This is a genomic window from Sphingobacterium psychroaquaticum (genome assembly GCF_004421025.1).
In the GTDB taxonomy this organism is placed as follows: Bacteria; Bacteroidota; Bacteroidia; order Sphingobacteriales; family Sphingobacteriaceae; genus Sphingobacterium; species Sphingobacterium psychroaquaticum.
Genome location: NZ_CP038029.1, coordinates 865072 through 922742 on the forward strand (window position 1 = coordinate 865072; position 57671 = coordinate 922742).

Below are 57671 nucleotides of genomic sequence, written 5' to 3' on the forward strand. Positions count from 1 at the left end.
CGAATAATAACCTGAGTTAAGAATGTTAATACCGCTGCCAAGAAGTAGTAGTAGTTCAGACCAGCAGGGAAGCTGTTCAACACGAAGAAGAATACAAGCGGCATGATGTAACCGATATATTTCATCTGGTTGTTGGCAGCGCCTGAAGTAGCGTTATTGTACCAGGTCGTAAGCAACGTTGTTAGGGTCATCAGCACGCACATCAATGAGATATGGCTGATACCGAAAATAGGAGCGAAGGTAATCGGCGTATCGTAGGTCGATAGATCTTTTACCCATAGGAAGCTTTCTCCGCGCAACTCGAATAAATTCGGGAAGAAGAAGAAGAAGGCTAATGTGAATGGCATTTGCAATAACAATGGTAAACATCCACCGAGTGGGTTTACACCCGCTTGTTTGTAGAGTTTCATTGTTTCTTGTTGCAATAGCATCGGGTTATCTTCACCTACCTTTTCCTTGATTTCATCAATTTGCGGCTTTAAAACACGCATTTTTGCCATCGACTGGTACGATTTGAACGTAAGTGGGAACAAAATACCTTTCAGGAAGATGGTTAAAATCAAGATAATGATACCATAGCTTAAGCTAAAGCCATCTAAGAAGTCGAAGATAGGTACCGTAATAAATTTGTTGATCCATCCCATTGGTCCCCAACCCATATTAATGATTTTTTGGAAATCATCGCCTTGCGCTTTTAAGACCTTGTATTTGTTTGGACCGAAGAAAAAGCTAAAGTTATAGTTATTGTCCTTTTGAGAAGAGAACTCTACATCTGCGGTAGCTGTATAGTGTTTTACTACATGATCCTGTGTGCCAAAGTTAACCGCTAGTTTTGCATTACTTAATGGCTGCTTGCTGGAGAGTACTGTAGAGAAGAAATGTTGCTTAAAGGCTACCCAATTAAGTTTTTCGTCCAGTTCTTCTTTGTCGTCTCCTGTTTCAGAAAGGTGATCGACACTACCTGCTGCATTTTTGAAAAAGATAGTAGATTTCTCACGCTCTGATTTCGCATTGAATTCTTTTTGTAGCAACGTCGTTTCCCAGTTTAATACGAGGGAACTTGTCTTTACGTCCATTAGGTTTTGGATACCGACAGTCTTTACGTCAAGACCGAGGTTGTAATCTTTACCTTTAATGGAGTAGGTATATTCGATGTACTGATTTTCGCTATAGCTCAGACGGAACCCCACGGCTTTTGTATCTTCGTCTTGTACCGATACATTGCCCGAAAGTGGTGTGAAGTTTAGGTCATTTGTGTTTACGTTTTCACCATTTGCTTTGAATGCAAAACCAAATTTATTGTTTTCACCTTCAAAAATCATTAATGGCGTACCATCGTAATTTGTTTCGTTTTTCAGTTCGACCGACTTTACACGTCCACCTTTAGAACTGATCTTTGCAATGATAAACTCGTTTTCTAAGGTTACAATTTGCTCTTGTCCTAAACGTGCATTGCCGAATGGTTTACTTAACAAAGCTGCTGAATCGATTACGGCAGTTGTGTTTGATTTTAGTGAGTCCGACAATGGTTCTACGCCAGTGCGAACATTTTTTAATGAATCTTGTAACTTCTGTTCTTGTTTTAACTCTTGCTCCGAAGGTTTCATTAGATAAAATGAACCGGCAAGAATCCCGAAGATCAGCACTAATCCAATAAGGGTATTTCTATCCATTTTTTATTTTTTAGTTTTCTTGTACTCCACTTTTTACTACTTATGTTTTTTGTTTGCCAAAGAAGCGGCTACAAAGCTAACAAAAAGTGGGTGAGGATTTGCAACGGTTGACTTTAATTCTGGGTGAAATTGACCCGCAACAAAGAAAGGGTGGTTTTTTAGTTCTACAATTTCCACCAATCCTGTTTTTGGATTAATTCCAGAGGCAATCATACCTGCTTCTTCGTATTGTTTTAAGTAGGCATTATTAAATTCGTAGCGGTGTCTGTGTCTTTCCGATATTTTTGATTTACCGTAGATACCGAACGCTTTGCTTCCTTTTTTAATATCACAGTCATAAGCTCCTAGACGCATTGTTCCACCCATATTGGTGATATTCTTTTGTTCCTCCATCAAGTTAATGACTGGATGTGGTGTGTTTTCGTCCATCTCAAAGCTGTTTGCTCCTTGTAGTCCTAAGACATTGCGGCCAAACTCAATAACAGCACATTGCATACCCAAACAGATACCGAAGAAAGGAATTTGATTTTCACGTACAAATTTAATGGCAGCCAATTTTCCTTCTAATCCGCGTTCGCCAAAACCAGGAGCTACCAACACCCCATCGAGATCTTTTAATTTTTCAGTGACATTTTCTGCTGTTACGCTTTCTGCTGCGATATATTTTACTTTAACACGCGTCTCATTTACTGATCCCGCGTGAATAAATGCTTCTACGATAGATTTATAGGCATCCGGAAGCTCCACATATTTACCCACTAGACCAATATTAACTTCACCGGTTGGGTTTTTAAGTTTACCAAGGAAAACTTTCCAGCTTTCTAGATCGGGCTCTTGTTTAGTAGAGAGTTTTAGTTTCGCCAATGCTGTTTTATCCAACTGCTCTTTCAGCATATTCAATGGCACATCGTAAATGGTTGGCGCATCAATAGATTCTACAACCGCATTGATATTTACATTACAGAACTGCGCAAGTTTCTTGCGAATCTCTTGCGTTAACTTATGTTCGGTACGACAAACCAAAATATCCGGTTGAATACCATATTCCAATAATGTTTTTACGGAGTGTTGTGTCGGTTTGGTTTTAAGCTCACCTGCAGCAGCTAGGTAAGGCACCAATGTTAAGTGGATAACCAAGGAATCACTGTTTCCTAGTTCCCAACGAAGCTGACGTACCGCCTCTATAAAAGGAAGTGATTCAATATCGCCCACTGTACCACCTAGTTCGGTAATAACAATATCGTACTCGCCCGTTTGTCCGAGCAATTGCATGCGACGTTTAATTTCGTCTGTGATATGTGGAACGACTTGAACGGTCTTACCTAAATAAGCCCCTGCACGTTCTTGTTGGATAACATGTTGATAGATTCTACCTGTTGTTACGTTGTTGGCTTGCGAAGTAGGAACATTTAAGAAACGCTCATAGTGACCTAGATCCAAATCTGTTTCTGCACCGTCTTCTGTAACATAGCATTCCCCATGTTCATACGGGTTCAGTGTCCCTGGATCGATATTGATGTAAGGGTCAAATTTTTGGATGGTAACTTTAAAACCGCGAGCTTGTAGGAGTTTGGCAAGAGATGCTGCAATAATGCCCTTTCCTAACGACGAGGTTACGCCGCCCGTAACAAAGATATATTTACTCATAGCAATAATGGGATTTCAGTAATAAATGCACCTAAAAGAAGGCCGTTTATCTACTTCATGTACGGGATACAAAGGTAATGTTTTTTCGGGATTAATCGAAATTAAAACGAAATGTTGCACTACTATGAAACGTCGAGGTGGACAAGGGGGATTTTAGTAGGATAAGTAGGGCGGCCGGGCTTTTTTTTGTCGACCGCCTTCATGTTTTTTATGTCGAATATGTTTAGCGTATCGAGCGTAACAGCTCGATGGTCGGTTGATCGAAATCGCTTTCGCCGAAAAGGGAGATCCCTGCTGCTCCATTATCTTTTGCGAGCACGATACCCTGTTTTAGCTCGGCTAGGTTTTTGAAGTCTGGTAAGTACAAGCCGGCATATAGCGGGAACTTACCGTGTAGCGCTTGTACACCTTCGGATACAGCTGTTCCGATCCATTGTACCGGTTCTTTATAGAAGCCATGGTATATCATCGGGAACACACCCGATAGGTTCCAGTTGGCCCAATCTTGGCGCACAATACGGCGAGCCAAATCTGGCGTTGGAAAGACGGCGGCAGTAACGGGTTTTTTATAATCTTTGGCGGCCTCACAAATTCTGTTGACCACTTTTGTAATCTGGCGGTATCGGAAAGAACGCCAAGAGAGACTTTGTTCAGGACGTTCAACGGTGTCTATATCGATGCCGGTTTCTTTTAAAAAGGCAGCTTTGCTGAATGGACTGTAACAAAAGTCGTAATCGGCGAGTTCGGTGGATTGATCTAAGTTGTAGTTTTGCCATAGGTTGATAGGAAGTACGACGTCCGGATAGCGGATATAATCGAGATGTAGACCGTCTACATCCTCCTTTTGCAGTTGTTCTCGCGCTTTGTCTTCCAAATATTTTGGCACATCGGGGTGCGATGGACAAAGGAATCGGTAGTATCCTACATAAGGGGGATTGGTGGCACATGATTTTCCTGAGCGGCTGACAGCATAATATTCGGGGTGTTTTTCCAATAGTTCTTTTTCACCTCGGTTCATAGTCCACATCCATCGGTGGGTTTCTAAACCGTACTCCTTCGCCAGTTGAAAATGACGTTTCTGGTAATCTTCAAAAAAGATTCCACGAACACCTGCGTCACGGTAACTCTTGTATCTGTTTTTTAAGACTGCATCGGTCTCATTTTCTTTGGGTCTGGCCCATAACCAAAAATCAAAAAGTAACGGTGCTTCAGCATTCGACGGAAGCGCGGTGGCTACACGCGGGGATAGCTGCATGGCTGCTAGTCCCATCCCGGCAGCCTTGATAAAGTTTCTTCTACTGTTCATAATGTATTGTATAATTACCATTACTATCTATAGTAGCAGTGATATGGTGGTTTGTGTCCTTGATTTGCACTCTATAAAAGGATTTAGCATCGTCTACAAAAAAAAGGTCCTGTAAGCTGTCGTTCCTCAACGAAGCTTTGGGGAAGTTCTTTTGCAATGTTTCTAGGTTGTGCGCAAATGCCTTTTTTTCTTTTTTGAATAACTGTTGTAAATAAAAAATGTTCCAAGCCTCCTGTTCCACGTGGTAAGAGCGTGGGTACGATACTTCGGTTGTCTGTTTATCGACAAAGTGGAGGTAGCCCCAGCGTTCCGGATAGTGCATATTTACAATACCAATAGGTGACCATACCCAATTGTCTTCGGGTATTGTTTTACCGTCTTTCTTTTTGCGTGTGTAGGTGCCGTTTTTTATCTCATGCTGCCACTGTACACGTGAGAAATTGATGCGCCAGAAGTCGTTAATGGCAGGTGTGGATCGTTTACCATATGTCTGTAATGCTCGAAAAGGGATAGCCATTTCTACAGCCCAGTATTTATCTTGATCTTGTGGTTTGTTCAAGCTCCCTTCTACATGGACGGCACTTTGCAGTTGATTGACATTCCAGTGCATAATTGCTTCGCCGCCCAATCGATATGGCTTTGGCATCATCAAATCCATAATGGTATTGAGCGCATTTACTTCGATCTCGTAATAAAAGGGATGTCTTTCGTAGGGCTTAAGAAAAATCTCAAAATCGTTGTTGTGATAGATGATGTCATCCTGTTTGGTGAGATCGCCCCACACGTGAGGTTCTTCGAGGAGCGCGTATACATATAGGTTGTCCTCGTCCCAGAGCATCTTGACTTTTGTTTGATAAGCAGGGCGTTGTTTGCTGTGCCCTTCGATGTCTATAAATTCATCACTCCAGGCAGCATGTTCCCAAGCGTCTTCCGTTGCTTTTCCATCAATGTGTATGGGGGCTGTGGTTTTCGGGACAGCGTAATTTTTTATCGGACTCTGCATGCGCTGATATTCCTGTAGATTGGATTGCGCTGCAACAGGTGTGGCTATAGTAAAAAGGCTGAGTAGTAGTGTTGTTCTTTTCATTGTTACAGCTTGAAAATAAGGATTAATGCCGGATAAATCCTATTGTAACATAAATGTTGTGAACAAGTTGGGGCGGGCGGAAATAAAAAAAAGACCTCGAAGGTCTTTTTTTTATTTTTTTGAAGTAATCTAAGGTAATTAGATGCGTTTCGATTTGATACGAGCTGCTTTACCAGTAAGACCGCGCAAGTAGAATAACTTCGCACGACGTACTTTACCTACGCTGTTAACCTCGATTTTGTCAATGTTAGGTGAATTTACAGGGAAAATACGTTCAACACCGATACCGTTAGAAATTTTACGAACGGTAAAAGTAGCGTTAACACCTTCGCTGTTTAATTGAATAACAACACCTTGGTACACCTGAACACGCTCTTTATTTCCTTCGCGAATTTTATAATGAACGCTGATGGTATCTCCAGCTTTGAAAGCGGGAACTTCATTTTTTACTACCGCTTGTTCTTCTACAAATTTTACTAAATCCATGATTTTGAGTAATTATTAAACGATTTATATCCTGTAAAAATCGGATTGCAATATTACGTTTTTTTTCTTTAAAATACAAAACTACTATTGAAAAAAAGTGAACTAGTTTTCTATAGTGCGTGCAAAGGTAGTAAAAATAATCGATGGTTCATTTAATTTTTTTACTTGTTTTCATTTTCTCTATTTTTGATGTGTTGATTAAACATTAAAGCTATGCGGTCTGTTTATTTTTATATGTTGACTTTATTACTTACTTCGCTAGGAATCAGTGGGGCAAGCGTTTTCGGTCAAACGGTAATTCCATTTACGCTGTCGGATCATAATAATATGCTAGTCAAAGCTGTTGTAAATGATACAGACAGTTTGCATTTGATGTTTCAGGTGGCGATGAAGGATGCCTCTCTCTCGCCACAACGCACCCGTCCGGCTAAAACCTTGTCTTTTGATCAGGGAGTAAGTACGGGGAATACCGTGCAAATAGCGGGATTGAAAAAGAACGATATTACCTTTTTTGATAACGAGCTCTCCGGGCCGGGGTCGGATGGTAAAATCGGTACCGGGCTATTTGCTGGAAAGGTTTTTATGATCGATTATGACAACAGTCAATTTTTGGTGTACGATCAGTTGCCCGTATTGGAAGGCTATCAATCAATTCCTGTACATATTCGGGGAGAAGCGTTGTTTGTTGATGTGACCAGTTTTATTGGAGATTCTTCGTTGCAGCATTCTTTTTTCCTTCAGTCGGGTTATTCGGGTGGATTGCTCTACGATGATACTTTTTCGGCGGAGCAGCACCTTGACGATAAATTATTGGTGAAGTCAGAGAAAACATTGAAAAACTCAGCCGGCGCGAGTGTTACCACGAAGCAAGCATCTTTGGGGCAGATGAAAATAGGAGAGACGTCGCTCCAGAATATGTCCGTTGGTTTTTTTGTTGGAAATCTTAAAACGCAGCCTTTTAGTTTTTTTGGGGCTGACTTGTTGAAGCGCTTTAACTGGATTTTCGATGCGGATCGGAAAACAGCCTATATCCGTCCCAGCAAATATATCGATGCTCCGCCATTTGAGCTGAAGTAGTAGCTGTACAGGTCATATTTATTACGAATTAATAGGGAGTAATCATATTGGAAAATAGCATCAATGAGTGGACGGTTTGTCCGGCCTGTAAGGGCGAGGGGAAAAGAAGGCGGAGGCTCCCCAATAAAGTACGCCTCCAGTATCAGGCGACATTAGATGCGTTTGAAAAAAAGGGGGCTTTGGGAAATCCTCCGGTGCGCCCGAAAGGGCATCTTTTTGTATGCCCAAGCTGTGATGGCTCGGGCTTGGCTTTGGTTTCTGCTGTGGATGATCCTTTGTTAGGCAATGAAAACTATCCGCATGTTGCTATTATTGGTGGAGGCATCGGAGGGATGGCTTTGGCTGTCGCATGTTTACACCGGGGCATTCCTTTTACTCTGTATGAGCGCGATGCGGATTTTAATATGCGATCGCAAGGTTATGGATTGACGTTACAACAGGCTAGCAAAGCCATAAAAGGCTTGGGAATTTTTGATTTGGAAGATGGCGTAAATTCTACACGCCATCTGGTGCATACCGTAGAAGGAGAAGTATTGGGAGAGTGGGGGATGCGGAAATGGGTGCCGTTAAAAGATAATGATTACACTAAACGTTCTAATATACATATTGCACGCCAGTCTTTACGTCAGGCTATAATGGACCAGCTTGAGGGCGATGATCGGGTGCAGTGGGGCCATCAGTTATTGGATTTTGAGGAGAGGCAAGGCGGCGGTGTTTTGTTGACTTTTAACGTTTCTGGAGAAATAAAACAGACGAAAGCAGACCTCGTGGTGGGAGCTGATGGGATCCGAAGTGTGGTGCGCAAGAAGCTGATCGGGGATGCGGTGACTCCTTTGCGTTACCTGGATTGTATGGTGATATTGGGAATTTGTCCGTTGCAAGAGCTTACAGATCTAGGGAGTCCATTGCTGGATTCAGCAACTGTATTTCAGACGGCGAATGGTAAGGAGCGTATTTATGTTATGCCGTATACGCACGATTCGGTGATGTGGCAACTGAGTTTTCCCATAACCGAGGAAGCAGCTTTGGCATTAAGTGCGCAAGGGCCAAGGGCTTTGAAGGAGGAAGCGTGTCGTATAACACAGTGGCATGATCCTATTCCACAGATCGTGGGAAGAACTGCAGAAACATTGATTTCGGGTTACCCTGTTTATGATCGTGCGTTGCTGGGTGCGGAATTATTAAAGGATGCGGGGAATGTAACATTGATTGGAGATGCGGCACATCCGATGAGCCCTTTCAAAGGGCAGGGGGCAAATCAAGCGTTGCTGGATGCGTTGGCACTGGCGCGGGGGATTGCGCGTGGATGTCGCTCTCCGCATTGGCGAGAGCAGGGGGTGCGGGATGCGGTGTTGACAGAGTTTGAGTCGGAGATGTTGGAACGTAGTTCGGTGAAGGTGAAAGACTCGGCTGCTGCTGCGCAGTTTCTCCATTCGGAGACGGTATTGCATGTGGGGGATGAGCCTCGAGGACGGTGTTTGAAGAAAAAGTAATCTCTTGAACTGACTTTGGAATTTATAATTTACAAATATTAGGCTGATGATAAGCAAAGATGAGATAGGGAGGGATGCGATACAGGAATTCTGTCGTTTGGTTCTGAATCCGCGCTATTTGGCTTGGTTAGAAACGACTTTAGCTGGGTTTCCTCCGTCATCTAAGCCGTTCGATATCCTTGAAGAGTTAATTTATCGTAGTGACGATGCTGATATACCATTTGTTGCTGTACTTGACTGGAAGGCGGATATTGCTGATTTAGAAGGTAGTATACGATATTTGGTGAAACGGAATTTCGATATGGAGGTGATTATTCCTCAAAGCCAACAATTTCCAATCAGTTACCATATTTCTTATGACAATGTGCTGAAGAAATATGATGAAGCTTTAAGCAAGCAAGGCTTTCGTTTAGGTATGATCCGTAATGAAATCGATCAGTGTTGGTTTTTTGTTTGTAAGGCCGATATGTATGTGGTTTGTGTATCCCATTTGGAAAAGATCGGAGATGGGGTAGAGAAGATCGTCTTTACACAGGATTGGGAGAAGTATGAGCCTGTAGTAGGGATCGACGAAATGGAGGAGGGTATTAAAGAGCTATTGATCGGTATGGTGCGGGTCTTGTCGCGCAAAGAGGATTATACTATTATTGAATCCCTGGTGGAGCGTACGTCGTATAGGGATCTTATTTCGGGTATCGATGGTCTTTCTTACGAATTAGAGAAAAGGGAGATTCCGTTTATACTCCGCTTGGAACGTCGAACTTTAGTCGATATGTTTCGGACACGGATGGAGGGTTATATAGAAAAAAGATTTAATATTTGCTTAACCCCTCCGAATTCTGGGTTATTTAAGAACAGGAAATTTATTACACATGAAGGGGTTCTTATGGGATTTGAGGAGGCTTTCAATCAATCTGGCTTGACAGCACGATTGCTGGATTTTGGTATTGACTATTCTTTGTTTATGATTCTTCATCCTGAAGAGGATATAACGAGAATCATTGCTTTTTTGGAAAATTGTACGCCTGTAAAGGTGATTCCTATTCCGAAAGATTTTAGAGATTTTAATATGTTTCGATAGTGCCACGGTAGTCTTACCGGTGTGCTGACAGGTATAAAATGGCGCTATCTGAAAAGACAGCGCCACGTCACTGCAAGAAGTGTAGCGATGTGGCAGTCTGAACCAATTTATCTAAAGAAGATTATTACAGCTTTATTCTCGTTTGTGTAAACCGTTGTGATTTTTTAAATATATGAGCCAATATTATTGTTCTTTTCCTTTCTTTATACTTGAAAAAAATGATAATAAACTTAATATGGATCGAATTGTGTCTATGGAACATTTACAGTAGTTGAGCCAGTACTGTAAATGTTCCCTTTGTTTTGTCACCTAACTTAACATGGACATCAGAGTTTAAAGGTAAAAAAACATCCATTCGAGAGCCAAACTTTATGAACCCCATCTCAGCACCTTGCGAGACCTTTTGACCGGGAGTAATATACCAGCATACCCTTCGGGCGAGCGCTCCAGCAACTTGACGGAAGAGAACATCCATTCCTGTGTTCATACGTATCACGGTGGTTGTGCGTTCATTTTTTTCACTAGATTTTGGATGCCAGGCCACTAGGTGTGTGCCAGGGTGATATTGAAAGTACTGTACGACGCCAGCTACGGGAGTCCAATTAACGTGAACATTAAAGGGGGACATAAAAATACTGATCTGCAAGCGAGGCTCATTAAAATATTCGCTCTCGTGGACTTCTTCAATAACCACGACAGTACCGTCGCATGGAGCAATTATAGATTTTTCCAATGTAACTGGGATGCGGTTAGGCTTTCGGAAAAACTGGAGAATTATCAGGAATATCGTTAAACTTAGAGTAGCCAATATTAGCTTTAATACCCATAGGTCTGATGTGAATAAGTATAGAAGGAGGTTCAGTAGACTCAGGATTACGATAGATGTAACAATGATTGGCGTGCCTTCTTTGTGTATGGTCATGTTGTAGTGGTTAAAGATATTCCTTCTATAAAATCACGCTACTCGAAGCCTAACGTGATTTCTCTTTTTGCTTGAAATACGTGAGGTCGGAAATGGATTTGAACCACTGTAAAGAGCATTGCGTACTCTCGCCTAACCACTCAGCCATCCGACCTTTTTATGTTGTTATGCTATCAAGATGTTTGCAATACCTTTTTCTTGATAACACAACAAAGATACATAGAGGGTGGTTTGTTTTAGTGGTTCAGTTTATAGAATACAGGTGGGCCAGGTAGGGAAGAGGAACTTCGAGCTTAATAATTTATACTAAAGGGTAACCTGTTGATAATCGGAGCAATCTATTTTTAGATCCCCTACATGAAGTGGTTTGTTTAATAATTTACAAAAGTGCTGGATTTGGTCTTCCGTTGTGCTGTAGTATGAGCAGGTTGAACACATGCGTTGTATGGAAATAATTCCAGCTTGATTCAGATGTGCGATAATATCAAGTAAATTTAATAATAGTTGTTCTTTATCGTGAGCGCCCAACTTATCTATAGGCTTTCTTATCTCCCGAGTAAAGGAAGATGTTTGGAGCGCGATATCACGTCCTTTTTTAGATAAATCGATAGTGTAACTTCGGGTGTCGCTACCACCGTATTCTTTCGTGATTAATTCCTTTTGCGCCAGTATTTTGATGGTGTCGCTAATCGTTGCCTTACTCAGGTCGAATTCTTGGGCTAGTAGACTTACCTTTCTTCGTTCTTCACTGTGGTTCAGCAGGAAAATCAGCACCTGTATTTGGATTGGGCTTAAGCCAAATTCTACACTTTCTTTCCATAACAAGACACGAAAAGATTGGGATATCCGCTCGAGAGATGCTATAATTTTGGCCTCTATTTCATGCCCGTCGTTCTCCTCTAGAAAATCGGATTTATCTATCATAGATATTATAGTTTGGTGCCGCTTTCCGTACATTAACGCGGAAAGTGCGAAAATACTCCACAAAGATAGTTAACCTAACTTTGTGGAGCAATTCTTAGCCCTTTACATCCGCAAGGGAGGCCCCAAAATTAATGTGCAAGACATTACCAGTGGTGGTGACTAAAGCCGGAACCGAATTTACTCCTGCTCTCTCTGCCTCCTCGATTCGATTACGCACCTCGCCAAGATGTACGACTTCTACATTGTCTGCTCCGATTAAGTTAATAATCTCATGCTCCGCACTAACGCATACGGGGCAACCTGCGTGATAAAAAATTGATTTTGACATTTCTTAAAAGTTTTTGTTTGACTTCTATTTATTTAACCTACTTCAAATATAGTTAGGATAGCTAACTAAAAAAACTTTCCAACTGAAAGTTTTACTGGTTTCCCTGTCATTTTAAAAACTGGACTAGCATGCTCTGCCTTTGTACAAGGTTTTTCCGCGATTGCTTTCAGGCTTGAGATAGACGTGTATGCAAGGTTTCTAGAAAGAAGGTGGCATCGTTAAAGGAAAGGTTTAGTGCGGGGAGTACCCGTATAATCTGCGGACCAGCTTCCCCGGTCAAGATCCGGTCGATCTCCATAAGCTGTGTACGGATATAAGACAATTCTTTTGGTAATTCAATACCAATCATTAAACCCCGCCCTCTAACGGCAACGACTTTATCCATTTTTGAGAGCTCACCAATTAAATATTCACCTGTTTGTTTTGCTCTAAAGACTAAACTTTCTTGTTCAAAAATTTGAAGTACGGCGAATGTGGCTGCACAGGCCAGGTAGCTTCCGCCAAAAGTGGTGCCCAGTAGTCCCTTGCTCGGTTTTATGAAGTCGGTTATAGCCAAAGCCCCAACGGGGAAGCCATTGGCAATTCCTTTCGCCATAGTATATATGTCGGCCTTCACTCCAGCAATATCATGCGAAAAAAATTGACCTGTTCGACCATAGCCACACTGGATGGCATCTGCAATATAAATAGCGCCGTATTGAGTACAGCAGTTTCGAATCGTGCTTAAAAATTCGGGCGTAGCGGGAATTATTCCACCTACACCTTGTATTCCCTCCACGATAACTGAAGATATCTGTTCTCCCATTTCCGAGAAAAGATTCTGTAACGCAACACAATCGTTAAATGGTAGTTGGATCACATTGGCAGTCTCATTAATCGGTGCCTTAATATAGGCATTGTCGGTCGTAGCGACCGAAAGGGATGTACGACCATGAAATCCACCCGTAAAGCAAATTGTCTTTTTACGGCCATTGTGAAATGAAGCGAGTTTTAAGGCATTTTCATTGGCTTCGGCACCCGAATTACATAAAAAAAACTGATAATTTTCTAGTCCTGACAAGATACCCAGCTTCTGAGCAATTGTATCTTGCAACGGCATCTCGATGCTATTGGAATAAAAAGCAACCTGTTCCAGTTGTTTTTTTATTGTCGCTATATAGTGTGGATGGCTGTGTCCTACAGAAATAACGGCATGACCACCATAGAGATCGAGATATTTATGATTATGTAGATCCCATACATGTGAACCTTTTCCCTTTACGATTTGCAGCGGTAGTTTATTAAATACGTCGAAAGTATTCATGTTTTTTTCTTTAAGACAGTTGTACTTGCTTGTTCTTTGATTTCTTTTTTTCGGCTTGGAGCCACCTGTCCAATATTACACTTAGAATAGTATGGCAATTTCCAATATTAACTCTACCTCGTCTTACTTCTTCGGCTGTTTGTACGTAATATCTAGTGTCTAGGTCACTGGCTCCGTGGATCAAAAATTGTTCTAGGCAATCGTTGGTTATTTCCAGATGGAATTGGATTGCCATGACGTTTTCGTTAAGATAGAAAGCTTGGTTTAAGTTTGCTGGAGAATAAAGCATGTCTACCGCATTTTCTGGCGTATCAAAACGATCGTAGTGCCAATGGAATACAACGGGTTTTTTCTTGAATAATTCGTAAAACCAGATTAGTTGTTGACTTTCTTTGGTTGGAACGACCCTAAACCATCCAATCTCTTTACTAGTGGCTCGGCTGACCGAAGCTCCTAATGCTGTAGCAATCAGTTGCGCACCGAGGCAAATACCGAATACCTTTTTTCCGGATTTGATGCATTCTTGGATAAATTGTTTCTCCACCTGTAACCAAGGGTATGCTTCTTCCTCATTTACGTTCATCGGTCCACCTAAAATTATTAAGGCATCCAGTTCGGCTACCTCGGGTAATTGATGGTCGGGATCAAAAAAATGAGTGCCAGATACGTCGTGTTTATTGATATGGAGCCAGGTTTCGATAAAACCTAAACCTTCATAAGGCACATGTTGTAAGTAATGTATTTTCATCTTTTTCTTTGTTTATATATGATTGAGCGTATGTTGTGCTTAAATAGAGTGATGTATCGTGCGTTGTGAAAAAATCAAGGATGCGGAAGATATCGGAGGAGATAGTACATAGCCCAGCCGATAAAGCAGATAATAATAACCCAAACCCACGATGGGATGCTCTGCGGTGTTTCGCTCCCCGATATGAGGAATGATCGCTGGTCTCCCTTACCATAGGCATTGACCATAATGGGTAATATGCCGTCAACCATATCGTTCTCCTTAATCCCCTCCACCACGATAGCGGGACCGTTACGTACCGTAAAAGGGATCTTCCGGATGCCTTCTTTGCCACTTGGATCTTTGCTCACGATTTTGAGAACATGCGGACCGTCGGTAAGCTTATGCGTATCTAGATCGAAGACCGTAGGTGTGTGAATATGTGCTATTGGTTCTAATTGATCATCAATGAAAATGATGACTTTACTTTGATTATTCATCTTGAAAATTTTTGAATATCCGTCTTTTGATATGCCCGTTAGCGCCTTCTCCTGGCTGAATCAACCATTTGACTGAAAAATAAAGGGTGACCAACACGATGATTGTCGTTACCACTATAATGATGTAGTCCCATTGACTATCCGGACCAGCTCCATGAACCAAGCCTCGGAATAGTTTCGGTTGATTGCGTTCACAGACGGGGCATGAAAGTGTGGTGAATGCATAACACATTGCGACCAGTAAGACTAAGGTGTGTTTCATTGTTGTTTCGTTTTATCCTTTAAAAAATCCAGTATCTTTTTTATTTCCGTCGTTGTTACTTCTGGTGCAGCATTGCCCCAGCTCGTACGCTCATAGTTTATAATGGCTGCAACCTCTTTTTCAGTCCATCCCAGATTGGCTCCAATGGCAGACATTGCTCCATATTCTGGACGAGCATCGTATCCGTTCATGATAATATCCACATACAGGGTTAGATTTTGACCGGTCACGACACCACTACCTTTCAAAGGCGGAAAGGCACCCGGTAATCCTTTTCCATTGGCCTGATGACAGGCTTGGCAGTGAGCTACATATAACGCCTTCCCTTCGGCAGTGGATGTTTTGACTGCGGCATCATTGGTCTCGGTCTTTTCAAGTAAGAATTTGGGCAATGCCGTTCCATCAGGAAGGGGCGTTTGTTTTAGCGATTGTAAATAGGCCACTAGATCTAAGGCGTCTTGTGTTGCTACGACTTTTTGTGTGTTACTGATAAGGCCTTCATCTGGTATGTTTACGACAAAATCGGTTTCGGTTACCTCCTTGGTTATTTTAAATAACCAAGGGTACGCGGGCATAATGGATTCAGGCACAACGATTCTCGGGTTGAATAAATGAACCAGATTCCATTCGAGGCTAGGTTGTCTATTTCCGATATCCGTTAAATCGGGTCCAATCCGTGCTGTACCCATCAAGGTGGCTGTATTACGCCAAAAATCGGTACGGGTATTTCCTGCGTAATCTGCCGCTAATGAAGCCCTAGTACCCCAAGATTTATCCATCTCAATATTTCGTACCTGTTGACTATGGCAAGCAACACATCCATTTGAAATATATAGTGCTTTTCCACGTGCAGCGGCCTCCGTTAAAGTGGGAGCATCTGGAAGTGGTTTGATGTAGCGCTGATTGCTGATAGCAGGAAAAATGGCAACAAACAAGGTTAAGACCGAGAAGAGTAATGTAGCTACACCAAATAGTTTCTTATGATTGTCAAAGAATTCCATATTGTTGAAGTATTAGTTATCGTGCATTTTGTTATCTGTTTTCATGAGTAAATCAATAGCCGTCTGTTCGATCGCAAGAGAAGGCAGGGGGCGAGCTATCATTTTGTACATATTAAAGGCAAAGACGAGGTGTGAGAGCCACATCAGTGTGCCACCGATAGCCCGCCAGAGCCAGTAGGGAAGCATCAGACTCACGCTATCTACAAAAGGCTCGCCTGCGATCCAAGATAATCCACGTAGACTTCCGCCATACATCAAGGGTATAGAATATAGAAGTAATCCAATCAAAGCCAACCAAAAGTGGATTCCAATAGTTAGTTGCGGTGCTTCGCGTCCCGTGAGTTGTGGAATCAGAGAGTAGATACCTGCCCATAATAAAAAAGTGATGATTCCATACATCGTCATGTGCGAATGTGCCACAGTAAAGTCGGTGAAATGCCAAATCAGGTTGGCATAACGGAAGGCTTCAGCCGTACCTTGCATAGAGCCGGTGAAGTAAAAAATGATACCTACTAGGAAGAACGGGAGGGTATAGCTATCGCGTAGTTTATACCACGCCCCTTTGAAGGTCATTAAAAAATTGGTGGTTCCCGCGATAACGGGAATTACCATACCTACACTCGCTACAATAGCGACGGTCTGTAGCCACCAGGGAATAGCGCTGAACACGAAGTGGTGCGTACCGATCAAGGTATAAAAGACTATTTGCGCCCAAAAGGCAAGAATCCCTAGGCTGTAAGAATATATCGGTTTATTTAGTTGCTGAGGCAAAAAGTAATAAACAATACCAAGTGTAAATAACATAAACCACATACCCACCGCTTGATGCATATAGTAACCTTGAACAATGGTTTCGCCTAGTCCATTCTGCCACTGTGGCAAGTAACCAACTAGTCCAACTATCGTAAAAAAAGATAAAGCAGATACGATATACCAATTGGAAATGTATATTTCTGTTGTTTTGCGGCGAGCTACCGTGATGAAATAATTGGATAGTGTCAGCGCAAGGCCAATTCCGAAGATTAACATAATAGGCCAAATATATTCCCGGTATTCGCCACCACCGTTGTTGATTCCCATCATCAGAGTGATAGAACCTAGCGTAATGGAGAGATTAATACAATGTAGAGCGTACCAAGCCCATTTTATATTTGCGAGAGGGCCGTTACTGACGCGAGGAACAATATAGTATCCAAGCCCAAGCATCCCAAGCGAGGACCACCCCCAAAAAACTGCATTGGTATGTACCGGCCGAAGTCTTCCAAAGTTTAGCCAACTGAGGCTATCTACGTCCGGAGCTACGAATTTTATACCCAAATATTCACCGACGGTGGTGCCAAATAGTAACCAAAAGGTTGCACTTATGAAGTACCATTGTATGACTTTAGAGAGGGCAGGATCGATCGTATGATCCGAACACATTTTCTTCTTTGCGGACACTATGGGTAATCCCGCCTCTGGACGAATATGAAGTAAGCCGCGTTTATCCGCCGTAGGTAAGGTTCCGCTTAATTCATGGTGCGTCAAGGAATAGTCTAGAGATTCCTTTTGATTTTTAATCGTGCGGAGCGAACGATCGGGCACACTTTTTAAGTAGTCGGCTAGATCGATTGCTTCTTTTTGCTTGAGTTTGTTTTTTTTACTATTTATACTCCACTTGACTTTAATAATTAACACGATAGCGGTCGTCAAAAGGACTAATAGCAGGAGGATAATGGTGATAATTACAGGCCCCTGTTCCCATATAGAATTGCTGGTTGCATTCTGCGAAGCAACTGGTGCTTTTTGCGCTGCAACAATGTTGGGTAGGCTGATCGGTATCGGAATAAAGCAAAGTAGAAGTAACTTTTTGTTTTTCTTAACTTCATTTTTAAACTTTATTAGTTCAGTAATTTGTTTACTTGTCAGGTTCTTGACATTCGTTTTGAACCGTTCGGTATTTGGAGTAGATCCATGCTGTTTTTTATAGAAAGAGATAAAACTATCTACCTGTTTCTTGAAGGTCATAGTCATCATTAACAAGAGTAAAATGATAACCAAAATAAAACCTATAATTAAAGATGTTAAGTCTAAACGTGTCGTATAAGGAAGCATATCTTGCGCGTTTACCAATACAGCAGGTCCAGAAAGAAGTAAGAGTAATATTAATCTGATGTGTTTCATATGGGTAGACTTTAAAATATATTATTGTTGTAAAACCCAGGCAAATACGAGTGGTGCGACAATAGTTGCGTCGGATTCGATGGTATATTTATGGGTGTTCAGGTCGAGTTTCCCCCAGGTTATTTTTTCATTGGGGCTAGCGCCGGAGTATGAGCCATAAGAGGTGATGGCATCTGATATTTGACAAAAGTAACTCCAGCAATGGATATATTCCATCTTCATATCCTGATACAGCATAGGTACCACACAAATAGGAAAATCTCCCGCGATACCTCCGCCAATTTGGAAAAAGCCCATTTCAGCTTCGGCACTATTTTCTCTAAACCAATCCGCGAGATAAATCATGTATTCGATTCCATTTTTTACAATCTGTACATCCAGTTCAGCCTTCATGACATAAGAAGCGAATATGTTTCCCATTGTGCTATCCTCCCAACCAGGGACGACAATGGGTAAGTTTTTTTCTGCGGCTGCGACCACCCAGGAATGGTCGGGATTTATCTCATAATAAGGTAATAGTACGCCATTGTTTATGAGGGCATACATGTATTCATGGGGAAAGTACCGCTCGCCGGATTGGTCTGCCTTTCTCCATATTTCGAATAAATGTTTTTGGATACGTCTAAACGCCTCCTCTTCTGGTATGCAGGTATCGGTTACCCTATTGTAGTGCTGTTGTAATAGCTGTCCTTCGTCCCGCGGACTGAGGTCGCGGTAGTGAGGTATACGCTTGTAATGGCTATGTGCAACCAGGTTCATAATGTCTTCTTCGATGTTTGCACCGGTACAACTGATAATAGCTACTTTGTCCTTACGAATCATTTCTGCCAAGGATATGCCAAGCTCTGCTGTACTCATAGCTCCTGCCAGCGTAATCATCATCTTTCCACCATTGGCTAAATGTGCCTCATAGCCTTTGGCTGCATCCATAAGTGAAGCCGCATTGAAGTGTAAAAAATGGCGTTCCATGAACTGCCCGATAGGTCCTTTTGTATTATTCATTTCTTTTAGCACTCAGTCATCCAACTATTATTAATGTTAAGGTATAATCGTTTTTCTCTTGAACATTTATACCTGATCTCGGGACAAAGCTAGGTAATGACTGGATGGGTGTAGTGGTTCAGTTGTGGTAAATGATACTGGTCCAAATAGAAGGTTTACCAATTTTAGCTGGACTATCTAGAATAAACAAACTGAACCAGTTAAATGATACAGCTTCCCTATAGTTTTGTGGTGTAAATAAAATAAACCAGTTCAGATATGACGAGAAATAACAATAATATCCTATTTGAAATAATAAATCGAGAGTCAAAGAGACAACGTGAATGTCTGGAGCTCATCGCTTCTGAAAATTTTGTGAGTGAAGATGTCTTGGCTGCGGCGGGATCTATCTTAACCAACAAGTATGCGGAAGGGTATCCAGGCCGGCGTTACTACGGAGGGTGTGAGTTTGTTGACTTGGTGGAAAACATTGCACAGTCTAGAGCCAAGGAAATTTTTGGAGCTGAGTATGCCAATGTTCAACCGCACTCTGGCTCGCAGGCGAATACAGCGGTGTTCTCGGCTTGTTTACAACCGGGGGATAAAATATTAGGCTTTGATCTGACGCATGGTGGACACCTTACCCATGGATCTTCGGTTAATTTTTCGGGCAAGCTATATACTCCTTCATTTTACGGCGTTAATCGTGATTCGGGACTGTTGGATTATGATGCTATTGAGCTCAAGGCTTTTCAAGAAAAACCCCGTCTGATCATTGCTGGTGCAAGTGCTTATTCCAGAGATATCGACTATAAACGATTTAGGGAGATTGCCGATAAAGTGAACGCAATATTGTTGGCCGATATAGCGCATCCCGCGGGATTGATTGCAAAGGGGCTGTTGAGTGATCCAATTCCGTATTGTCATATCGTTACGACCACTACGCATAAAACGTTGCGCGGACCGCGAGGAGGTGTGATTTTGATGGGTAAGGATTTTGAAAATCCGCTAGGGTATAAGAGTGCGAATGGATCTCTAAGAATGATGTCAAGTGTGCTCGATAGTGTTGTTTTCCCAGGGATCCAAGGTGGTCCACTGATGCATATCATTGCGGCCAAGGCGGTAGCATTTGGTGAAATTTTGACAGACGAATACACCAGTTACGTCAAGCAGATACAGCGTAACAGCCGAAAGATGGCTGCGGCCTTCAATTCGCGTGGCTATAAGGTTGTTTCTGGTGGTACGGATAATCATTTATCGTTAATCGATATTCGTGATAAAAATCTTTCCGGTAAGGAGGCGCAGGATCTTTTGGAACAAGCCGGGATTACGGTTAATAAAAATATGGTCCCGTTTGATACACTTCCGTCAGCACTCACCTCTGGCATTCGTGTTGGAACAGCAGCCGTGACGACCCGAGGATTGGTGGAGTCGGATATGGAAACAATAGTGGACTTTGTCGATACCGTATTGCGTGATAAGGGGAATACGATATTGCACGCAAAGGTGAAAAAGGAAGTCGCTGAAATGATGATGGATCGTCCGTTGTTTGTGCTTTAATAACCGTTATCTATTGAGAAAATCTAATCTATTGCCTAATGAATCAAGATAATAAACTTAAAAGTAGTGACTTTCCCAGTCTGTTGATTGCAGGCTTTGTATCCGTTATTGTTAATTATGGGGGGACTTTTATCTTAGTCTTTCAAGCAGCAAAAGTAGCGGGACTTAGTCCGGAGCTAACGACCTCATGGGTATGGGCTGTTTCTGTCGGTACGGGACTAAGTGGACTATGGTTGAGTATAAAATATAAGATGCCCATTATTACCGCTTGGTCGACTCCCGGTGCGGCTTTTCTGATTACGGCGCTGGATGGTATACCCTATAGCGATGCGATTGGTGCTTATCTGATTTCGGGAGCTGCATTTCTGTTGCTTGGTTTATCAGGTATGTTTAATCGCTTGATTAAACTTATTCCCAAAGGCGTTGCTGCCGGTCTGTTGGCAGGGATACTTTTCCCATTTGGTATCAATGCTTTTAAGGAGATACAAGTGGATCCCGTGTTGGTCTGTTTGCTATTTGGCTCCTTCATTTTCCTAAAAAGGTTTACTTCCCGATATGCGATATTAGGGGTGTTGGTTATTGGTCTCGGTTTTTTGATTGTGAGTGATAAGATCTCTTTTAGCGCAATTGAATGGAGCTTGGCAGTTCCTGTCTATACGAGTCCTTCTTTCTCACTAAACTCTTTGTTAAGCGTTGCACTACCTTTGTTTATCGTTACCCTAACGGGTCAATATATGCCAGGCATGCTGGTTTTGCGAAATGACGGATATAATATCAGTGCAAATCCGATTCTTACAGCCACCGGTTTGGGGTCTTTGATTTTCGGTTTTTTTGGATCTTCACCCTTTAATGTCGCAGCGATAACAGCGGCAATAGCGACGGGTAAGGATACGCATGAAAACCCAAAAAAAAGATTTGTAGCCGGAATTACATGTGGCGTTCTTTATACCTTGGTGGGCATTTTCGGTGTAACTTTTGTTGCGCTCTTTATGGCATTTCCTTCCTCATTTATTGCCCTTTTGGCGGGTTTAGCTCTATTAGGAACTATTGCGGGCAGTATTTCTAATGCGATGGAGGATGCATCTACTCGGGAGGCGGCATTGATAACGTTTCTCGTATCTGCTGCAAATGTCAGTTTGTTCGGGATTGGAGGTGCTTTCTGGGGCTTGGTGGCTGGTTTATTGACCTACACCATTATCCATGTGAAATTTCGGATTAAAACGGTCCATCAGGAACAACCTCTAGTTGCTACAAAGTCGATTTCCCTAAAAAATAATGTTAAATATTTAAGAAAAAAAGATGAAGTATAACTTTGGTGCTGGACCAGGCAAACTTGCAAAAGAGGTTCTTGAAGAGGCCTCTAAAGCGATTACGAATTTTAATAATACAGGACTTTCTATTCTGGAAATATCACATAGAAGTCAGTACTTTATGGATGTAGTCGACGAAGCGGAATCATTGGTGAGAGACCTTTTGGAGGTACCTGAAACACATGATATAATTTTTCTACAAGGAGGAGCTAGCACGCAATTTGCGATGGTGCCTATGAACTTGCTTCCGCCGGATGGTTTTGCGGCTTATTTAGATACAGGCGTGTGGGCCAACAAGGCAATCCAAGAAGCAAAGAGGTTTGGGGAGGTGGTCGTGGTCGGAAGCTCGATCAATGCCAACTATAATTTTCTTCCTCGGGATTTTAAGGTGTCTTCGAATGTTGCCTATTTCCACTATACCTCGAACAACACAATTTACGGAACCGCTTTTTCTTTTACCCCTGAGGTTACCGTTCCATTGGTTTGTGATATGTCTTCAGATATCTTCAGTCGTCGGATTGATGTTTCAAAATATAACTTGATTTATGCAGGTGCGCAGAAAAATGCGGGTCCGGCAGGGCTTACAATCGTAATAATTAAGAAAGGAATACTCGGACATGTAAAGCGTGTTATCCCGTTCATTTTTGATTATAGGCTGCATATTGAGAACAAGTCTATGTACAATACACCAGCTGTGTATGCTATTTATGTCGCTATGCTTAATTTTCGTTGGTTGACAAGGAAGGGAGGGGTGGCAGCAATCGAATTGGAGAATAACGCTAAGGCTGCGCTTTTATACCGAGAGATTGATGATAATCCTCTTTTTGTAGGAACTGCTAGGACGGAAGATCGATCTCGGATGAATGTTACTTTCACAATGGTTACGGCTGGTTTGGAGCAAGAGTTTTTAAATTTTTCGCGTGACCGTTACATAATCGGAATTGAAGGGCATCGTAGTACTGGTGGTTTTAGGGTGTCTCTTTACAATGCCGTTACCTTACAGGATGTTGAAGTGTTGGTCTCCGCGATGCGGGAGTTTAGCACGCAAAAGGAGCACGAAATTCGTTATTCAGCAATGCATGGAGGATAAGATGGAAAATAAAGAAATAGTCATACCTGGGTTAAATCAATTAGCTCGAAGAATATTTGAAGATAACCAAAAAAAGGGTTTTTGGGATAAAGAGCTGAATATCGGGGAGGCCCTTATGTTGATTACCAGCGAACTCGGCGAAGCGTTGGAGGCGGATCGAAAAGGAAGACATGTAAAATTTGAAGAATTTGAGCAGGCTTTGGAACGAGCGGGATATTGTTTGGAAGAATTTGGTGTGGACCACCATTATCGTTTAGTTTCTCAAATCTTTTTAGATCTCGTAAAAGATACTTTTGAGGATGAAATAACGGATGCCATGATTCGCTTGTTTGATCTTGCTGGCGCAATGGAGATTGATATTGAACAACATATATGGACGAAGCTCATGTACAACAGAGGTCGTCCTAGGTTACACGGTAAATTATACTAAACATGCACTATACAAGAAGTTCTGAGTTATTTCGTCATGCCCAGTGTTATATTCCAGGTGGAGTAAATTCGCCGGTAAGGGCGTTTAAAAATGTCGATGCGGTTCCTGTTTTTATCAAACGGGCGAAAGGAGCATATCTATATGATGAAGATGGAAATGAATATATTGATTATGTGAACTCATGGGGGCCGATGTTATATGGACATGCATTCCCTCCGGTGATTCAGGCAATAATCGATAAAGCTAAACTGGGCACCTCTTTTGGCGCACCGACGACTATGGAAAGCCAAATTGCTCAGTTAGCGGTATCCATGGTTCCCGGTATTGAGAAGATACGCTTTGTGAATTCTGGCACAGAAGCTGCCATGAGTGCCGTGAGATTGGCCAGGGGATACGTTGGAAAGCGTAAAATCATAAAATTTGCGGGATGCTACCACGGTCATGCCGACGGATTCTTAATTGCTGGAGGAAGTGGGCTTTCGACTTTAGGTATCGCGTCAAGTGCTGGCGTTACGGAAAGCGCAACTGTCGACACGCTATTGGCTTCCTATAACGATTTGGAGAGCGTGCGTTCGCTCTTTCGGAAATTTAAAGGCGAAATAGCAGCGGTTATAGTAGAACCTGTGGCTGGAAATATGGGATGTGTTCCGCCTGATAACGGATTTCTTAAGGGGTTGAGGAATATTTGTACGCATTATGAGGCTTTGCTCATTTTTGATGAAGTGATGACTGGGTTTCGATTGGCTAAGGGAGGAGCGCAAGAGTATTTTAAAGTGTTAGCGGATATCGTGGTGTTTGGGAAGATTGTAGGGGGAGGCTTGCCTGTTGGCGCATTTGCTGCTAAAAGTGACATAATGAATGAACTGGCTCCCGTAGGGGCGGTTTATCAAGCTGGCACGCTGTCTGGTAATCCATTAGCCATGGCTGCGGGGTATGAAATGTTGCGGGCAATAACGGAAGATGGGACTGTTTACGAAAGATTGGAGAGGAAAGGTCAATATCTTGAAGATGGAATGACCGCCTTGTTTAGAAAGTATAATATTGATTTTACGATCAATAGAGCGGGGTCGATGTGCTCTATTTTCTTTTGCAGAGGTAAGATTACGAATTTTGAAACCGCTCATGCTGCAGCAAATGATATGTTCACGCGTTTTTTTAACGGAATGTTGAAAAACGGTATTTATCTACCTCCATCTTCTTATGAAACATGGTTTCTCTCTGATGCTTTGTCTTTTAATGATCTCGACCGCACGTTGGAGGCCGTTGATTTGACGATTCGTCAGTTTTAAACGTTGATAATTATTGGATTTATTATATACGAATGAAATGATTAAAGCTGCTTTTTTTGATATAGATGGAACATTATTGAGTTTCAAGACGCATACTATTTCACCTTTAGTAATTAACGCGTTATATGAACTACGGAAAAATGGCGTATTCGTCTTTGCTGCCAGCGGGCGCTCGATAAATCAGATCAGGGAGGTGGTAGATTTTCCTTTTGATGGGTTTATCAGTTCGAATGGTGCATGTTGTATGGATGCGAATGGGATAGTGTTGTCACATGGTATGGTACCTAAAAGAGACATTCAACAGCTTGTTGATTATTTGAAGGCGGGGAATGGCCCATTTGCTTTTGCCTACACGACGGAGGCGGGAATGTTTGCGTATAATTTAAATGATAAAGTTAAGTTTCACTTTGTGCATACAAATGTTGCATTTCCAATAGAAGTGCCGCTGGAGGAAATTTTAGATGAAGATGTCCTTCAGATTACGTTGTACATTGATGCTGAAGAAGAGAAGGAACTTGCTGAGCGAGTCATGCCAAACTGTGAATTTACAAGGTGGCATGAGTTATTTGCGGACGTAAATAATATGGAATTCAACAAAGCCTCGGGTGTTCAAGTAATGCTGGACTATTATGGTATCGACCGACAAAAAACGGTTGCATTTGGTGATGGAGGGAATGATTTGAAGATGTTATTGTTTGTTGAGTATGGTGTTGCTATGGGGAATGCGGCACAATGGATTAAAGATCAAACTAAATATGTAACGGGTTCTGTTGATGAAGATGGTGTTTTAAACGCCTTGATTCAGTTTGGTTTAATTTCTCCAAAAATTATAGCGGATGAGTTTTCTGGACTAGGTTGAATTTAATTAACTGTAATACAGACAGTGTGTTATGAGCTGTTATGTTTGTATTGTCATAATAAATTACCAAGCTAATATTGTGTGTATTCAAAGTAATAGGTGAGATGTTGAGACCGTGGAATATTGAAATTCATTTTGATTATTCAGCTGAAAAAAAGGCTGTGTATCTTCAAATCGCAGATGTGATCATTGCCGAAATCTATGCCGGCCGCTTGCAAGCAGGTGATGCATTGCCTGGTAGTCGGACTTTAGCACGGATGTTTAAGGTCAACCGCAATACCATTGTGGAAGCTCTCGTTGTTTTAGTGAACGAGGAGTGGATCGTTTCTAAAGAACGGATAGGTACATTCGTTTCTTATTCCTTGCCTAGATTCTCTAGATCTTCTACGAAAGTATTGGAAGATGTTGCAGAAAATAAGGATGCTCCAAAAAAATATCGGACAAATTTTGATGATGGTTATCCGGATACAAAAATAGCACCAGTGGTCGAGCTGGCACGTGCTTACCGTGAAATTTTTAATCGAGAAGCACGCTGGCATCTTATGGGGTATGCGAGTGAGTTCGGACATCCCGACTTTATTCGGGCGATTGTTCAGAAGTTAAATCACGTGCGTGGAATGCAGGTGAATAGACATATGATTTGTATTACTAGAGGTAGCCAAATGGCGATGTACTTAGTTAGTCAATGTCTGCTTGATAAAGGGGATCTTGTCGCGGTTGAATACCCCGGTTATACTGATGCTTGGCGGGTGTTTGAGAATGCTGGTGCCGCACTGTTGCACATTCCGGTAGATTCTGACGGTCTTGTTGTGGATGAGTTGCGGAATCATTTAGAAAATGGCGTGCAGATTAAAGCGCTCTATACGACACCACATCACCAGTATCCAACGACCGTAACAATGACGCTTAAGCGAAGAGTTGAGTTAGTTCGGCTATCCAATGTTTATGGTTTTACGATTATTGAAGATGATTATGACAATGAGTTTCATTATGATTCTCGTCCCTTATTGCCATTATCTAGTTTGGCTGAGCTTCGTAAGTATGTGTATATCGGTACGATGAGTAAAGTGGTGGCTCCCGCATTGCGTATCGGATATTTAGCTGCTAACGATAATGATTTAGTGAAGAAAATAGGAGCTCTTCGTAAACTGATTGACGTGCAGGGGGATGGTATTATGGAACAGGCCGTTTTACAGTTGATTAATGATGGTACTATAAAAAGACATCTTAGGAAAGTGTCTTCTTATTATCGTGATAAACGGGATTTTGTGGAAGATCTTATTGAGGAATATCTGCGGGAAAAGGTGACGTATGCAACGCCAAGTGGAGGACTTGCTTTTTGGTTGGTGCCTTCAGGAGTGGTAAATTGGGAGGAGTTGAGCCATAAGCTTGAAACGAATAGCGTGAAACTTTTTACACCGGCCCGCTATGGGATTTATAATGAGTCGGGCGGTATACGAATTGGCTTTGGCGCGCTGACACGTGATGAACTTAGGTTTGGTATTAAGGTTTTAGCGAATTGTCTTTCTTAATGTTGTTTTAGTATTATAGAAAGGGGGGGGCAGTGGATTGATAGCGTTTTACTTAAAATTAGGTCTGCCAAAAGGAGGGTGGTTACAATTGGTAAAACTCTTTAATCGTATAACTGCCCTTGTTCAATTTCTTTAGCTGTTCGATCAGGTAATAGCGATGGAGAAATCCTGTGAGCACCACGATTGTTTGTCCTTTATGTGTATTGGCGATATCGAATATGTTCTTCGCCATGGTTTTGTTTCGTGTGTCCCAAAAATCGCACATCAGGGCATAGCCATCTTGGTAGCTGATTGTTTCTTGATTGGGCTTTGTTACATAATTTTCTTTGAACTCTGTTCGTTGGTTAACGATTTTCAATAAGCCACGGTGATATTGAGCGGTTTGCCTTTCCTTTGCAATTTTATCTGTTTTACTGTTGTTGAATTGTTCAGGGGGGCCTTCTGCAATTTTCATCAGCCGATTAGTTAGCTGAGAGAATTCTTCATAAATTTTAGACTCCGTAGGGCTTAATTTCTCTTCCTTGTACAGTTTGTCGATTAGTCGGAATGTTAAATTATCTGTGGGCACCATACCTAGATCCTTTCTGTACTGGTTTCTGCCTTCAAAATCAAAAGGTAGTCGTTTGGTGTTTGGGTATTTCTGAACATACTGATTACTCGCTTTGATCTCATTCCCCTTTGGGTTTGCCTCTTTTATGTATTCCTCCATGCCTTTGCTATCGACCTCATGTAGGATTATATCTGGTTTCACCTTGTCTAGAATATTAAACAGGATTTGCGGATGATAGTTTGGTACGCTATCGTGGATATTGCCAATGATGTATATTTCGGTTTTCTGTTGACTAAAAGTAAAAGTCGTCTGAAAAAGCAATACAAATAGGATGGCGGAGAGTGTCTTCATAATAAGCGAATATAGTGATAGCGCATGAGAGGTGAAAGTCAAAGCCCTAACTTTCGTTAGAGCTTTTTTGTCGGGGTGGCAGGATTGGCTCAGCCGCCCACGTCCCGCGCTAGGACCTGAGCCTCCTTTGGATCGAACCTCGGTTCTCATCGCTTGCCAACCCCTTAAACGAAAAAAGCCCTAACTTTCGTTAGAGCTTTTTCGTCGGGGTGGCAGGATTCGAACCTACGACCTCCACATCCCAAATGTGGCGCGATACCGGGCTACGCTACACCCCGAAAAGGTATCACCTTTGTTTTTGTGTGATGCAAATATAAAGCATTTTTTATCGTTGTCAATACTTTTTTTACTTATTTGAGGTAATGAGCTCGTTATATGTGAAATATATTTTTCAGAAAGATTTATCTGATGAAAGGTAGACCCATATTATGAGTCGTATTGCCGCTTTAGTTCCGATTGCAGAAGGTTTATTTGTTTTTTAACATGGAGATGGGAGTTATTCAGATTTGAAAATTTTGGCACTAATTGACAAAAGAGCGACTAAATTTTACAGAGTAACCCTTATTTTGTTTCCATTAGCGAATTCCCTAGGACAGGATAGTGCTTGACATTGAAAAAATAAAATAAGACGGAATGATAGAAGGACTTTATGAGACACATATTCAGGTAAGTGATTTAGAAGCAGCAACGAAGTTTTATACCGAAGTACTGGGCTTGCGGTTTGCACATCGCGATGAGACCAGGCCTATTGTATTTTTGTGGGTAGGTGAAGGGAAAGACTATATGTTGGGGTTGTGGGAAAATAAAGAAAATCTGCAACCGAGACATTTTGCTTTTCGAAGCAGCAAAGAAAATATTCTTAATTTTTCGGAACAGTATCTAACACAGCGTGCGCTGAAACCGTATAACTTCCTGAAAGATGGGACCTCGAAGCCTATGGTTTTTGCATGGATGCCAGCTTTAGCAATTTATTTTAATGACCCCGACGGAAACCAACTTGAATTTATTTCCATCTTAGATGGTAACCCACAACCCGAGCGAGGCGTGGTTTCCTATGCGGAGTGGATTGCGTGATAGTCGTTGTAATAAGCGAGAAATTAGATGAAAGTTGATTTATGGAAGATAACAAACAGCAGATTCCCCATTTCATAGGGTAATGTATTTGTTGGATATCCTAAAAATCTATTTAAGAAATATTATAAGGTGTGATCCGCAAATAATAAGGGGATGTAAAAAACATTTTTTGCATCCCCTTTTATTTGTGGACTATCGAGTGCGTATATTGGGGTTTACCCGTGGTGCATTTTCATATGACTCCAAGTAGACGATATCGCTGGCTATACAGCCTCCGTTATCAATTACCCAACGCAAAGCTGCTTTGCCTCCGTTTGTTAGGGTAACTGTTGCATTATGCTGCGTGGTGTTATTCATTTCGACCTCTCCGCTGATCACCTCCCAGTAAGCTGTGCCTGCAACAGCTGCGGTTGCAGCCATCAAGAAGGTCTTCTGTTTATACTTGCGTTGGCTTGGACCAGCTATGGCAACTGGCATCTCGTAAAATGTGACCGTTACTTTAGTTCGTTCTGCGCTCTCACAGTTGTTGAGGGAGGTCAATGCAGCGTAGTACGTGCCTGTTTCCAAGGGGGTATTTACGTTTAACGACTCCTGGCCATTGATACTGCTGTGCCAGGAAAGTGTGGCCCCGGTCGCAGTAATATAATCCAAAGTTTGCTGATCGACACGGAGGTCCGAGACAGTAGGACTGTTCGTACTACAGAAAGAAAGGTCTACTATTCCTCCAGGCAAGTGTACTAATTCAGGGGTGTAGGAAACGGTGATAAAATCTTCCGCCGTACATTGTTGATTGGCTGGGACTGTTGCATCATAAATAATCTCCACTTTGTATTCGCCATCTAGGCCGTATGCGCGTGCGTCGATCTCGACAGCGCTAGGGGCTGTGTTCAGCAATACGAAAACACCTTTATTGTTTTTTTTGTACCATTTATATTGGGAAAGATTTCCGCCGAAGAATTGTTCAGCCGATAGGAGGTAGGAGCTACTTACCTGCGGGTTTATTACGGCGCAAGGAAGATCTTCTCCTAATCCGATAAGGCCAGGTGTCCCCGCTAGAAATATTACATTTTGATTGTTGTTACCCGCATTTCCGGAGTTGACCTGAAACAGCAGCGGTGCCTCGCTGGCCTTTATCCCACCGATACTGACAAAGTCGTATCGATTACGGTCGTTCGGATTGGCGTACTTAATGGTGGATCCTGTGCTGGATAAGCGTGAGGTAACCACATTGAGGCTACAGGGGGTGCCGCTCAAAGATAGATCTTCGGTGACGGTCAACGTTGTGTTTTCCTGAAGGGTCAGGGTTAAGGCGCGGGGTGCCAGAAACAAGATGTCCGTGGTTATATTACCCGTAAATCTACGGCTATGGTTCAGCCGGATTTCATGAAAAGAAAGGTCGCCCTGAATCTTGTAATCATTGGAAAGGGTTCCACCGGTAGTTTCAACGTAATGGTATTGATGCCCATTTGTTCCCAGAAAATTACCACCAACAAAAATACGGCTTCCCGCTGCGAAAAGCGTGTCGTTTCCTTTCAAAAGATCCCAATTGGCAACGGTCCATTCACTGTTCTCTATATTCAGGTGTTTTGTGATGAAAGAAGAGGTGAAATCTGTGTACAGTTTAATCGTGGAGTTGGTTGCAATAACATGTCCTCCATTAAAATTAAAGCTTCCCGCCGTGAAGTTAAGGTTGCTTATGTTTAGGGTGCCGGCGGAGATTGTAAACCAGCTGCCTCCCGTAAGTGTATCCATGTCGAAGATAACTTTTTTTGCCGAACTTTGTGAATAGCTGCTTTGCACACGCATGTTCCCACGAAAGGTCCACGTTGTTGTTGGGGTGGTTATATTTAAGGTGTAAGCACCAGATGCTTGCTTGGCGGAGCTACGGTTGATTATTGTGGCCGCACTGGTCGTGCTAAATAGGCCTAAGTTTTGGATAAACATACCACGTCCCATTTCTATTCGATCCCCATAAATGTACAGCGATGTTCCACTCTTATGTTGAATTTCTAAATTTTCGGGACAATCTTCATCCGCAATAAGGTTATTGATGGAGGCTATTGCACCTTCGGTGACAATAGGAAGATTGCGGTTGGAGAAACTGTTAAATCGGACATTGTCAGCTCGCGTAGGCATACAACCGCCCGAAGGACTACCATCGCTGTTTGTGGTCCAATTATCGGGGTTGAACCACTTATTGTCTGCCGCACCGATCCAGTATAAGTCCTTAGGCTCTTTGTCGATAAATTGCCAGTTTTTTACATCCCTAACGATCGAGCCTGTTGCGTTATAGGATACACCGGTGGATATATCGGCCTGTACACCCGTCATGATTACATTGGGAATAAAGATATCTTTTAGTGCACGGAATTTGAAAAAAGTGCCTTCTGGTGCTACGAGGGTACTGTTCACCTGTGTAGCGTACATCTCCATACTGCCTTTGCAATCTTCGGTATGTGTAATCAGCTGATCGCGGATTAGCAGTTGCAGATTGAGTTGCACGCGGAGAATTCCATTTGCGGGGACTTCTAAAATGCCGATATCGACGTTATTTCTAAAGGAGAGCGTAGTACCTTTCTTCTCGCTAATCAACCGCAGACTTTTTGCATTAATGTTGGCGATTATAGTCACGTCGTTTCCGTATACAAGAATATCGGAGAAGCTTGTATTGGCACCCCCACTGATACTGAACGAGGGACTGGAATAGATGCTGGGTGCAAGAATCACATCATGGTAGCTGTGGTTTGGGGAAGAGGTGATGCTACCTGTCAGGCGAAATTCTAATGTTGATCCTGCTGCTTGCAGGGCGCCTTTGGTGCTGTATTCCCAGCTCTGATAAAGACTTATTTTAGAATCGCTGATGTTCAAGTCCCATTTCCCCATAGTATTAACGGGGGAGTTATAGGGGGCAATACTGTAGAAATTTGCACCAATATATATGTTTTTTTTGTTACTGTTGAGCATTCCTCCTAAGAAATAAATGGATCCATTTACTATAGTTTTCAGGTCATCAGATAAGGTCCAGTCACCTAGCCCTGAAAAGTATAACATATAGAAGGAGGAGCCATTAGATGTAATGGTCTCTCCTGGATCTTTACTTTGGAACAATACACTTAGGTTTATGGAGATACCCTGCTTCATGTACCACGAGCCATAGCAAGCCATACTCTCTCCGGTAAATATTAGGTTGCTGTTGGGGAGTTCGTCCTTGATGGTTATATCGTGGAAGGTAGCAGGCGATCCGCTTACCGTTATGTTTCCTGTAATCTTTGAATTTGCGTCGAAGATGACATTGTCGTTCGAGTTTGGAATACAGACTCCGCCGGTTCCGCCTGAACTGTAAGACCAGTTTTCCTGGGTATTCCATTCGTTGTCGCCCGCGGTGCCGACCCAAAAAAGATTCTTAACGGGAGCCGAGGTGATAAAGCTCATCGTGCCCGGAGTAGGGTTTCCTAAGTCCACACCCGAGACAGCAATCGTACCCCCCACCCCTGTGATGTTTTTTATTTCTGCATTATTTACTTCCAGCGTGGAACCTGTTTGGTTAACGATCTGTGCGTTGGTTTTACCAACAATAGCAAAAAGCCCGTCGCAGATATCTGTATGGCTTGTTATCTCTCCCGTGATATTTAGACTGATATTGTTGGATATCGTAAAGGTTCTTCTTGGTGCTAATGAAAGACTTCCTATGGTTATGTTGGTGAGTAAATTTCCATTTGTTTTGATGAAATTAAGGCTGTCAATAGTCAGGAGATATGCATTAATCCCTGCTGTATATCCTTGTGTTTCAATGTTAATCTTGTGAAATCTTGTCTGTGTATTTGAACAATTTAAAAGGGTTTGCTCTCCGCTGGTCTTTGAGGGATGACTTAAATTCAACGTGAATTTACTGGGGGCAACAACGCCGTGAAATTGCCAACCCTCTTGGGTTAGATGTATGGTTGAGTTATCAGGAACGGTTAAGGTGTAGGGACCAGTAAAGTTTCCGAGGATACCACCGATTCTCATATATTTTAGTGCGGGTAGGTTTAGGTTGAGGACCGCATCGTTCCTAAAATCAAGGTAACCGTGTGTGGTATTACTACGAATCGTTTCTAGTTGAGGGAAAGAAAGTGTAGGAGTTCCTCTGAGGACGAAAGAGCTATAATTTGAGGCTCCTTCATTCAGGTAGCGGCTGTTTAAAAGTAAGGTGGTTAGCGCTGGCATATCGACCTTCGTCTGTCCTTCGATATAGAGGACGTCTGTTTTTAGTGTGTCGCCATGGTACTCAAAATGACCTTCCTGCAACATTGTGCGGAAAGAACGTTCATTTTGGTTGTTGAAGTTGTCGGCTACGATTAACTTTCCAGCACCGATTTTTGCAAATTCCATTTCCAGCATGGCGCCGTTGTTTGTTAATGTCGCAACCTCTGTATTGGAAGGATTTATCTGTAAAAAAATATTTAAAGCCTCAGATCGAAGTTTAACATAGGGTTGCAACGTTACATCCCCATAGACGGTGATATTATTGGGACCATAGATATAAGGTGAATTATTGCTATGGAGATCCGGCTTGAAGGTGAGCGATTTGATATGCACGGCCGCTGTGGTGTTGATGGACTTGTTGGTCGCACCATTAAAGCCGGAGTTGGCATCGATGATGACATGGGTATTTGCATTGGGTATGGAGGAGGGCAGTGTTGCCCCCGGGCTTCCCGACTGGAAGGACCAGTGGCGCAGGTCGTCCCAGTTTCCGGTGCCACCGATCCAGTACATGGTCTGCTGCTGTGCAGCGGCCTTCATGCTGCATAAGAGTAGGAGCAGTCCAATGGCCGCTGTTAGAAAGTGCTTGATATGCTGCATGGTCTTATTTTATTACTTTAAACACTATGTTCATGTAGCTGTCTTCGGTAACAGCTGCGCTAGCTTTAACCGTATAGGCCAGTACGCCCGCTGCCGTGATGCTCACATTTTCAAATAAAGCCTGGTCGTAATAGGTAATGAAATAGGCCAACTCCTGCGCCAGGTAGTTGGGGAGTGATTCGCCGGGATTGCTACTGACAATGGGGGTACCAAATTGGGTTTTGTAGATATCGTAGAGATTGACCTCCAGCTGCCCGTTGCCATTGAGGTTGCCGGTTAAGGGGAGTACGATCGATGGACAGTAGAAAAAAAGCGGTGCCACGGCATTGGCCTTTTGTAGCGTTCCCGTTTCGTTCATCACCATAATGGCGCTCTCTTTTGCGCTATACTCTTTCGTAAGCCCCTCGATGCTCAAGGTGTTGGCGACCGAGGTGCCGATATGGGTTGGAACCGTTAAGGGGCCGCCCAGTTGCACATCATTATTGTTCTTCTTGATACCATTGGTGGCGGTAAAGGCATTTATCGCCTTTAGATCCACTGAAACATGTTCCTCTTCCTCGGTCGTAAAGCTCAGGATATGGGTCGTTTCATTGTAGGTGACGTCGTTCCCGTTTCGTTCCGGGACTTTGATCCACTTGGTTCCATTGTTGTAATAGATGCCGGGGACGATATCCGTTTGGCTGGCCAGGTTGTAAACCACCATGCCGTGTTCGTGCTGGCTGAGTGGTGCAGGGCTTATTGTGCTGGCCAGCGATAGTCGAGGGAACAGTAATCCGCGTCGGACACTGCTCAGGTCGAGTATCGCGTTCTTGTTTGGGGAACGATCTGTGGTAGAAATATCATCATCGATTTTTACTTGTGCAGAGACTGTGCCCAAAGTGATGAGGCACAGTGCAATACTGATGAAATAAGGTTTAATCATAGTAGTTATGCATTTATTCTAAATAAATCGCAAAAGACTCATTATTAATTGTTCATTAATACCATATTAAGCCAGATTGTTAATGTAAAAAGACGATTCTTTCGCAAGGTAGCTATTCCGCGTGTAGGCTCTGGGTGCGGACTCGGGTGATCCAAGCGATGATGAGACAAATGGCGACCATCAAACCCGCAATCCCAATAATATATAGGAAAACTCCTGTTACTCCTCCGGTGGTGGTTGGATTCAGGAAGGGGTAGGGGTACCATCCTGTATACACTGCGCGTACAAAGGTGAAGATAGTCCACAGGAGAGGGAATATAAGCCAACATAAGGATTCCCATGATGAAACAGGTCGTTTCGATGGATAGAGTAACCACCAAATGACGATAAATAAAGGTCCCAATTCATGCAGAACAAAGTTGCTCCAATTGAACTTACCAGGGGTTGGGTTTACCGCAGCATCTTTGAGCAACAAAGCGAAGATAATTCCTGTAACAAGCATATATAAAACGGCTGCTCCGCGCAGATGATGGAACCAGGAAGGGGTGCCTTTGTGACGTAAAAAGGCTACGGCTGCCATGATATAGGTTGTTGCGGCAATCAAGTTGCTCTGCACCGTAAAGAAGCTGAATCTATTCCATCCATAATCATACGCTTCGGGAGCTACTTTCCAAGCGTTCCAGGGTGCAATGGCATTGACGGTTATAATCGACATCACAATTAAAACGAAGGCATGGAACCCTGTTGCGGTTCTGGAGGAGCTTGTTTTTTTCATAAGCTGGTCGTTCTAGTAAAATTACATAATATGTATAACATTCACGAATGCTTATCTGGTAAGCTATTTAGAAATTAGAAATTGAAAAGATTAAAAAAGGAGAGCATGTGACTGTTGCAGGTAAATTGTTAAAAAAGTGTTTTTCTCTTTTCAAATGTTAATTATTTCCCTATCTTTGTCCCCCAGTGAAAAATGAGGTCACATATCTCATCGCATCGTCGAAAAAAACCAATGGTTTCATTGGACAGACTTATATTTAATTGATGTTTAGCCCGTTTGGGCTTTTTTTGTATCTCATTGAAAAACGAATTGTAATAAATATAGTTATAAAAAGAATGACCAACTACAGTAAATTACCAGCTATTTTGGTGCTTGAAGACGGAACAGTTTACCACGGTAAAGCGGCAGGGAAAATTGGAACGACGACAGGTGAGATCTGTTTCAATACAGGTACGACAGGTTATCAGGAAATCTTTACTGATCCTTCTTACTATGGGCAAATTATGGTAACCACCAATGCGCACATCGGTAACTATGGTATTGATGAGGATGATACGGAATCAGCATCGATTCAGATTGCTGGCCTAGTATGTAAGAACTATAATATCAATTATAGTCGCCAAATGGCAGATACGTCTATTCAGTCGTATTTTGAAGAAGAGAACTTAGTTGGTATTTCAGATATTGATACCCGTTCTTTGGTTCGCCATATCCGCAGTAAAGGAGCTATGAACGCTATTATTTCTTCAGAGAACCTTGATGTAGCGTCTTTGAAAGCGAAATTAGCGGAAGTGCCTTCGATGGATGGGTTGGAGCTTTCTTCTTTTGTATCGACAAAAGAGCCTTATTATTATGGGGAAGAATCAGCGCCTACGCGTATTGCGGTTCTTGATTTGGGTATCAAAAAGAACATCTTACGTAATTTTGATGCGCGTCAGGTATATGCTAAGGTATTCCCGGCAAAAACAACCTTCCAAGAGATGGAAGCGTGGAATCCGGATGGATATTTCATCTCAAACGGGCCTGGCGATCCTTCAGCAATGGAATATGCAATCACTACAGTAAAAGAAATTTTAGCCGCAGATAAACCTATGTTCGGTATCTGTTTAGGGCATCAGATTTTAGCGTTAGCAAATGATATCCGTACACAGAAGATGCATAATGGTCACCGTGGAATTAATCACCCGGTAAAAAATATTATTGCTAACCGTTGCGAGATTACATCACAAAACCATGGTTTTGGTGTGGTAGCAGAAGATATCGAAAAGTCGGATAAAGTGGAAATCACACACGTGAACTTGAACGATCAGTCGATCGAAGGTATTCGCGTAAAAGGGCAGAAGGCATTTTCGGTGCAATATCACCCGGAGTCTTCTCCAGGACCACACGATTCACGCTATTTGTTTGATGATTTCGTTGCGATGATAAAGCAATAAAAAATTTAGAAAAGGCTAAACTGTAGGGTTTAGCTTTTTTTTGTTAAGTTTGATTTTACTAACATAAATCAGTATCTTAGTGTTCGTAATACACTAAGCCGAAATTTATAAAGACAATAATATAAAGATGAGTTTAATAATTGATGTTCATGCGCGTCAGATCCTTGATTCGCGCGGTAACCCTACAATTGAAGTAGATGTTACTACACAAAATGGTTTTGTTGGTCGTGCTGCTGTACCTTCTGGTGCTTCTACAGGTGTTCATGAGGCTGTAGAGTTACGCGATGGCGATAAAACAAAATACCTGGGTAAAGGCGTTTTGAAAGCGGTTGAAAATGTAAATACTAAGATTGCTGAGGCGTTGCGTGGTGTTGATGTTTTTGAACAAAACACGATTGACAAAATTATGATCGATCTTGATGGAACAGAGAATAAAGGTGCTTTAGGCGCGAATGCTATTCTTGGTGTTTCCTTGGCGGTTGCGAAAGCGGCTGCGCAAGAATCTCATCAGCCATTATACCGTTACATTGGTGGTGTGAATGCAAATACATTACCTATTCCAATGATGAATATCATCAACGGTGGTTCTCACTCTGATGCACCTATTGCATTCCAAGAGTTTATGATTATGCCTGTTGGCGCGCCTTCATTCTCTGAAGCATTGCGTTGGGGAACAGAAGTATTCCATACATTAAAGAAAATTTTGCACGACCGTGGTTTATCTACAGCGGTAGGTGATGAAGGTGGTTTTGCGCCTACATTCGATGGTACCGAAGATGCTATCGAGACGGTTCTTAAAGCTATTGAAACAGCAGGTTACAAACCAGGTTCTGATATTTGTTTGGCGTTAGACTGTGCGGCATCAGAATTCTACAAAGACGGAAAATACAACTACGCGAAATTTGAAGGTGATAAAGGCGCTGTTCGTACAAGTGAAGAGCAAGCTTCTTACCTCGCTGAATTGAGCGTGAAATATCCTATTATCTCTATCGAAGATGGTATGGGTGAAGACGACTGGGCAGGATGGAAAACATTAACGGAGAAAGTTGGTGACCGTGTACAACTTGTAGGGGATGATTTATTTGTTACAAACACAAAACGTTTGCAACAAGGTATCGATACGGACACAGCAAATTCAATTCTTGTTAAAGTAAACCAAATCGGTTCATTGACAGAGACGATCAATGCAGTGACATTGGCGCAGAACTCAGGTTATACATCCGTGATGTCTCACCGTTCAGGTGAAACAGAAGATGCTACAATTGCGGATCTTGCTGTAGCATTGAACTGTGGTCAAATCAAAACTGGTTCGGCTTCTCGTTCAGATCGTATGGCTAAATACAACCAATTACTTCGTATCGAAGAAGAGTTGGGAAGCAATGCGCGCTTTATCGGCAAGAACTTTAAATTTGCTATTAAGTAAGAAGATCTTTTGATTCTTTATATGAAGGGAGCTGATTGTACGATCAGCTCTCTTTTTGTATGTTTTCATTTTTGCATATCTATATAAATTTGTCTAAGTTTGGTGCATGGAAAGGTTTCTAACAGTTATCCGTAACAAGTATTTTTTAGCCGGTTTGGCTTTTTTGGTATGGATGTGCTTCTTTGATCGCTATGATTTCGGTACGCAGTATGCATACCAGCAGGAGAAAGGGAAGTTGGAAAATGAGAAAACCTTTTATGAATCGGAGATTGAACGGATGGAGAAATCAATCAAAGATGCGCAGCATAATCCCAGTGAGATTCAACGGATAGCGCGGGAGCGGTACAAAATGAAAAAGGATAATGAAGATATATTTGTCGTAAAAGAAATTGAACCGACAGATGAATAAGATGTAAGAAATAAAAAAGAGCGGTATTTTTACAAATACCGCTCTTTTTTATGCTTCTGATATCGCATTGATGATATCGTACTGTGTAATTATATTTATACGTCCGTAGCTATCTTCTACTAAAACAGCTTGCGAGTCTTTATTTATCAACGATGATATTTTATCGATCGAGGTATTGATATCTACAAAAGGGAAAGATTTTGTAGCAATGGACTCTACCTTTGACGACTTAAGTGAAGGGTTTTCTAACAAGGCAGTTAAGATATCCGATTCTGTCAGTTTACCGATTACCATCCCTTGCTGGGTTACAGGAATCTGAGAGATATTCAAGGTCTTCATCATGTTGAACGTCTCCAACACCGTTTGGTTCACATCGGCGGTAACAATTTCTTGATTGCCACGTTTCTTCAAGATTGTCTTTGCGGTTAGCTTCTCATCTTCTAAGAAGCCACGTTCGCGCAACCAGTCTTCGTTGTACATCTTACCCATGTAACGGGAGCCATGATCGTGGAAAATCACGACAACAACGTCATCAGGTTGAAGGGATTCACCTAATTGCATCAACCCGGCAACAGCTGCTCCCGCTGAATTTCCCGCAAAGATTCCTTCCTTACGCGCTAGATCTCGTGTCATTAAAGCGGCATCTTTATCCGTGACTTTTTCAAAGAGGTCAATCACATTGAAATCCACATTCTCGGGTAAGAAATCTTCACCTATACCTTCCGTGATGTAGGGGTAGATTTCATTCTTATCAAAGATGCCGGTTTCTTTATATTTCTTAAAAACAGAACCATACGTGTCAATTCCCCAGACCTTGATGTTTGGGTTCTTTTCGCGTAGATATTTTGCAGTTCCAGATATGGTACCTCCTGTACCTACACCAACTACCAGGTGGGTGATTTTTCCGTCCGTCTGTTCCCAGATTTCAGGCCCTGTCTGTTGATAATGTGCCTTGGCATTGGATGGGTTGTCGTATTGATTTGCTTTCCATGCATTGGGCACTTCCTTTTGAAGTCTACTAGATACCGAGTAATACGAGCGTGGATCTTCAGGTTCCACGTTTGTAGGACACACAATTACTTCCGCACCAAAAGCACGAAGTGCATCGACTTTTTCTTTCGATTGCTTATCCGTTGTGGTAAAAATACACTTGTAGCCTTTAACGACAGCGGCCATAGCAAGCCCCATTCCTGTATTTCCTGATGTACCTTCGATAATGGTGCCACCAGGTTTTAGCAGTCCCGCCGTCTCCGCATCTTCAATCATTTGGATCGCCATACGATCCTTAATTGAGTTTCCGGGGTTGGTGGTTTCTATTTTTGCTAGAACAGTGCCTTTAAGGCCTTTGGTGACCGCATTTAGCTTGACCAAAGGTGTGTTTCCTATGGTTTCCAAGATATTATTATACCACATGCTGTTTTTGTTTGTTTCTACAAAAATAGTATTTTAAAATTATTGTGTCACTATTACACTGTTGCTTTAAAATTTCAAGTGTTTTACAGTAAGTCCGTTGTTGATAAGTTGCTTCAATGCGTCAATACCAATGTTTAGGTGTGTTTCTACATACTTGGCGGTGACGGTAAGGTCGCTTTCCGCTGTTTTTACACCTTCGGGCACCATCGGTTGATCAGAAACCAACAATAGGGCGCCGGTTGGAATTTTGTTCGCAAAGCCCACACTAAAGATGGTTGCTGTTTCCATATCGACAGCCATCGCACGAATAGTTTTCAAGTATTTCTTAAAGGCTTTATCGTGTTCCCAAACCCGTCTGTTGGTGGTGTACACGGTTCCGGTCCAATAATCACGCTGATAGTCGCGTATGGTGGTGGATATCGCTTTTTGCAAGGCAAAGGCCGGTAGGGAGGGTACCTCAGGAGGGAAGTAGTCGTTCGAAGTTCCCTCTCCGCGAATAGCGGCAATGGGTAAGATCAACTCACCAACAGGGATTTTCTTTTTGAGTCCGCCTGTTTTTCCCAAAAACAAAACCGCCTTTGGGTTGATGGCGGATAAGAGATCCATAATGGTTGCCGCCATCGGGCTTCCGATACCAAAGTTGATAATCGTGATGCCGCCGGCGGAGCAAGCCTGCATGGCTTTGTCCTCGCCATAGATGTGTGCATCGTTATGCATCTCCGAGAACATTTTTACATACTTGGAGAAATTGGTAAGCAAGATATAAGGCTCAAATTCTTCAAGCGGACAGCCTGTGTATCTTGGCAACCAGTTGTTTACAATGTCTTTCTTTGATTTCAAGCCCGGAGTAATCGGGCTATCTTCGATCTGCTTTTTTCTCATATGCTTTGTTTTAAGTTGGTGCCTATAAAAAATCCCTCATTTTGGTGAGGGATTTTAAATTAAGCGACTTTCAATTTTTTAATATCAGATTTTGCAATTTTTTGCTTGGCATATTCCAAGGTTATATGCAACGTCTTCTGATTGTCTTTTTCTTTGGTGCTCGGCGTTTCAAACATAGCATCCAGCATAATCGCTTCACAGATACTACGCAATCCGCGTGCACCAAGTTTAAATTCCCACGCCTTGTCTACAATGAAATCGTACACTGCTGGTTCGAAAACAAGCTCAATACCTTCGTATTGAAACAGCTTATGGTATTGCTTGATCAACGCATTTTTAGGCTCTGTCAAGATACTCAATAATGTTTCTTTATCCAACGGGTTAAGGTACGTCAACACCGGCAAACGACCAATCAATTCGGGGATTAATCCGAAGTTCTTTAAATCTTGCGGCGTAATGTATTTATAGAGGTTCGTTAGATCGATGTCTTCCTCTTCCTCTTTCATTTTATACCCTACAGTTTGTGTGCGTAGACGGTTGGAAATCTTCTTTTGGATACCATCAAAAGCTCCTCCACAGATAAACAAGATGTTACTCGTGTTTACAGAGATCATTTTTTGATCTGGATGTTTACGTCCTCCCTGTGGTGGAACGTTCACATTTGTACCCTCTAGGATTTTCAGTAAGGCTTGTTGTACACCTTCACCGGACACATCTCGAGTGATCGATGGGTTGTCGCTCTTACGGGCGATTTTATCGATCTCATCAATATAGATAATACCACGTTCTGCCGATGCCACGTCGTAATCTGCAGCCTGCAAAAGGCGTGTTAAGATGCTTTCCACATCTTCACCTACATATCCCGCTTCGGTAAGTACGGTAGCATCTACTATACAGAAAGGAACGTTCAATATTTTCGCTACTGTTTTAGCGAGCAATGTTTTCCCCGTTCCTGTTTCTCCAACGACAATAAGGTTCGATTTTTCGATTTCGATATCGTCTTTATCGACCTTTTGATTTAGTCTTTTGTAATGGTTATATACCGATACGGCAATAACCTTCTTCGCATCATCTTGCCCGATAACGTATTGATCCAAATGTTCTTTAATTTCCATTGGACGAATCAGTTCGAGCGTAGTTTGTAACGTCTTGTTTTTGCGCTGCTTCAGCTCCTCAGTCAGGATTTCTCCAGCCTGCGTAACACAACGATCACAGATGTGAGCTCCGTCGCCCGCAATAAGCATTTGGGCGTCATTCTTGCTAATGCCACAGAATGAACAACGGATATCTCTATTATTCGTTTTACTCATCGATTATTTTGTTTCTTTTTTGGCCACCAAGACCTCGTCGATCATGCCAAATTCTTTTGCTTCGGCAGCTTTCATCCAGTAGTCACGGTCAGATGACTTTTCTACCCATTCGTAGCTCTGGCCTGAATGCTCGGCGATGATGGTGTATAACTCTTCTTTCAATTTAAGCATCTCACGAAGGTTGATCTCCATATCGGCTGCTACGCCTTGCGCACCACCTGATGGTTGATGAATCATTACACGTGAATGTTTCAATGCCGCTCTTTTTCCTTTTGCTCCGGCAACCAATAATACAGCACCCATGGAGGCCGCCATACCGGTACAGATTGTCGCTACATCTGGTGATATATACTGCATGGTATCGTAAATCCCCAATCCGGCATAAACGCTACCACCTGGAGAGTTGATATAAATCTGGATATCACGCTGTGCATCCGTCGATTGCAAAAATAATAACTGTGCTTGAACAATGTTTGCCACTTGATCGTTGATACCATCGCCTAGGAAAATAATACGATCCATCATCAAACGTGAAAACACATCCATCTGCGCAACATTCATCTGACGCTCTTCGATAATGTAAGGCGTTAAGTTTGTTGGCATATTTTTCTGAACACGTCCAATAAAGCTGTCAACATGTTGACTACCTATTCGATGATGCTGAATAGCATACTTTCTAAATTCGTTTTTATCTATGTTCATATTCTTTGTTTTTCTATTTAGTTGTTTCGATATACTAATATAAAATTATATTTCTCTGCTGCAAAAGAAACTTTAACCGTTTACAATTTCATAATCTGGTAATTCCGCCAAAAATTCAAAACTGTTGGTGCTAAAATCTATCTTACAATAATGGTGCTCAATTCCATTACTTACCAAAAGTAACGGAATTTTATGGATACTGTTGTAATTTGCAACCTGTTGAAAGACTTTTTCTGTTATTTTGACAGTCGGAGCCTTAAACTCTGCCAAAAGGATCTTTTCTCCGCTAGTGTTGAAAATCAATAAATCACTCCGCTTTTGTAACGTGTTTAAAACTAACCCGCCCTCGGATTGCATTAGTGCTTTAGGATATTTCTTATGTATGTGGAGGTAGTTTATCCAATGTTGACGAACCCATTCTTCCGGTGTAAGAACCAGCTCCTTTTTGCGTAAAGCATCGAAAATATAAAGCTTGTCTTGTTTCTTGGTGATTTTCGAAGGATACGGGGGTAAGTTCAACGGGATAGGCTCAAACATAAACAAAAATACGCTTTTTTGTTCTTTTTCCAAAATGTCTGTCCTGGGACGATGGGATAGGGGCAATGCGTTTATTTTTCGAAACTTGTGAAGAAAAAGGGTGACTTGAATTGAGCTATCTATTCAAGAAAAAGTATAAAAAAGCATAAATGAATGCCAGCTGGGAAGCCCAAAAGACAAGTGACCACTTGAGCATCATAACGGATTGTTTGTAGATATCTACCCGGAGATTGCTGATTTCTTCTTTCAGATCTATACTTTGCTTATTGACGTTGTCGTTTTGCTCTGCCTTTAAAAGGTTTATATCGTCTTTAAGCTCCTCCTTAAACATTTGTATCTCTTGCCTAAGGGTTGCAGTTTGCTTATTGATGTCATCTTTTAATTCTGCTTTTAAATGATGTGTATCCTCCTTGAGCTCTGCCTTCATTTCATACATCTCATGCCTGAGGGTTGCAGTTTGCTTATTAATGTCATCTTTTAATTCTGCTCTTAACATTTGCATATCATCCTTCAGTTCTGCTCGCAGCTCTTTCATTTCTTCGCTTAACTCGGATTTCAGGCTAACCATACCTTTTTGGGTACTTAATTCCAAACGCATCAGGTCATCTTTTGTTTGCGCGCTGTACTGCGCTAGATTCTCCTTGGTTGCTAAATGCTCAATTAATAAGTTGTACCGTAATTTTATTTTGTTAAATCCGGTTTTTGTAAACTAGAAAATCAATGGTAAGCCAAAGCAAAAAAATGTGTATTTTCGCAGGGTATGCAAGTCAACGCGATAATTTCCGACATCAAAAAAAGAAAGTTTAGCCCGATCTATCTTCTACATGGAGAGGAGTCTTATTATATTGATTTGGTAAGCGATCAGTTGGAGCATACGGTGCTCACAGATGCCCAGAAGGGTTTTGACCAAACCGTGCTTTACGGAAAAGATACCACGCTCGTAAATGTGGTAAATGCTGCTAAGCGTTACCCTATGATGAGCGACTACCAAGTCATCGTGATCAAAGAAGCGCAAGATCTAAAGTGGAAGACGGAAGAGGAACTTTTGCTCAAATACGTGGAGCATTTAACACCGACGACCATCTTGGTATTAGCGTATAAATACGGCAAGTTTGATAAACGTAAGAAGCTGTACAAAGCAATTGAGAAGGTTGGTACTGTGGTGGAGTCGGCCAAGTTGTATGAGAATAAGGTGGGCGAGTGGGTGCTAGATCAGTTTCGTGATTTAGGACGAACGATACACCCGCAGGCCGCGGCGATGATGGCTGATTATTTAGGGACAGACCTTTCGAAAATTGCGAATGAGATTGAAAAGTTAGTGCTCAATGTGAGTAAAGAACAAGAGATCCAGACCACACATGTGGCGCAAAATATAGGTGTCAGTAAAGATTTCAATGTTTTTGAATTGCAGTCGGCTTTAGCTAAACGCAATGCGACGAAGGCCATCCAGATTGTCGATTATTTTGCTGCGAACCCGAAGTCTAATCCGCTACCGCTTGTGCTGGGGAATTTAGGCACCTACTTTACGAAAGTATTAAAGTATCACTATCTGCCTGATAAATCTCCACAAGGGGCTTCCAAGGAGCTGGGGGTTCATTCTTTTTTTGTGAAGGAGTACGAGTTGGCGGCCCGGAATTTCAATCGCCGTAAAACATTTGATATTATCCGATTTCTGAGTGAGTATGATCTAAAATCTAAAGGTTACCTCGTTGGGCCGTTTACAGATAACGGAGACCTCTTACGGGAACTAATATTTAAAATTTTGAATTAATGTCAGCACGAATTAGCCTATTTATCGCTTTCAGTTTATTTTTTTTGAATGCTTCGAAAGCACAGATTTCATATAGTGTATTACAGGTTGGTGGTAATCTCGGCTTTGCCAATGAGGGGTATAAAGGCGCTTTTAGTGGCTTTACTGGGCACTTTGTCTTTGGTAAAAACTTTCAGGAACGAGCCTATCTTGGATTGGGTATAGGCAATGAAATATTTAAAGGAGATTATCGCACAAATGATCCGCATGCGGCTGATCAACTGACCATGAAGTACGATTACAGTGTGTTCCCTATTTTTGTAGACGGTCGTTTGCCCTTTGGAGAAGTTGGGCAAGGAGATTCTAAAATTGGTGTATTAGCCAATGCAGGGTATGCTCCAGCGATCGGCCAGCGGTATGACAAAGGTTTTCTCTTTAAAGGAGGTTTTTTCTACCTGTGGGATAATCCACGTGGGGTTGATTTTACCGCATCGCTGATGTATGGTTATCAACAGTTGACTAAAAATTTCTATCAAAAAGATTTTCAACACCAACATATCGCTCTTTCGGTTGGTATTATGCTAAAGTAACCCGCACCTATTTTGCATTATTCTCGCCCGTCGTTTGATCTTCTTGCGGTTTATCTATTGGTGTAATATTTGTATAGGGATTCTCTTCGGATTCGTTAATTTCTTTATAATTTACATGAATTGTTTCGGGCGCAATAGTTGTATCGATATTGACGTCGATTTCTATTTTTGACGTTGTTTTCGGCTTGCGCACAATCCCCCATTTCATCATTAGTTCTTGTGTCGAGTTCCGCTTCAGATGTTCCTTCTCGGGTTCTCCAATCAGAAAACCAAAGGCCTGCATGGATGGGACCGCATCAAAGATAACTTTGATTGTAGCTGTTAAAGGCAAGGCGATAACCAACCCGGCGATCCCGAAAAGCATACCACCTAGAAGCATAGCAATCATGGCCATGAGTGGGTTTATGCTAACTTTACTGCCTACAATGTTGGGCGTGATCACGTTTCCTTCTAAAAACTGGACGACCTGAAACCAGGCAATAACCCCAACGGCATAAAGCGCATTATCTTTTACGGCCAGTGCAAATAAAGCGGGAAGGATGGAGCCGATCGCAATTCCGATATAAGGCAGAAGCATCAGCAAGGCCGCAAGAGAGCCAAAGAACCACGCGTAATCTATTCCCATCATCATCAATCCGATCGTATTTAGAACGGCCACAATTCCCATGACCATTACCAGTCCTAAAAGATAACTTTGTACAACTTGGTATATCTTATTCAGTGTATCATCAACTTTTGCTTGCGGTACACTTTTAAAAGCTTTGAAAAAAAACTCGCGAAAGAAGTCGCGGTAGTAAAGTAGAAAAAAGCTGAAAAGCGGTACGAGGATCGCTCCCGCTAGGATATTGCCAATAGAACCGAAGGTGGCCGTTGCCATGCTCCCGGCATTGGCCAACAGTTTGTTTCCTTGCTCGCGCAAGTGTTCGGCTACCTGACTGCGCTGGATGCCGAATGTTTCTTCAATCCAGACCTGTGCCCGCTCTAATACGGATAATACTTTTTCTGTTATCGACGAAGCATCTTGGCCAATAATAATACTTTGATGTACGATAAACCAACCGATGGAAGAGATGACCGCAATAGCCACAATAACCGCGAGAATAGATGCAAATGCTTTTCCTAATCGAAGTCGTTCAAAGAATTGAGCTAAGGGAAAGAGCGAGATTGATATAAGAATGGAGAATAGCAAGGGGAGCAATAGACTTTGTGTAACATACATAAAGCCTATGATCAATGCCATAGCGGTTAAGCTCGAAGCTAAGTCTAAAGAATACGGGAATCTCTTGTTGTTTTCGCTCATAAAACTTTTTAGGTTTTTATTGAATAACGTTTAAACTGTTTTTTTGTTTTTTGACTGCCAGTACAAGATATAAAAAAAAGCAAGTAAAATAATGATGCTATTAGCGATAAACAAATTCGGGATACGGCTGATTTCATCGCGATAAAGATAACCGGCAATTAATGCGCCGCCACCGATCCCTACTTCGAGTGCAATATACATGGTCGCCATCGCTTTTCCGCGATGTTGAGGAAGACTTAAGTCGATGGTCCATGCGTTGACCGCTGGCGATAGGATACCACCTCCGATACCATAGACAATGGCACCGATGATCATGCCTTCCACGGAGTGGTTGTAACCGAGAAGGAAAGCGGATATCGATAAAATAGCGACACCCACCAACATGACCCGAATACGGCCGTAGCGGTCAGCAACTTTTCCTGAAACAAAGCGGATACCAATGGATGATAAGGTATAAGCCGTAAAGAAAAGCCCTTTATTGCTTATCCCAAGATGTTCACTCCAATCTGGGATCAGTGTGAGGATCACGCCATATGCCGAATAAGAGAGTAGGGTCACAATGCCGGCAGGAATTACACGCCATTCAATAATCTCATTACGTTGGATGCGGAGCATTCCGAGGTTGAATCGTTCTTTATCCTTTAAGGTTTCCTTCATGTTCATCACAATGACAATGGAGAGTAGCGCAAAAATCGAAGAGCAATAAAACATCGGATCGATACCATAATTATTGGCGATAAAACTACCGACCGCCGGACCGACCGCACCACCAATACTGAAGCATAACCCGTGCATGCCGAGCGCTTCGCCCCAGCGGTTCTGTGGGATGATGTCTGCCACGTATGCAGAGGTGGCCGTCGGTTTAAAACCAGTAGAAAATCCGTGTATCAAACGCAATAAAAAAAAGCCCGCAACCGAGCTTATGACAGGATATAGAAAACCGCATATAAAACATACGATGGAGCCTACGGCCATTACGGGCACGCGCCCCCATCTATCTGTTAGTTTTCCGCTGAAAGGACGGGAGATACCTGCGGTCAGCGTGAATAACGCAATGATCAACCCTTTATGTTCCGCTCCTCCCAATTTGCTTAAGTAGTTGGGAAGTTCCGGAATGATCATGTTGAAACTCGCCGAAAAAAGGAGCGAGCTTAAACAGAGTAAAGCAAAAGGAACCGTATATATGGATTTGTTTTCTTCGATCATTATTTCAAAATAAGCTTTCTTCGGGCAAGTTCAGCACAGAATACAGTGGTTGCTACCGCGACGTTCAACGATTCGGCATGCCCCAAACGTGGAATGGTAACGGCGCTGTCTATTTTGGCCTGTAAGGCCTGGCTGATACCATTACCTTCGTTCCCCATAATAATTAACCCTGCCTCACCAAAGTCGGTATCATAGATCGATGAACCATCCAAGAGGGCGCCAAAGGTAGGCATCTCCATACTTTCGACAAAAGGAATCAGCTCGGTGTAATATATGCGTACTCGAGATAAAGACCCCATGGTGGCTTGAACGACTTTGGGGTTGTAGGCATCGACTGTGCCGATGGAGCAGATGATTTCACTGATGCCAAACCATTCTGCGGTACGGATTATGGTGCCGAGGTTTCCTGGATCTTGGACATCATCCAAAACAAGACAGTGTTGCTTCTTTAGGGAGGCTTCATCGATCTGGTTGTTGTCCGGTATTTGTACCAAAGCCAATACGCCCTGCGGGGATGTTAAACCTGTTATCTTACTGAAATCGCGCTCCGAAACGTCGATACATTTGAGATTTTGCGGTAAATTGCCCATTTTTGTTAAGGCTTCCGCAGTAGCATAGATCGTTTGTACTTGATAGGATGAGGTAATAAATTCCTGAACAGATTTGATTCCCTCTACAATGAATAAACCATGTTGTTTGCGAAATTTTTTATGCTGCAAAGACGTTATTAAACTGATTTGCGCTTTTGATAACATTGCACTCAATGATTAAGAAATATAGTTTTTTTGTTTATGCAAGTATAACGCTTTTGTCTGTATTTTTTGCATCCTGTAGGTCTGCAAAATATTTGGAAGAAGATCAAGCGTTGGTCACGGCTGTTGATATGGAGGGCGTTCCTGCCGAATTCAATGAACAAGTCGGCGCTTATATTTCGAACGAAATAAAACCCAATTCCCGCTTAAACCTATGGGTGTACAATTTTTTTAATACCAAAAAAGGAAAGTATAAAAAGGACAAGATCCGTAATGTAGGGGAGGCTCCTCATATTTTGGATTCATCTCTTGTGGATTTTTCTGCCAAACAGATGATGCGTTATCTGCAAACAAAGGGATACTTTAATGCACAGGTCGACCCCTCTGTTAAACTTCAGGGAAAGAAAGCAAAAGTACATTTCATGGTGACTCTAGGGGCTCCTTTTTTTGTGCAAGATGTGAAACATCAGGTGCCTAATACAGAGATTGAAGCCATTTATGTCGATAAGGTACGACCTTTCTCTAAAGTGAAGTCAGGGAAACGTTTTGATGTGTCCGATCTGTTGGATGAAAGAGAACAGCTCTACGATAGGCTGAAGGAAAATGGTTATTTTGATTACTTGCGGCAGTATATGCGGGTGGGAGTGGATACATTGGTGCAGGCGCAGCGTGCGAATTTGCTTTTTGAAGTGCAAAGACCCAGTGATTCTGTGGACCATAAAGTTTACTATATTAATAAAGTAGCAGTTCGGGTTCTGCAACCGGCGGAATCTATGAGTAACCGTAAGCCTAAAAAATATGAGGATGAGAAGCTGCAACTGAGCTTTGAGGATCAGACAGGTCGATTTAAGCTGAAGCCTATCTCTCGCTATGTATACCTTCGACCTGGGGATCGTTACAACATGACGAAAGAGAACATGTCCTATGATCGCCTTTATGAAATGAATGGGTTTAGGAATGTAAAGATAAACTATGAGAAGGTGGACTCGAATAAGCTTAATGTACAGTATAGTTTGACCCCGAGACCGGTGATGGCGAATCAAGTGGAGGGGGAGTTTACCTTTAGTTCAGGAATGAGTGGGTTTAATGTCGGGAATACATTCTCGCATCGTAATGTTTTTGGAGGAGCGGAACAATTGGAGGTGAAGATGCGTTATGGTCTCTTGTTCGACCCACGATTGGGCGGGAGCCTAAAGGATAAAATTTTTAATACGGATTTTCAGGTCGGGGTTAACCTGGTTGTGCCGCGCCTGATGACGCCTTTCGAAACATCTAGCGTGGGAACTTACGGTTTACCACGGACTACTTATTCGACCAACTTACAGATTTTTCAACAAGATCAAACCTACTCCAATCGTTATTTAGTCAATAACCTGAATTATATCTGGCATAGTTCGGCCAGGTCGCAGCACAGCTTGACACCGATCTCTTTAGAGTATCGGTTAGGGCGTCTAAATGATGATTTTGCGGAGAAATTAAAAGAAGAGGGGTATGGTTTATATGTTGAAACCAATAATAGAGCCTATTTTGGTTTAGGTGCGCAGTATGTGTATACCCGGAATGCAGCTAAACTGCTGAAAAAGGAAAATTTTAACTTTTTCCGTGGCTCGATTGAAACAAGTGGAAACCTGTTGAATGTTGCCAGTAACTTGTTTAAGTTTTCACGTAGTAGTACTGGAGAACGTCAATTGTTTAATGTAACGTACCTGCAATATATCAAATCCGAAGTCGATTATCGATGGTACAAATATCTTGGAGGGAACAAACAATTGGTGTTGCGGTTTAATTCTGGAATTGCTGTACCCTATGGAAACAATTCTGAATTGTTAATTTTTGAAAAGAGATTCTTCGCAGGCGGGATTAATGGTATTCGTGCTTGGCAGGCACGTACGTTGGGACCTGGAAATTACAATCGTGAGAGTGTTCCAGAACATTTACGTCTTAATTTACGAAACCTGGATCAGCTAGGCGAATTAAAAATAGAGGCTAATGCAGAATATCGCTTCCGTTTGGTGAACAACTTCTTAGGTGCCAAACTGAACGGAGCCACTTTTATTGACGCCGGTAATATTTGGCGATTGAAGGAAGATGAATCGGTTAAAGGTGGTGAGTTTAGAGCGGATAAGTTCTTGTCACAAATTGCATTAGGGACAGGAATCGGACTTCGCCTCGATATGGACTATTTTGTTATTCGTCTTGATACCGGTCTGAAGTTGAAAGATCCCCAGTTTCAGGGAAGCAAGCAATGGGTGATTACAGAGATATTTGATGCAAAGGCATTTAAACGCGCCTTTAATGAAACCCATAAACCCGATCGCTACAGCTTTGTGCAATATAACTTTAGTGTGGGATTGCCGTTTTAGATCAGGTTTTTTATCGTCATAAAGGTGCTTTCTAATATTTTCGAAAGATCGAGCCCTTTTGAATAACTGAAATAGAAATATAAGATGGCTAAGACCACGAATGTCGATAGAAAACGTTTAAAGCTATAGGCGATCAATAAGATAATAGCGGGTATCAATAGGAGAAGCATACCATAAATCTTTACCGGTTTTAGGCCGGTGTCAGATTTGTAGATGTAATAGAGTTTGCCAACCGATTTTTCCTGGTTTTTGTGTTTAAAGAAAACAAAAGTCGACGATTCCAACGGATGCTTCACGACGGCAACCCCATCATGAAAAGCGAGTTCTTGTTGAAATCCGTTTAGGTTGAACACAAAAGTGCCATTGATATTTTCCATGGGTTTGTCCAGGCTGTCTACCGCAATGATTGCCAGTTTACCATTCTGCGTTAGGTTTTCTTTAACCGTAAAATTTGTGATATACTGCGGTTTGGCCTGTGCCAGGCACAAGGTTGTCAGTATAATCAATAAAGAAGAAAATATTTTTTTCACAATATGCGTTATTCTCCTGCAAGTATACTAAAAATAGTTTTCTTGCTTGGGCGAGAGGCAGCCTTAAATAATAAATTTATTTCTGACTATTGGGTAATGTTTTGTAGATTTGTAGTCAGTAAATTAAAGAAAAAACGGATATGACAAATACAGCGTCGCAAAGACCCGCAAAAAAGACAGATAACAATGCGAATCGTACGGAGTATTATCAAACATTGACTGTTGCTATCGTTATTGGTTTGGTAGGTGTTTTTATCAGATTTGTACCTGATGTGATTCCTGCATTGAATCAGATGACATTCTTGTTCTCTTTAATTGCAAATGTTTTGATGATCGTAGCATCAGTTATTGCATTTAAAGTGGTTTTCGGAATTTTAGGTTTTGGAAAAAACAGAGACTAATCATACGTCTTTAAAAATATGTAAAAGCCTTAAGAGTTTTCTTAAGGCTTTTTTTGTGACATTTTTCTTTCAGGCCGTCATGTCGACGTTAGGAGACATCTAAAAACCTTACTTTTATTTACCCCATGTCAAGTATAAAAGGTATTATTCATAGATTCCTCCTCGCACCTCGTTCGGAATGACGTGGTGTGATAGTAGGAATGGCGTAGCGCGGCGATCGTAGCGATGAAGCATGATAGTAATAGTAACTATATGCCTCAGTAGAAATAACAAGAAAGACATTCTCAAACTTTATCGTCATGTCGACGTTAGGAGACATCTAAAAACCTTACTTTTATTTACCCCATGTCAAGTATAAGAAGGTATTATTCATAGATTCCTCTTAGTACCTCGTTCGGAATGACGTGGTGTGATAGTAGGAATGGCGTAGCGCTGCGATCGTAGCGATGAAGCATAATCGTAAGAGTAACTAGATGTCTGAGCAGAAATAACAAGAAAGACATTCTTAAATTTTATCGTCATGTCGACGTTAGGAGACATCTAAAAAATTTACTTTCATTTACCCCATGTCAAATATAAGAAGGTATTATTCATAGATTCCTCTTCGTACCTCGTTCGGAATGACGTGGTGTGATATAAAAAAATCCCCGATCAAACGATGATCGGGGATTTTTTTTATATGTGTTTTGCACGATTGTCGCTTACGCAAGAATCGACCAAGTGCTCCAAGGGATTCTTGATAATACCAAGATCAATCCCAGGATATAAAAAATCATAACTGTTTTGTTCGCTTGATAATCTTCTTTAGCACGTTTAGCTTTTGAGTAACCGATCGTGATCAAGACAATTGCTAAAATCATCATCAATGGGTGTTCCAAGAAATACAAACGAGAAAGGCTGTTTTTCATGTTTGCTCCAGAGAAAGCCTCGAGGCCAAGGGGAGAGGTAAAATAAAGTACCAAACCGATTACCAGTTGCAAGTGAGCAGAAATCAAGCCTAACAAAGCGATCTTCCGATTGTAAGGTTTACTTCCAAAGTAATTGATCAATGTAATGACGATCGCCACCACCAAGGCTAGCAATAAAATAATTGCCAGGGTTGAGTGTAAGTGTTTCATTCCTGTTAACATAAGTTTTTAATTATACATTATCTCTAAAACAAAGGTACTATTTTGCTAGTCTTTTGTCGCCTAATTCTTTAAATTCTGACTTCGCTTTGAAGTTTGGAAAGGTCTTTTCGAGACTTAAGGTGTAACCGATATCAAAAAACAACTTCACATCGGCCAAGATGCCACCAAAATCCCAGTTTTCATCCACTTGGTCCGCTACAGTGTGATAGCGTCCGCTCAGTGCTGCCACCCTTTTACGGATGATGGTACTATCCTGCTCAATCAGTTCGCTGCCACTACCCATAAATAACCCCGGTACACCCGCTTTCACAAAGTTGAAGTGATCCGAACGATAGAAACCTCCTGAAGTAGGGTTGCGCTCGCCTGCCATCGTCCGGCCAAATTTCGCTGCCGATTTCTGCACATAGTCTTCCAATTCCGTTTGTCCAATCCCGACCACAGATACATCTTTGGTCGCTCCGAGTGGACTGAACGCGTCCATATTGATATTCGCTACTGTTTTTTGGAGTGGGAAAATAGGATGCTGTGCATAGTAAGCGGAGCCCAAAAGGCCTTCCTCTTCCGAAGTAACAGCCATAAAAACAATGGTTCGTTCGGGCTTTACTTTCGCAGCTTTAAAAGCTTTAGCCACTTCAAATAGCGCAGCAACGCCTGATGCATTGTCGATAGCACCGTTGTAGATGGAGTCACCGTTTACCGCTTCACCAATCCCTAAATGATCCCAATGTGCCGTATAGATAATTGTTTCATCTGGACGTTTTGATCCCTCGATTTTAGCGATGACATTATTGGATTTAGATTTCCTAAAGGTGTTTTTGATCGCGAAAGATGTCGTTACAGGCATTGGTACTGCTTTGAAGCCCGGTTTTTTCGCCTGCTCTTGTATATCTTTGGGAAGTCCCGCTAATGCAAATAACTTGGAAGCGGTACTGTTGCTTATCCAACCTTCAAAAGCAGCGAAATCAGCACCATCATTTTCGGTGATCAGCTCCAGCTGAGGACCCGACCAGCCTGAACGGACAACGTTCCAGTCGTAGCTGGCAGCACCTTTTTCATGAATTAATAAAATCCCTTTCGCACCTTGGCGTGCCGCCTCTTCATACTTATACTTCCAACGGCCGTAGTATGTCATGGTATCCGCTTTAAAGAGCGTTTTATCATAACGACCGGGATCGCTTACCATCGCCACGACGGTTTTTCCCTTTACATCTAAACCTGCATAATCATTCCAGTTGTATTCGGGAGCAACAATACCGAACCCAACAAAAACTAAATCCGATTGATCAATCTGGATTTGTTCTTGTAAACGGCGACTTCCGATCACATAATCATCGAGGTTGTTGATGGAAAGTGTCCCTTTCGCTCCTTGAAATGTAAGGACGGGATTTACTGGTTTAGAGCTAATCTCGACTAAAGGTACTTCTTGGAAGTAGGAATCGCCATTGCCCGGGCTTAGGCCTAACTCTTTGAATTGCTTTTCGATATAATTTACGGTAAGTGTATCTCCTTTCGTAAAAGGCTTACGTCCCATAAATTCATCGGAAGATAATTGCAACACATAATTTTTATATGCAGCTTCGGTAATGGCCGCGAGCGCAGTGGAATCAAGCGAACTGGTATCGTGTGCGCTGTTTTCTCCCAGATGGCATGCCGTAGTCAGAGCCGCTAGAGCCGCTCCAAAAAGTATTGTTTTCTTCATGTCGAACATTAAAGGTTTGCGATAAAAATACGAGTTTAATTTGAAAACTACGGTGCAAAGGTCACCCGCTTAGGGTTGTTCCATGGGAAACACTTCAGCAATAGGATGGAAGAGATAGATGCGGTTGGAGCTTACCTCCAAACATTTGTAGCGTTTGCGTAGCTTTTCTTTTTTTTGGAAAACGCGCCCGCCTTTGATCCCAAAGAAGCTTCCTTCGGGAATGTGCTCAATGGTAAAGATTTCTTGCGCCTGGGCATCGTATTTTCGGAGACTTCGGTAAAGGTTCAGATCCGTACAGCTTGATGCGGCAGGATTATCCATATAGTTTGCAATGGCGAGACTGACATCTTCGGGAAACATCTCTGCTTGAATAAAAGGAGCCATTAACGCCCGGAAGTTATTTTTCCATTCCAGTCCATGTGGCTTGACTTTATGTTGAAATTGCTGCCACGTTTTCAGGTGTGCGAATTCGTGGATGGTCGTAACCAGAAACGAAAATGGATTTAGGTCGTGGTTGACCGATATTTTATGTGGTTCTCCGCGAAAAGGAGCACGGTAGTCACCCAATTTGGTGCGTCTACTGCGGGTGACCTTAAATTGGCATTGCGTATCATTGATCCATGTCGAGATAATCGGGGCAGCAGCCTCCGGCATATACTTGCTCAGTTGCTTTGAAAAGTCGGTCATGATATACAAACATATTACTTTTTTTGTTGTCTGATAGATTATGGTGTTGAATTTTCTGTTGCTCGCTTAAATAATTATCTTTGATAGGTTAATCATGTATGATATGAGAAAAATCAGTTTGTTGGTTATGTCGCTTTTGCTGGGCTTTATTGTACAAGGGCAGGAGCTTAATGCACGTGTCGAAATACAATCGCCTCAAGTACAGAATACAAATAAACGTGCCTTGGATTTGCTCCAAAAGGTGATACAAGACTTTGTGAATAATCGGTCGTGGACCAACAAGCAGGTTACCCCACAGGAACGAATCGATTGCTCGATGGTCATCACTATTTCACAGTGGGATGGTTCCAAGACATACAAGGCATCTGCACAGATCTATTCTTTTCGCCCCGTGTTTGGAACCAACTACAGCAGTCCGGTCTTAGCATACCACGATCGTAATTTTAACTTTTCTTATGTGGAAGGTGAGCAGCTAGATTTTAATGAAAACAATAATTTTAGTAGCCTTTCCTCTCTATTGGCTTTTTACGCAAATGTTATTTTAGGGATGGATGGAGACACATTTAAGCTTTACGGGGGGAATCAATACCTTACTTCAGCGCGGACTATCGTGAATGCTGCACAGGGCAATACGGAGGAAGGATGGAAATCGATGGAGTCTCTGGATAACCGCTATTGGCTGATCAACAATTTGCTGGATCGCAAATATCAGCCGTATCGGGATTTTGCGTATCAATATCACCTCAATGGTTTGGATAAGATGGTACAGGACGAAACTAAAGCACGGATGTCGATCGTGGAACTCTTGGATAAATTGAAAGAGGTCGATCGCAACAATACCGGCAATGTATGGAGTTCTGTGTTGTATGCTGCAAAGTCCAACGAGTTTGTAGGTGTGTTTAGTAAATTGCCTGGTAATGAAGGTATCAAGGTTTTTAATAAATTGGTGGAACTCGATCCAACGAATACAACAAAATACGAAGTTTTAAAGAAGTAACTATATTATATGCTGCGGAAGTTATCAGTAAAGAATTATGCACTGATCGAAAATCTAGATATCGCCTTTCACGAAGGATTGAATATTTTGACGGGTGAAACGGGGGCTGGAAAGTCGATTATTATGGGTGCATTGGGGCTCATCTTAGGTAATCGGGTAGAGGGGCGACCTTTTTTTGATGAACAGCGGAAGTGTATAATAGAAGGATATTTTCAGATTGAAAGCTATGGCTTAGCGGATTTTTTCGTCGAACATGATCTCGATTATGAGGCCGAAACGATTATTCGGCGGGAGATTGCCGTGGATGGCAAATCCCGTGCTTTTGTCAACGATTCACCGGTAACATTGCAGGTTTTAAAATTGCTGGGTGAACAGTTGATTGATATCCACTCGCAGCATGCAACGTTGCAGATCAATACCGAAAGCTTTCAGCTTTTAGTGCTGGATAGTGTGGCGAAGAACCAACAACTCCTTCAAGGATATGCGGAAGGTCTAGGTCAGTATAGACGTGATGAACAGGCGTTAAAAAAACTGAAGGAAGAGATTGCGGCAGCTAGCCTGGAGCAGGATTTTAATCAATTTTTGCACGACGAACTGGAGCAAGCAAAT

The 57671-nt window shown here is 42.1% G+C and carries 51 protein-coding genes and 2 tRNA genes (2 of these 53 only partly in view); 20 read left to right on the forward strand and 33 right to left on the reverse strand.

The features are described 5' to 3' along the window. From yidC to rplS, 5 genes are all read right to left on the reverse strand, one after another. Positions 1-1673, reverse strand: the 5' portion of a protein-coding gene (gene yidC, locus E2P86_RS03670) for a membrane protein insertase YidC (RefSeq protein WP_085472079.1). It extends 151 nt beyond the left edge of the window; 1673 of the gene's 1824 nt are visible here — the first part of the coding sequence; the start codon lies at positions 1671-1673; the stop codon falls past the left edge of the window. A gap of 36 nt (positions 1674-1709) precedes the next feature. After that, a complete protein-coding gene (locus E2P86_RS03675) occupies positions 1710-3320 on the reverse strand; it encodes a CTP synthase (RefSeq protein WP_085472078.1) in 1611 nt (536 codons plus the stop codon). Positions 3321-3543: 223 nt separating this feature from the next. Beyond that, a complete protein-coding gene (locus E2P86_RS03680; RefSeq protein ID WP_134430823.1) occupies positions 3544-4626 on the reverse strand; it encodes a family 10 glycosylhydrolase in 1083 nt (360 codons plus the stop codon). Further along, positions 4616-5713, reverse strand: a complete 1098-nt coding sequence (locus E2P86_RS03685; protein WP_134430826.1) for a carbohydrate-binding family 9-like protein — start codon at positions 5711-5713, stop codon at positions 4616-4618. The genes E2P86_RS03680 and E2P86_RS03685 overlap by 11 nt, the downstream gene beginning before the upstream one ends. Before the next feature lie 138 nt (positions 5714-5851). Continuing rightward, positions 5852-6199, reverse strand: coding sequence for a 50S ribosomal protein L19 (gene rplS, locus E2P86_RS03690; RefSeq protein WP_085472075.1), 348 nt, complete (start codon positions 6197-6199; stop codon positions 5852-5854). A gap of 213 nt (positions 6200-6412) precedes the next feature. Here rplS and E2P86_RS03695 point away from each other — a divergent pair, with 213 nt between their 5' ends. From E2P86_RS03695 to E2P86_RS03705, 3 genes are read left to right on the forward strand one after another with little or no spacing between them, the layout of a single operon-like run. Further along, on the forward strand, positions 6413-7276 hold the full coding sequence (locus E2P86_RS03695; RefSeq protein WP_134430829.1) for a hypothetical protein: 864 nt from the start codon (positions 6413-6415) through the stop codon (positions 7274-7276). A 47-nt stretch (positions 7277-7323) separates the two neighbouring features. Continuing rightward, entirely contained in the window at positions 7324-8769 is a 1446-nt protein-coding gene (locus tag E2P86_RS03700) for an FAD-dependent oxidoreductase (RefSeq protein ID WP_134430832.1), read from the forward strand. A gap of 46 nt (positions 8770-8815) precedes the next feature. Further along, positions 8816-9850, forward strand: a complete 1035-nt coding sequence (locus E2P86_RS03705; RefSeq protein WP_134430835.1) for a DUF6630 family protein — start codon at positions 8816-8818, stop codon at positions 9848-9850. Positions 9851-10112: 262 nt separating this feature from the next. Here E2P86_RS03705 and E2P86_RS03710 read toward each other — a convergent pair whose 3' ends face one another. The 10 genes from E2P86_RS03710 to E2P86_RS03760 form a co-directional block, all read right to left on the reverse strand. Beyond that, positions 10113-10772 (reverse strand): phosphatidylserine decarboxylase family protein, encoded by a 660-nt coding sequence (locus E2P86_RS03710; protein ID WP_085472071.1) that lies wholly within the window; start codon positions 10770-10772, stop codon positions 10113-10115. Positions 10773-10855: 83 nt separating this feature from the next. Then, positions 10856-10926 (reverse strand) — tRNA-Cys (locus tag E2P86_RS03715). A 152-nt stretch (positions 10927-11078) separates the two neighbouring features. Beyond that, entirely contained in the window at positions 11079-11696 is a 618-nt protein-coding gene (locus tag E2P86_RS03720; protein ID WP_134430838.1) for a MarR family winged helix-turn-helix transcriptional regulator, read from the reverse strand. A gap of 494 nt (positions 11697-12190) precedes the next feature. Further along, entirely contained in the window at positions 12191-13327 is a 1137-nt protein-coding gene (locus E2P86_RS03730) for an aspartate aminotransferase family protein (RefSeq protein ID WP_085472069.1), read from the reverse strand. A gap of 10 nt (positions 13328-13337) precedes the next feature. Next, a complete protein-coding gene (locus E2P86_RS03735; protein WP_085472068.1) occupies positions 13338-14075 on the reverse strand; it encodes a type 1 glutamine amidotransferase in 738 nt (245 codons plus the stop codon). 74 nt (positions 14076-14149) lie between these two features. After that, positions 14150-14554, reverse strand: a complete 405-nt coding sequence (locus E2P86_RS03740; protein ID WP_134430841.1) for a cytochrome C — start codon at positions 14552-14554, stop codon at positions 14150-14152. Then, entirely contained in the window at positions 14547-14816 is a 270-nt protein-coding gene (locus E2P86_RS03745) for a hypothetical protein (RefSeq protein ID WP_085472066.1), read from the reverse strand. Before E2P86_RS03745 ends, E2P86_RS03740 begins: the two co-directional genes overlap by 8 nt. Continuing rightward, positions 14813-15817, reverse strand: coding sequence for a cytochrome c (locus E2P86_RS03750; RefSeq protein ID WP_085472065.1), 1005 nt, complete (start codon positions 15815-15817; stop codon positions 14813-14815). Before E2P86_RS03750 ends, E2P86_RS03745 begins: the two co-directional genes overlap by 4 nt. 12 nt (positions 15818-15829) lie before the next feature. Further along, a complete protein-coding gene (locus tag E2P86_RS03755) occupies positions 15830-17980 on the reverse strand; it encodes a cbb3-type cytochrome c oxidase subunit I (RefSeq protein WP_134430844.1) in 2151 nt (716 codons plus the stop codon). A 21-nt stretch (positions 17981-18001) separates the two neighbouring features. Beyond that, entirely contained in the window at positions 18002-18982 is a 981-nt protein-coding gene (locus tag E2P86_RS03760) for a deoxyhypusine synthase family protein (protein WP_134430847.1), read from the reverse strand. Positions 18983-19240: 258 nt separating this feature from the next. Between E2P86_RS03760 and glyA the strand changes: the two genes are divergently transcribed. From glyA to pdxR, 7 genes are all read left to right on the forward strand, one after another. Next, the gene (gene glyA / locus E2P86_RS03765; protein ID WP_134430850.1) at positions 19241-20521 is read left to right on the forward strand and encodes a serine hydroxymethyltransferase; all 1281 of its coding nucleotides are present in this window, start codon (positions 19241-19243) and stop codon (positions 20519-20521) included. A gap of 38 nt (positions 20522-20559) precedes the next feature. Next, positions 20560-21831 carry a benzoate/H(+) symporter BenE family transporter gene (locus E2P86_RS03770; RefSeq protein ID WP_134430853.1) on the forward strand — a complete coding sequence of 424 codons (1272 nt, stop codon included), beginning with the start codon at positions 20560-20562 and terminating at the stop codon, positions 21829-21831. Beyond that, complete coding sequence (gene serC, locus E2P86_RS03775) at positions 21821-22921, forward strand: 3-phosphoserine/phosphohydroxythreonine transaminase (protein ID WP_085472060.1); 1101 nt, start codon at positions 21821-21823, stop codon at positions 22919-22921. Before E2P86_RS03770 ends, serC begins: the two co-directional genes overlap by 11 nt. Position 22922: 1 nt before the next feature. Next, entirely contained in the window at positions 22923-23351 is a 429-nt protein-coding gene (locus E2P86_RS03780) for a nucleoside triphosphate pyrophosphohydrolase family protein (protein WP_134430856.1), read from the forward strand. A gap of 2 nt (positions 23352-23353) precedes the next feature. Then, positions 23354-24640, forward strand: coding sequence for a glutamate-1-semialdehyde 2,1-aminomutase (gene hemL, locus E2P86_RS03785; RefSeq protein WP_134430859.1), 1287 nt, complete (start codon positions 23354-23356; stop codon positions 24638-24640). Between the two features lie 37 nt (positions 24641-24677). After that, positions 24678-25499 carry a Cof-type HAD-IIB family hydrolase gene (locus tag E2P86_RS03790; protein ID WP_262708594.1) on the forward strand — a complete coding sequence of 274 codons (822 nt, stop codon included), beginning with the start codon at positions 24678-24680 and terminating at the stop codon, positions 25497-25499. A 104-nt stretch (positions 25500-25603) separates the two neighbouring features. Further along, positions 25604-27031: a MocR-like pyridoxine biosynthesis transcription factor PdxR gene (gene pdxR / locus E2P86_RS03795; RefSeq protein ID WP_085472056.1), complete on the forward strand. Its 1428-nt coding sequence runs from the start codon at positions 25604-25606 to the stop codon at positions 27029-27031. An 82-nt stretch (positions 27032-27113) separates the two neighbouring features. Here the strand turns inward: pdxR and E2P86_RS03800 are convergent, their stop codons facing one another. Both E2P86_RS03800 and E2P86_RS03805 read right to left on the reverse strand, forming a co-directional pair. Then, the gene (locus E2P86_RS03800; RefSeq protein WP_085472487.1) at positions 27114-27932 is read right to left on the reverse strand and encodes a TraB/GumN family protein; all 819 of its coding nucleotides are present in this window, start codon (positions 27930-27932) and stop codon (positions 27114-27116) included. A gap of 204 nt (positions 27933-28136) precedes the next feature. Then, positions 28137-28210: transfer RNA gene (locus E2P86_RS03805), tRNA-Pro, on the reverse strand. A 355-nt stretch (positions 28211-28565) separates the two neighbouring features. Here E2P86_RS03805 and E2P86_RS03810 point away from each other — a divergent pair. Next, on the forward strand, positions 28566-29006 hold the full coding sequence (locus E2P86_RS03810; RefSeq protein ID WP_134430865.1) for a VOC family protein: 441 nt from the start codon (positions 28566-28568) through the stop codon (positions 29004-29006). Positions 29007-29198: 192 nt separating this feature from the next. On the opposite strand, the gene E2P86_RS03815 is transcribed toward E2P86_RS03810, so the two are convergent. From E2P86_RS03815 to E2P86_RS03825, 3 genes are all read right to left on the reverse strand, one after another. Beyond that, positions 29199-33848 (reverse strand): immunoglobulin domain-containing protein, encoded by a 4650-nt coding sequence (locus tag E2P86_RS03815; protein WP_134430869.1) that lies wholly within the window; start codon positions 33846-33848, stop codon positions 29199-29201. 4 nt (positions 33849-33852) lie between these two features. Further along, positions 33853-34770, reverse strand: a complete 918-nt coding sequence (locus E2P86_RS03820; RefSeq protein WP_134430872.1) for a hypothetical protein — start codon at positions 34768-34770, stop codon at positions 33853-33855. A gap of 112 nt (positions 34771-34882) precedes the next feature. Beyond that, positions 34883-35545: a Pr6Pr family membrane protein gene (locus E2P86_RS03825; RefSeq protein WP_134430875.1), complete on the reverse strand. Its 663-nt coding sequence runs from the start codon at positions 35543-35545 to the stop codon at positions 34883-34885. A 335-nt stretch (positions 35546-35880) separates the two neighbouring features. Here E2P86_RS03825 and carA point away from each other — a divergent pair, with 335 nt between their 5' ends. The 3 genes from carA (at position 35881) to E2P86_RS03840 (ending at position 38813) form a co-directional block, all read left to right on the forward strand. Then, positions 35881-36981, forward strand: a complete 1101-nt coding sequence (gene carA, locus E2P86_RS03830; RefSeq protein WP_134430878.1) for a glutamine-hydrolyzing carbamoyl-phosphate synthase small subunit — start codon at positions 35881-35883, stop codon at positions 36979-36981. Between the two features lie 127 nt (positions 36982-37108). Further along, positions 37109-38404 carry a phosphopyruvate hydratase gene (eno, locus tag E2P86_RS03835; protein ID WP_085472044.1) on the forward strand — a complete coding sequence of 432 codons (1296 nt, stop codon included), beginning with the start codon at positions 37109-37111 and terminating at the stop codon, positions 38402-38404. A gap of 106 nt (positions 38405-38510) precedes the next feature. Beyond that, positions 38511-38813: an FtsB family cell division protein gene (locus tag E2P86_RS03840; RefSeq protein ID WP_134430881.1), complete on the forward strand. Its 303-nt coding sequence runs from the start codon at positions 38511-38513 to the stop codon at positions 38811-38813. Between the two features lie 48 nt (positions 38814-38861). Here E2P86_RS03840 and E2P86_RS03845 read toward each other — a convergent pair whose 3' ends face one another. The 6 genes from E2P86_RS03845 to E2P86_RS03870 all read right to left on the reverse strand — a co-directional run bounded on the left by E2P86_RS03845 (position 38862) and on the right by E2P86_RS03870 (position 44255). Beyond that, the gene (locus E2P86_RS03845; protein WP_134430884.1) at positions 38862-40226 is read right to left on the reverse strand and encodes a pyridoxal-phosphate dependent enzyme; all 1365 of its coding nucleotides are present in this window, start codon (positions 40224-40226) and stop codon (positions 38862-38864) included. Between the two features lie 66 nt (positions 40227-40292). Beyond that, positions 40293-41108 (reverse strand): AMP nucleosidase, encoded by an 816-nt coding sequence (locus E2P86_RS03850; RefSeq protein WP_134430887.1) that lies wholly within the window; start codon positions 41106-41108, stop codon positions 40293-40295. 59 nt (positions 41109-41167) lie between these two features. Next, a complete protein-coding gene (gene clpX / locus E2P86_RS03855; protein ID WP_085472040.1) occupies positions 41168-42418 on the reverse strand; it encodes an ATP-dependent Clp protease ATP-binding subunit ClpX in 1251 nt (416 codons plus the stop codon). Positions 42419-42421: 3 nt separating this feature from the next. Continuing rightward, entirely contained in the window at positions 42422-43120 is a 699-nt protein-coding gene (clpP, locus tag E2P86_RS03860; protein ID WP_085472039.1) for an ATP-dependent Clp endopeptidase proteolytic subunit ClpP, read from the reverse strand. A 72-nt stretch (positions 43121-43192) separates the two neighbouring features. Further along, on the reverse strand, positions 43193-43657 hold the full coding sequence (locus E2P86_RS03865; RefSeq protein ID WP_085472038.1) for a type I restriction enzyme HsdR N-terminal domain-containing protein: 465 nt from the start codon (positions 43655-43657) through the stop codon (positions 43193-43195). Positions 43658-43772: 115 nt separating this feature from the next. Further along, positions 43773-44255: a DUF1640 domain-containing protein gene (locus tag E2P86_RS03870; protein WP_134430889.1), complete on the reverse strand. Its 483-nt coding sequence runs from the start codon at positions 44253-44255 to the stop codon at positions 43773-43775. Between the two features lie 162 nt (positions 44256-44417). On the opposite strand from E2P86_RS03870, the gene holA reads away from it, so the two are divergent. Together holA and E2P86_RS03880 are read left to right on the forward strand one after the other, a co-directional pair. Beyond that, positions 44418-45428 (forward strand): DNA polymerase III subunit delta, encoded by a 1011-nt coding sequence (holA, locus tag E2P86_RS03875; protein WP_134430892.1) that lies wholly within the window; start codon positions 44418-44420, stop codon positions 45426-45428. Then, positions 45428-45997, forward strand: a complete 570-nt coding sequence (locus tag E2P86_RS03880) for a hypothetical protein (RefSeq protein ID WP_134430895.1) — start codon at positions 45428-45430, stop codon at positions 45995-45997. The genes holA and E2P86_RS03880 overlap by 1 nt, the downstream gene beginning before the upstream one ends. 7 nt (positions 45998-46004) lie before the next feature. Here the strand turns inward: E2P86_RS03880 and E2P86_RS03885 are convergent, their stop codons facing one another. Genes E2P86_RS03885 through E2P86_RS03895 form a run of 3 tightly spaced genes read right to left on the reverse strand, consistent with a single transcriptional unit; the run spans position 46005 to position 49258 of the window. After that, the gene (locus tag E2P86_RS03885; protein WP_134430897.1) at positions 46005-47297 is read right to left on the reverse strand and encodes an AI-2E family transporter; all 1293 of its coding nucleotides are present in this window, start codon (positions 47295-47297) and stop codon (positions 46005-46007) included. A 30-nt stretch (positions 47298-47327) separates the two neighbouring features. Further along, the gene (locus E2P86_RS03890; RefSeq protein ID WP_134430900.1) at positions 47328-48503 is read right to left on the reverse strand and encodes an MFS transporter; all 1176 of its coding nucleotides are present in this window, start codon (positions 48501-48503) and stop codon (positions 47328-47330) included. Next, on the reverse strand, positions 48503-49258 hold the full coding sequence (locus E2P86_RS03895; RefSeq protein ID WP_134430903.1) for a TrmH family RNA methyltransferase: 756 nt from the start codon (positions 49256-49258) through the stop codon (positions 48503-48505). Before E2P86_RS03895 ends, E2P86_RS03890 begins: the two co-directional genes overlap by 1 nt. 8 nt (positions 49259-49266) lie before the next feature. Here E2P86_RS03895 and tamL point away from each other — a divergent pair, with 8 nt between their 5' ends. Next, complete coding sequence (tamL, locus tag E2P86_RS03900; RefSeq protein ID WP_134430906.1) at positions 49267-51618, forward strand: translocation and assembly module lipoprotein TamL; 2352 nt, start codon at positions 49267-49269, stop codon at positions 51616-51618. Here the strand turns inward: tamL and E2P86_RS03905 are convergent. Beyond that, positions 51615-52148: a hypothetical protein gene (locus E2P86_RS03905; protein ID WP_134430909.1), complete on the reverse strand. Its 534-nt coding sequence runs from the start codon at positions 52146-52148 to the stop codon at positions 51615-51617. The genes tamL and E2P86_RS03905 overlap by 4 nt on opposite strands. Before the next feature lie 140 nt (positions 52149-52288). Here E2P86_RS03905 and E2P86_RS03910 point away from each other — a divergent pair, with 140 nt between their 5' ends. Further along, positions 52289-52549 (forward strand): hypothetical protein, encoded by a 261-nt coding sequence (locus E2P86_RS03910; RefSeq protein ID WP_085472029.1) that lies wholly within the window; start codon positions 52289-52291, stop codon positions 52547-52549. 701 nt (positions 52550-53250) lie between these two features. Here the strand turns inward: E2P86_RS03910 and E2P86_RS03915 are convergent. From E2P86_RS03915 to E2P86_RS03925, 3 genes are all read right to left on the reverse strand, one after another. After that, positions 53251-53667, reverse strand: a complete 417-nt coding sequence (locus tag E2P86_RS03915) for a hypothetical protein (RefSeq protein WP_085472486.1) — start codon at positions 53665-53667, stop codon at positions 53251-53253. A 49-nt stretch (positions 53668-53716) separates the two neighbouring features. Further along, entirely contained in the window at positions 53717-55378 is a 1662-nt protein-coding gene (locus E2P86_RS03920; protein ID WP_134430912.1) for a M28 family metallopeptidase, read from the reverse strand. A gap of 69 nt (positions 55379-55447) precedes the next feature. After that, a complete protein-coding gene (locus tag E2P86_RS03925) occupies positions 55448-56065 on the reverse strand; it encodes a SprT family zinc-dependent metalloprotease (RefSeq protein WP_085472028.1) in 618 nt (205 codons plus the stop codon). A gap of 103 nt (positions 56066-56168) precedes the next feature. On the opposite strand from E2P86_RS03925, the gene porD reads away from it, so the two are divergent. Then, a complete protein-coding gene (porD, locus tag E2P86_RS03930) occupies positions 56169-57062 on the forward strand; it encodes a type IX secretion system protein PorD (RefSeq protein ID WP_234991112.1) in 894 nt (297 codons plus the stop codon). A 9-nt stretch (positions 57063-57071) separates the two neighbouring features. After that, on the forward strand, positions 57072-57671 hold the start of the coding sequence (recN, locus tag E2P86_RS03935; RefSeq protein WP_134430918.1) for a DNA repair protein RecN. The gene runs 1062 nt beyond the window's last position; only the first 600 of its 1662 coding nucleotides appear in the window; its start codon is at positions 57072-57074; the stop codon falls past the right edge of the window.

Bases quoted from the DNA above. Each gene is read 5' to 3' on its own strand.
- E2P86_RS03770 (WP_134430853.1), top strand. From the start codon at position 20,560: ATGAATCAAGATAATAAACTTAAAAGTAGTGACTTTCCCAGTCTGTTG.
- E2P86_RS03790 (WP_262708594.1), top strand. From the start codon at position 24,678: ATGATTAAAGCTGCTTTTTTTGATATAGATGGAACATTATTGAGTTTC.
- E2P86_RS03865 (WP_085472038.1), bottom strand. From the start codon at position 43,657: ATGTTTGAGCCTATCCCGTTGAACTTACCCCCGTATCCTTCGAAAATC.
- porD (WP_234991112.1), top strand. From the start codon at position 56,169: ATGAGAAAAATCAGTTTGTTGGTTATGTCGCTTTTGCTGGGCTTTATT.
- E2P86_RS03760 (WP_134430847.1), bottom strand. From the start codon at position 18,982: ATGAATAATACAAAAGGACCTATCGGGCAGTTCATGGAACGCCATTTT.
- eno (WP_085472044.1), top strand. From the start codon at position 37,109: ATGAGTTTAATAATTGATGTTCATGCGCGTCAGATCCTTGATTCGCGC.
- E2P86_RS03740 (WP_134430841.1), bottom strand. From the start codon at position 14,554: ATGAATAATCAAAGTAAAGTCATCATTTTCATTGATGATCAATTAGAA.
- E2P86_RS03750 (WP_085472065.1), bottom strand. From the start codon at position 15,817: ATGGAATTCTTTGACAATCATAAGAAACTATTTGGTGTAGCTACATTA.
- clpP (WP_085472039.1), bottom strand. From the start codon at position 43,120: ATGAACATAGATAAAAACGAATTTAGAAAGTATGCTATTCAGCATCAT.
- E2P86_RS03895 (WP_134430903.1), bottom strand. From the start codon at position 49,258: ATGTTATCAAAAGCGCAAATCAGTTTAATAACGTCTTTGCAGCATAAA.
- E2P86_RS03870 (WP_134430889.1), bottom strand. From the start codon at position 44,255: ATGCGTTTGGAATTAAGTACCCAAAAAGGTATGGTTAGCCTGAAATCC.
- E2P86_RS03675 (WP_085472078.1), bottom strand. From the start codon at position 3,320: ATGAGTAAATATATCTTTGTTACGGGCGGCGTAACCTCGTCGTTAGGA.
- E2P86_RS03745 (WP_085472066.1), bottom strand. From the start codon at position 14,816: ATGAAACACACCTTAGTCTTACTGGTCGCAATGTGTTATGCATTCACC.
- carA (WP_134430878.1), top strand. From the start codon at position 35,881: ATGACCAACTACAGTAAATTACCAGCTATTTTGGTGCTTGAAGACGGA.
- E2P86_RS03820 (WP_134430872.1), bottom strand. From the start codon at position 34,770: ATGATTAAACCTTATTTCATCAGTATTGCACTGTGCCTCATCACTTTG.
- E2P86_RS03680 (WP_134430823.1), bottom strand. From the start codon at position 4,626: ATGAACAGTAGAAGAAACTTTATCAAGGCTGCCGGGATGGGACTAGCA.
- E2P86_RS03705 (WP_134430835.1), top strand. From the start codon at position 8,816: ATGATAAGCAAAGATGAGATAGGGAGGGATGCGATACAGGAATTCTGT.
- E2P86_RS03845 (WP_134430884.1), bottom strand. From the start codon at position 40,226: ATGTGGTATAATAATATCTTGGAAACCATAGGAAACACACCTTTGGTC.
- E2P86_RS03890 (WP_134430900.1), bottom strand. From the start codon at position 48,503: ATGATCGAAGAAAACAAATCCATATATACGGTTCCTTTTGCTTTACTC.
- glyA (WP_134430850.1), top strand. From the start codon at position 19,241: ATGACGAGAAATAACAATAATATCCTATTTGAAATAATAAATCGAGAG.
- E2P86_RS03815 (WP_134430869.1), bottom strand. From the start codon at position 33,848: ATGCAGCATATCAAGCACTTTCTAACAGCGGCCATTGGACTGCTCCTA.
- E2P86_RS03695 (WP_134430829.1), top strand. From the start codon at position 6,413: ATGCGGTCTGTTTATTTTTATATGTTGACTTTATTACTTACTTCGCTA.
- E2P86_RS03885 (WP_134430897.1), bottom strand. From the start codon at position 47,297: ATGAGCGAAAACAACAAGAGATTCCCGTATTCTTTAGACTTAGCTTCG.
- holA (WP_134430892.1), top strand. From the start codon at position 44,418: ATGCAAGTCAACGCGATAATTTCCGACATCAAAAAAAGAAAGTTTAGC.
- clpX (WP_085472040.1), bottom strand. From the start codon at position 42,418: ATGAGTAAAACGAATAATAGAGATATCCGTTGTTCATTCTGTGGCATT.
- E2P86_RS03880 (WP_134430895.1), top strand. From the start codon at position 45,428: ATGTCAGCACGAATTAGCCTATTTATCGCTTTCAGTTTATTTTTTTTG.
- E2P86_RS03850 (WP_134430887.1), bottom strand. From the start codon at position 41,108: ATGAGAAAAAAGCAGATCGAAGATAGCCCGATTACTCCGGGCTTGAAA.
- E2P86_RS03735 (WP_085472068.1), bottom strand. From the start codon at position 14,075: ATGAAAATACATTACTTACAACATGTGCCTTATGAAGGTTTAGGTTTT.
- rplS (WP_085472075.1), bottom strand. From the start codon at position 6,199: ATGGATTTAGTAAAATTTGTAGAAGAACAAGCGGTAGTAAAAAATGAA.
- E2P86_RS03685 (WP_134430826.1), bottom strand. From the start codon at position 5,713: ATGAAAAGAACAACACTACTACTCAGCCTTTTTACTATAGCCACACCT.
- E2P86_RS03840 (WP_134430881.1), top strand. From the start codon at position 38,511: ATGGAAAGGTTTCTAACAGTTATCCGTAACAAGTATTTTTTAGCCGGT.
- E2P86_RS03915 (WP_085472486.1), bottom strand. From the start codon at position 53,667: ATGAAACACTTACACTCAACCCTGGCAATTATTTTATTGCTAGCCTTG.
- serC (WP_085472060.1), top strand. From the start codon at position 21,821: ATGAAGTATAACTTTGGTGCTGGACCAGGCAAACTTGCAAAAGAGGTT.
- pdxR (WP_085472056.1), top strand. From the start codon at position 25,604: ATGTTGAGACCGTGGAATATTGAAATTCATTTTGATTATTCAGCTGAA.
- E2P86_RS03910 (WP_085472029.1), top strand. From the start codon at position 52,289: ATGACAAATACAGCGTCGCAAAGACCCGCAAAAAAGACAGATAACAAT.
- E2P86_RS03730 (WP_085472069.1), bottom strand. From the start codon at position 13,327: ATGAATACTTTCGACGTATTTAATAAACTACCGCTGCAAATCGTAAAG.
- E2P86_RS03810 (WP_134430865.1), top strand. From the start codon at position 28,566: ATGATAGAAGGACTTTATGAGACACATATTCAGGTAAGTGATTTAGAA.
- E2P86_RS03800 (WP_085472487.1), bottom strand. From the start codon at position 27,932: ATGAAGACACTCTCCGCCATCCTATTTGTATTGCTTTTTCAGACGACT.
- E2P86_RS03755 (WP_134430844.1), bottom strand. From the start codon at position 17,980: ATGAAACACATCAGATTAATATTACTCTTACTTCTTTCTGGACCTGCT.
- E2P86_RS03720 (WP_134430838.1), bottom strand. From the start codon at position 11,696: ATGATAGATAAATCCGATTTTCTAGAGGAGAACGACGGGCATGAAATA.
- E2P86_RS03925 (WP_085472028.1), bottom strand. From the start codon at position 56,065: ATGACCGACTTTTCAAAGCAACTGAGCAAGTATATGCCGGAGGCTGCT.
- E2P86_RS03780 (WP_134430856.1), top strand. From the start codon at position 22,923: ATGGAAAATAAAGAAATAGTCATACCTGGGTTAAATCAATTAGCTCGA.
- E2P86_RS03710 (WP_085472071.1), bottom strand. From the start codon at position 10,772: ATGACCATACACAAAGAAGGCACGCCAATCATTGTTACATCTATCGTA.
- E2P86_RS03920 (WP_134430912.1), bottom strand. From the start codon at position 55,378: ATGAAGAAAACAATACTTTTTGGAGCGGCTCTAGCGGCTCTGACTACG.
- tamL (WP_134430906.1), top strand. From the start codon at position 49,267: ATGATTAAGAAATATAGTTTTTTTGTTTATGCAAGTATAACGCTTTTG.
- hemL (WP_134430859.1), top strand. From the start codon at position 23,354: ATGCACTATACAAGAAGTTCTGAGTTATTTCGTCATGCCCAGTGTTAT.
- E2P86_RS03825 (WP_134430875.1), bottom strand. From the start codon at position 35,545: ATGAAAAAAACAAGCTCCTCCAGAACCGCAACAGGGTTCCATGCCTTC.